Source organism: Flavonifractor sp. DFI.6.63 (assembly GCF_024462255.1).
In the GTDB taxonomy this organism is placed as follows: domain Bacteria; phylum Bacillota; class Clostridia; order Oscillospirales; family Oscillospiraceae; genus Lawsonibacter_A; species Lawsonibacter_A hominis.
The window spans coordinates 50,223-102,331 of the sequence record NZ_JANGBE010000010.1 but is presented as its reverse complement, the minus strand read 5'-3'; the positions used below and the strand labels follow the sequence as shown (position 1 = coordinate 102,331).

The 52,109-nt window shown below is 59.4% G+C and carries 44 protein-coding genes (1 of these 44 only partly in view); 9 read left to right on the top strand and 35 right to left on the bottom strand.

Annotated elements, in window-relative coordinates; all coding sequences use genetic code 11:
- Positions 1 to 41 precede the first annotated feature (41 nt).
- The 3 genes from NE547_RS07645 to NE547_RS07635 form a co-directional block, all read right to left on the bottom strand.
- A complete protein-coding gene (locus NE547_RS07645; RefSeq protein ID WP_186908782.1) occupies positions 42 to 1,475 on the bottom strand; it encodes a flotillin family protein in 1,434 nt (477 codons plus the stop codon).
- 11 nt (positions 1,476 to 1,486) lie between these two features.
- Positions 1,487 to 2,206, bottom strand: coding sequence for a hypothetical protein (locus tag NE547_RS07640; protein ID WP_256175218.1), 720 nt, complete (start codon positions 2,204 to 2,206; stop codon positions 1,487 to 1,489).
- Between the two features lie 86 nt (positions 2,207 to 2,292).
- Entirely contained in the window at positions 2,293 to 2,850 is a 558-nt protein-coding gene (locus NE547_RS07635; RefSeq protein ID WP_186908799.1) for a DUF1836 domain-containing protein, read from the bottom strand.
- A gap of 294 nt (positions 2,851 to 3,144) precedes the next feature.
- Between NE547_RS07635 and rpsO the strand changes: the two genes are divergently transcribed.
- Positions 3,145 to 3,411 (top strand): 30S ribosomal protein S15, encoded by a 267-nt coding sequence (rpsO, locus tag NE547_RS07630; RefSeq protein ID WP_186908784.1) that lies wholly within the window; start codon positions 3,145 to 3,147, stop codon positions 3,409 to 3,411.
- Positions 3,412 to 3,603: 192 nt separating this feature from the next.
- Positions 3,604 to 5,754 (top strand): polyribonucleotide nucleotidyltransferase, encoded by a 2,151-nt coding sequence (locus NE547_RS07625; RefSeq protein ID WP_256175217.1) that lies wholly within the window; start codon positions 3,604 to 3,606, stop codon positions 5,752 to 5,754.
- A 209-nt stretch (positions 5,755 to 5,963) separates the two neighbouring features.
- On the opposite strand, the gene mtaB is transcribed toward NE547_RS07625, so the two are convergent.
- Positions 5,964 to 7,256 carry a tRNA (N(6)-L-threonylcarbamoyladenosine(37)-C(2))-methylthiotransferase MtaB gene (gene mtaB, locus NE547_RS07620; RefSeq protein ID WP_256175216.1) on the bottom strand — a complete coding sequence of 431 codons (1,293 nt, stop codon included), beginning with the start codon at positions 7,254 to 7,256 and terminating at the stop codon, positions 5,964 to 5,966.
- A gap of 164 nt (positions 7,257 to 7,420) precedes the next feature.
- Between mtaB and NE547_RS07615 the strand changes: the two genes are divergently transcribed.
- The 7 genes from NE547_RS07615 to NE547_RS07585 all read left to right on the top strand — a co-directional run bounded on the left by NE547_RS07615 (position 7,421) and on the right by NE547_RS07585 (position 14,675).
- Positions 7,421 to 7,666, top strand: a complete 246-nt coding sequence (locus tag NE547_RS07615; RefSeq protein WP_256175215.1) for an HPr family phosphocarrier protein — start codon at positions 7,421 to 7,423, stop codon at positions 7,664 to 7,666.
- Between the two features lie 206 nt (positions 7,667 to 7,872).
- Positions 7,873 to 8,457 carry a 5'-deoxynucleotidase gene (yfbR, locus tag NE547_RS07610; protein ID WP_186908788.1) on the top strand — a complete coding sequence of 195 codons (585 nt, stop codon included), beginning with the start codon at positions 7,873 to 7,875 and terminating at the stop codon, positions 8,455 to 8,457.
- A 32-nt stretch (positions 8,458 to 8,489) separates the two neighbouring features.
- Positions 8,490 to 8,759: an ACT domain-containing protein gene (locus NE547_RS07605; RefSeq protein ID WP_186908789.1), complete on the top strand. Its 270-nt coding sequence runs from the start codon at positions 8,490 to 8,492 to the stop codon at positions 8,757 to 8,759.
- A gap of 213 nt (positions 8,760 to 8,972) precedes the next feature.
- Positions 8,973 to 10,331 carry a PFL family protein gene (locus NE547_RS07600; protein WP_186908790.1) on the top strand — a complete coding sequence of 453 codons (1,359 nt, stop codon included), beginning with the start codon at positions 8,973 to 8,975 and terminating at the stop codon, positions 10,329 to 10,331.
- A gap of 230 nt (positions 10,332 to 10,561) precedes the next feature.
- Complete coding sequence (locus NE547_RS07595) at positions 10,562 to 12,625, top strand: molybdopterin-dependent oxidoreductase (protein ID WP_256175214.1); 2,064 nt, start codon at positions 10,562 to 10,564, stop codon at positions 12,623 to 12,625.
- The gene (locus NE547_RS07590) at positions 12,625 to 13,965 is read left to right on the top strand and encodes a glucose-6-phosphate isomerase (RefSeq protein ID WP_369807635.1); all 1,341 of its coding nucleotides are present in this window, start codon (positions 12,625 to 12,627) and stop codon (positions 13,963 to 13,965) included. Before NE547_RS07595 ends, NE547_RS07590 begins: the two co-directional genes overlap by 1 nt.
- A gap of 296 nt (positions 13,966 to 14,261) precedes the next feature.
- Positions 14,262 to 14,675 (top strand): hypothetical protein, encoded by a 414-nt coding sequence (locus NE547_RS07585; RefSeq protein ID WP_186908793.1) that lies wholly within the window; start codon positions 14,262 to 14,264, stop codon positions 14,673 to 14,675.
- A gap of 66 nt (positions 14,676 to 14,741) precedes the next feature.
- Here NE547_RS07585 and NE547_RS07580 read toward each other — a convergent pair whose 3' ends face one another.
- From NE547_RS07580 to NE547_RS07430, 31 genes are all read right to left on the bottom strand, one after another.
- Positions 14,742 to 15,758 carry a dihydrodipicolinate synthase family protein gene (locus NE547_RS07580; protein ID WP_256175211.1) on the bottom strand — a complete coding sequence of 339 codons (1,017 nt, stop codon included), beginning with the start codon at positions 15,756 to 15,758 and terminating at the stop codon, positions 14,742 to 14,744.
- Positions 15,759 to 15,798: 40 nt separating this feature from the next.
- Positions 15,799 to 17,139, bottom strand: a complete 1,341-nt coding sequence (locus NE547_RS07575; protein WP_256175210.1) for a hypothetical protein — start codon at positions 17,137 to 17,139, stop codon at positions 15,799 to 15,801.
- Between the two features lie 301 nt (positions 17,140 to 17,440).
- Positions 17,441 to 18,058 carry a hypothetical protein gene (locus tag NE547_RS07570; protein WP_238068151.1) on the bottom strand — a complete coding sequence of 206 codons (618 nt, stop codon included), beginning with the start codon at positions 18,056 to 18,058 and terminating at the stop codon, positions 17,441 to 17,443.
- A gap of 119 nt (positions 18,059 to 18,177) precedes the next feature.
- Positions 18,178 to 18,663 carry a hypothetical protein gene (locus NE547_RS07565; RefSeq protein WP_195325359.1) on the bottom strand — a complete coding sequence of 162 codons (486 nt, stop codon included), beginning with the start codon at positions 18,661 to 18,663 and terminating at the stop codon, positions 18,178 to 18,180.
- Positions 18,656 to 18,985 carry a hypothetical protein gene (locus tag NE547_RS07560; RefSeq protein ID WP_195325360.1) on the bottom strand — a complete coding sequence of 110 codons (330 nt, stop codon included), beginning with the start codon at positions 18,983 to 18,985 and terminating at the stop codon, positions 18,656 to 18,658. Before NE547_RS07560 ends, NE547_RS07565 begins: the two co-directional genes overlap by 8 nt.
- Before the next feature lie 14 nt (positions 18,986 to 18,999).
- Positions 19,000 to 20,175, bottom strand: coding sequence for a reverse transcriptase domain-containing protein (locus tag NE547_RS07555; protein ID WP_195325361.1), 1,176 nt, complete (start codon positions 20,173 to 20,175; stop codon positions 19,000 to 19,002).
- 519 nt (positions 20,176 to 20,694) lie between these two features.
- Positions 20,695 to 23,433: a bacterial Ig-like domain-containing protein gene (locus NE547_RS07550; protein WP_256175205.1), complete on the bottom strand. Its 2,739-nt coding sequence runs from the start codon at positions 23,431 to 23,433 to the stop codon at positions 20,695 to 20,697.
- A complete protein-coding gene (locus NE547_RS07545) occupies positions 23,426 to 23,815 on the bottom strand; it encodes a hypothetical protein (RefSeq protein WP_225123349.1) in 390 nt (129 codons plus the stop codon). The genes NE547_RS07550 and NE547_RS07545 overlap by 8 nt, the downstream gene beginning before the upstream one ends.
- A 74-nt stretch (positions 23,816 to 23,889) precedes the next feature.
- Positions 23,890 to 24,882, bottom strand: coding sequence for a hypothetical protein (locus NE547_RS07540; protein WP_195328617.1), 993 nt, complete (start codon positions 24,880 to 24,882; stop codon positions 23,890 to 23,892).
- A gap of 27 nt (positions 24,883 to 24,909) precedes the next feature.
- Positions 24,910 to 25,443 (bottom strand): hypothetical protein, encoded by a 534-nt coding sequence (locus NE547_RS07535; protein WP_195328616.1) that lies wholly within the window; start codon positions 25,441 to 25,443, stop codon positions 24,910 to 24,912.
- Positions 25,444 to 25,456: 13 nt separating this feature from the next.
- Complete coding sequence (locus NE547_RS07530) at positions 25,457 to 26,764, bottom strand: hypothetical protein (protein ID WP_225123350.1); 1,308 nt, start codon at positions 26,762 to 26,764, stop codon at positions 25,457 to 25,459.
- 16 nt (positions 26,765 to 26,780) lie between these two features.
- Positions 26,781 to 27,152 carry a hypothetical protein gene (locus NE547_RS07525; protein WP_195328614.1) on the bottom strand — a complete coding sequence of 124 codons (372 nt, stop codon included), beginning with the start codon at positions 27,150 to 27,152 and terminating at the stop codon, positions 26,781 to 26,783.
- A gap of 7 nt (positions 27,153 to 27,159) precedes the next feature.
- Positions 27,160 to 29,427, bottom strand: coding sequence for a phage tail protein (locus NE547_RS07520; RefSeq protein WP_238068155.1), 2,268 nt, complete (start codon positions 29,425 to 29,427; stop codon positions 27,160 to 27,162).
- A gap of 3 nt (positions 29,428 to 29,430) precedes the next feature.
- Positions 29,431 to 30,192 (bottom strand): hypothetical protein, encoded by a 762-nt coding sequence (locus tag NE547_RS07515; RefSeq protein WP_225123352.1) that lies wholly within the window; start codon positions 30,190 to 30,192, stop codon positions 29,431 to 29,433.
- Positions 30,193 to 30,194: 2 nt separating this feature from the next.
- Positions 30,195 to 39,722, bottom strand: a complete 9,528-nt coding sequence (locus NE547_RS07510; RefSeq protein ID WP_238068163.1) for a tape measure protein — start codon at positions 39,720 to 39,722, stop codon at positions 30,195 to 30,197.
- Positions 39,719 to 40,096 carry an HK97 gp10 family phage protein gene (locus NE547_RS07505; RefSeq protein ID WP_195328316.1) on the bottom strand — a complete coding sequence of 126 codons (378 nt, stop codon included), beginning with the start codon at positions 40,094 to 40,096 and terminating at the stop codon, positions 39,719 to 39,721. The genes NE547_RS07510 and NE547_RS07505 overlap by 4 nt, the downstream gene beginning before the upstream one ends.
- A gap of 15 nt (positions 40,097 to 40,111) precedes the next feature.
- A complete protein-coding gene (locus tag NE547_RS07500; RefSeq protein WP_087359059.1) occupies positions 40,112 to 40,420 on the bottom strand; it encodes a hypothetical protein in 309 nt (102 codons plus the stop codon).
- Positions 40,421 to 40,431: 11 nt separating this feature from the next.
- Positions 40,432 to 40,785: a hypothetical protein gene (locus NE547_RS07495; protein ID WP_009258531.1), complete on the bottom strand. Its 354-nt coding sequence runs from the start codon at positions 40,783 to 40,785 to the stop codon at positions 40,432 to 40,434.
- Entirely contained in the window at positions 40,785 to 42,131 is a 1,347-nt protein-coding gene (locus NE547_RS07490) for a phage tail tip lysozyme (protein ID WP_195328317.1), read from the bottom strand. Before NE547_RS07490 ends, NE547_RS07495 begins: the two co-directional genes overlap by 1 nt.
- A gap of 5 nt (positions 42,132 to 42,136) precedes the next feature.
- A complete protein-coding gene (locus NE547_RS07485) occupies positions 42,137 to 42,679 on the bottom strand; it encodes a hypothetical protein (protein ID WP_195328318.1) in 543 nt (180 codons plus the stop codon).
- A gap of 21 nt (positions 42,680 to 42,700) precedes the next feature.
- Positions 42,701 to 43,084, bottom strand: coding sequence for a hypothetical protein (locus tag NE547_RS07480; protein WP_195328320.1), 384 nt, complete (start codon positions 43,082 to 43,084; stop codon positions 42,701 to 42,703).
- Between the two features lie 96 nt (positions 43,085 to 43,180).
- Positions 43,181 to 44,215, bottom strand: a complete 1,035-nt coding sequence (locus NE547_RS07475) for a hypothetical protein (protein ID WP_238068166.1) — start codon at positions 44,213 to 44,215, stop codon at positions 43,181 to 43,183.
- A 16-nt stretch (positions 44,216 to 44,231) separates the two neighbouring features.
- Positions 44,232 to 44,555 (bottom strand): hypothetical protein, encoded by a 324-nt coding sequence (locus NE547_RS07470; RefSeq protein WP_055178637.1) that lies wholly within the window; start codon positions 44,553 to 44,555, stop codon positions 44,232 to 44,234.
- Entirely contained in the window at positions 44,548 to 44,862 is a 315-nt protein-coding gene (locus NE547_RS07465; RefSeq protein ID WP_009258525.1) for a hypothetical protein, read from the bottom strand. Before NE547_RS07465 ends, NE547_RS07470 begins: the two co-directional genes overlap by 8 nt.
- A 14-nt stretch (positions 44,863 to 44,876) precedes the next feature.
- Positions 44,877 to 46,781, bottom strand: a complete 1,905-nt coding sequence (locus NE547_RS07460; protein ID WP_238068168.1) for an HK97 family phage prohead protease — start codon at positions 46,779 to 46,781, stop codon at positions 44,877 to 44,879.
- Positions 46,765 to 48,006, bottom strand: a complete 1,242-nt coding sequence (locus NE547_RS07455) for a phage portal protein (protein ID WP_207731736.1) — start codon at positions 48,004 to 48,006, stop codon at positions 46,765 to 46,767. Before NE547_RS07455 ends, NE547_RS07460 begins: the two co-directional genes overlap by 17 nt.
- Before the next feature lie 18 nt (positions 48,007 to 48,024).
- Positions 48,025 to 48,519, bottom strand: coding sequence for a hypothetical protein (locus tag NE547_RS07450; RefSeq protein WP_195328326.1), 495 nt, complete (start codon positions 48,517 to 48,519; stop codon positions 48,025 to 48,027).
- A gap of 192 nt (positions 48,520 to 48,711) precedes the next feature.
- A complete protein-coding gene (locus NE547_RS07445; RefSeq protein WP_195328328.1) occupies positions 48,712 to 49,266 on the bottom strand; it encodes a hypothetical protein in 555 nt (184 codons plus the stop codon).
- A 22-nt stretch (positions 49,267 to 49,288) separates the two neighbouring features.
- Positions 49,289 to 51,037, bottom strand: coding sequence for a terminase TerL endonuclease subunit (locus NE547_RS07440; protein WP_195328330.1), 1,749 nt, complete (start codon positions 51,035 to 51,037; stop codon positions 49,289 to 49,291).
- Between the two features lie 18 nt (positions 51,038 to 51,055).
- Entirely contained in the window at positions 51,056 to 51,940 is an 885-nt protein-coding gene (locus NE547_RS07435) for a hypothetical protein (protein ID WP_195328331.1), read from the bottom strand.
- 6 nt (positions 51,941 to 51,946) lie between these two features.
- On the bottom strand, positions 51,947 to 52,109 hold the 3' end of the coding sequence (locus NE547_RS07430) for a hypothetical protein (RefSeq protein WP_195328397.1). It continues 353 nt past the right edge of the window; only the last 163 of its 516 coding nucleotides appear in the window; the start codon falls outside the window, past its right edge; the stop codon is at positions 51,947 to 51,949.

Sequence of the window (52,109 nt, the reverse complement as noted above, 5' to 3'; positions counted from 1 at the left end):
CGCCGCTTTTGCGGCGCGCGGGGCGTTTTCGGACGGGCGGGTTATTCTGTGGGCGCCGGGGCGTCTCCGGGATCCGGCGCGGGCGCTTCCGGGGCGGCGGGAGGCTGGGGCGCCTTCTCCTTCCCCAGGAAGGAGGGCAGCTCCATGCCCGCCATCTGGAACATCTCGTTCATCGGCGGGATGGACTTCATCAGCCCTGAGACAAAACCCGCTGTGGCGGTTTTGCCGTCCCTGCCCTCGCCGGAATCCCAGACGGTGACCTTGTCGATCTTCACGTTCTTCACCGCGTCCACCTGGATGCGCATGAGCTCCTCCATCTTGTCGGCCAGCATCAGGCGCACGGCGTTCTCCGCGTCGCCTCCGGCGGCGGAGACGACCTCCCGCAGGCCCTCGGCCTGCTTGACCAGGACGGCCTGGGCGCCTTCGGCCTCGGCCTGCATTTTGGCCAGGATGGCGTCCGCCTCGCCCTTTGCACGCCGGCGGATCTGCTCGGCTTCGGCCTCGGCCTCCAGCTCCTTGCGGCGCTTGTCAATCTCGGTCTTGACGATGATGTCGGCCTCTTGGGTGGCCTTCTCGCGGGCGGCACGGGCGGCCTCGGCCTTCTGCTCGGCGGCGTAGGCCTCTTCCAGCGCCTGGGCGGCGGCGATCTTCTCGGCGGCGGTGGCGATGCGGGTGGCCTCGGCCTCCTTCTCCCGGCGCTGGGCGTTGGACATGGCTACCTCCACCTTGGAGGTGTTCTCGCCCTGGATGGCGGTGGCGTCGGCCTGGGCGACCTGGATGCGCTGGTCGCGGCGGGCCTGGGCCTCGCCGATGGAACCGTCGCGGTCCTTCTCGGCCACGTTCTTCTTGGCGTCGTTGATGGCCTTGGCGGCGGCCTCCTTGCCCAGGGCGTCAATGTAGCCGGACTCGTCGGAGATGTCGGTGACGTTGACGTTGATCAGGCGCAGGCCGATCTTCTTCAGCTCGCCCTCCACGTTGCGGGAGACGGCCTCCAGGAACTTATCCCGGTCGGTGTTGATCTCCTCGATGTCCATGGTGGCGATGACCAGGCGCAGCTGGCCGAAGATGATGTCCTTGGCCAGCTCCTGGATCTCCTGCAGGCGCAGACCCAGCAGACGCTCGGCGGCGTTCTGCATGACTCCGGGCTCCGTGGAGATGCCCACGGTGAAGCGGCTGGGGACGTTGATGCGGATGTTCTGGCGGGAAAGCGCGTTTTCCAGGTCCACGGAGATGGACAGGGGCGTCAGGTCCAGAAACTCATAGGCCTGGATCACCGGCCAGATAAAGGCCGCGCCGCCGTGGATGCACTTGGCGGACTTGGTGGAGCCGTCCTTGTTGCTGCCCACCTTGCCGTAGATGACCATGACCTTGTCGGAGGGGCATTTCTTGTAGCGTTTGAGCAGAAAGAGTAGCAGGGAAAAGACGATGACGACGATGACGCAGGTGAGGATGATCCCAAAGATTCCGTCAGGCATGTTTGACCTCCTTAATAATGGTTGTCTTGCGTGGATGCTTCCGTTTCGCTGCGCTCGACCAAAAGAGCGCCTCCCTCCAGCAGACCCGTGACGCGGACCGGACTGCCGGTGGGGATGGGGGTGTCGCTGTCGGTGAAGGCTTCCAGTTCCCGCAGTTGCTCCTGCACGGTGATGTTCACCTTGCCGGGCGCAGCGCGGCAGGCGGGGATGGTCAGGTACACCGTGCCGGGCAGCCCCACGGCCAGGCGCACGTCCAGGGTGCCGTCATACTGCAAACGCATGGCTTCCCGCAGGATCAGGGCGATGCCCACCATGCCCGCGATGCCGATGGGCACCGCCAGGAACAGGGCCAGCAGGGGGGGCAATCCGATCTGGTTCAACCAGAGCCCGCCCCAGCCGAAGAGCGCCAGGAAGGCCACCACGCCCCGCACGGTGAGGATGTGCAGGCCTTGAAGGCCGTGCCCCGCTCCGTCTTCGTCCAGGTCGGCGTCCGGGGACAGGTGCGCGTCGGGATCTCCGCAGCCGTCCGGGTCCGCTTCAAACGCGGCGTCCATGTCCACGTCGGCGTCCGTGTCCGCGTCCAGCCCGCCGTCTCCGGCGGCGCCGTCGCTGTCGAACACGCCGCCTACAAAGAGCAGCACCGTCTGGATGATGAGGATCAGGGTGGCGGGTACGGCAAGGTAGAGCAGGATATGCTCCAGCGGCGTCAGGGATTGCCACCAGGCTGCCATAAAGCTTCCTCCTTTCGTGTTCTGGGGTTCGATCTATGTTCACAGCGGCCGGTCCTTCCCGCGGCAGGCCGCTGTACCTGTCCGCGCTAAGCCAGTTCAGCCAGAAGCGCCTCGGCCTCCCGCTTGAGCCGGGCGGCCAGGTAGGCCGTCAGGATCACGTGGAGGCAGCGCACCACCCGGTCCCGGGCGCCCGGAACGGGTTCGCTGAAATCGGATACCGCCGTCTGGCACCAGCGGGCGGCCTCGTCCGGCCCCGTGGGAGGATGCTCCTCCGTCAGGGCCGCCAGGCGCACGATATATCGGTAAAGCTGGCTGTCGTCGATCAGATCGTCCGACTCGTCGTCCAGATCGCCGTTGACGTAGGACAGCAGGGCGCAGATCTTCTCCAGCTGCATGGAATCCTTCAGCATGTTGATGATGACGATGCGGGAAAACTGGCGGCGGGTATACCGCTTGCGCTCCGGCGGGGCGACAAAGCCCCGGCGGACCCAGTTCTGGATCACGTAAGGCTCCAGTCCCGTCAGGCTGGATACCTGGGAGAGCACCAGCCCCCCGGCCAAAAAGAGGGAGGCGAGCTGCGTCTCGGCTTCCTCCGGTCGGATCCGTTCCACCGCGATGGTGGTTCCCGGCAGCGTCTTTTGCATCGCGTTCACCCCTTCTTCCTCTTGGTGACTTGATTGTACGATATAATCGCATGATTGTCAATGGGGTTCTGAAGATTTTTTTTAAAAAAAGCATGCAACGCTCTGGAAGGCGGCGGCTGCCGCCGGGGGAAATGGAATTCCGGTGAATTGGTGCTTTACAAGCTGGGAAGAATATGATAAACTACTATAGCCTGTAAACAAGCAGGCGTTACCCCGGACCTCGTCTCCTGGCTTTCACCGGCCGGTCACGCAGTCCGCGGGCAGATCTTATTTTATGAAAGGTGGAAACACGCAATGATCCGTAAGGACGAAAAGACGGCCGTCATCGAGGCCAACCGCACCCATCCGACCGACACCGGCTCTCCGGAGGTCCAGATCGCCATTCTGACCGCCCGCATCCAGGAGCTGACGGAGCATCTGAAGATCCATAAGCACGACAACCACAGCCGCCGGGGCCTGCTGAAAATGGTCGGCAAGCGCCGCAAGATGCTGGATTATCTGGCCAAGAAGGACGTGGAGCGTTACCGCGCCATCATTGCAAAGCTGGGCATCCGTAAGTAAGAAATGAAATAGGGGCGGCGCGAACGCGCCGCCCCTTCTTCCCATGTACCGTTTACAGAGGACGCGCACCAGAGCCCACACGCTTTTTTAGCAGTTGAAGCTGTGCCCAAAGAGGTTGGACATGCCTTCAAGTGCTAAAAAGAGCCGGGCGGCTCTGATGTGCGGACATACGATTCGATAAGGAGGACGCACATGTCAACCATCATCAAACACAAGGAATTCACCAATCACAAGATCTTCAAGAGCGAGGTGGCGGGCCGCCCCCTGACCATCGACGTGGGCAAGGTGGCCGAGCTGGCCAGCGCTTCCGCCATGGTCACCTATGGCGAGACCACCGTGCTGGTGGCCGTGACCTGCTCCGCCCGTCCCCGGGACGGCATCGACTTCTTCCCGCTGAGCGTGGATTTTGAGGAGAAGCTGTACGCCGTGGGCCGTATCCCCGGCTCCTTCCTGCGCCGTGAGGGGCAGCCCTCTCTGCCCGCCGTTCTGGCCAGCCGCGTCATCGACCGGTCCATCCGGCCCCTGTTCCCCTATGACTTCCGCAACGACGTGGTGGTCACCGCCACCGTCATGAGCCTGGACCGGGACTGCTCCCCCGAGGTGACCGCCATGATCGGCGTGTCCGCCTGCCTGGCCTACTCCAACATCCCCTGGGCCGGCCCCATCGGCTGCCTGGAGGTGGGCTATGTGGACGGCCAGATCGTCATGAACCCCACCCAGGAGCAGAAGCACAAGTCCCAGCTGGACCTGACTGTGGCCGCCACCGAACAGAAGGTCATTATGATCGAAGCCGGCGCCAAGGAGCTGCCCGACGAGATCATGTACGACGCCATCGTCAAGGCCCATGAGGACATTAAGCAGCAGGTGGGCTTTATCAATGACCTCGTGGCCCAGATCGGCAAGGAGAAGATGACCTACGACCATGCCGACTTCGATCAGGAGCTGTTCGACAAGATCGTGGAGGCCACGATGGACGAGGCCCGCGCCGCCATGGACACCGACGACAAGAACGTGCGCGAGGAGCGCTGGAACAAGCTGATCGACCACTGGCACGCGCTCTTCCTGGAGGAGTATCCCGAGATGGACAAGTATCTCGAGGAGATCACCTACAAATTCCAGAAGAAGATCGTCAAGGCCTGGCTGCTGGAGGGCCACCGTGTGGATGGCCGCGCCAAGAACGAGATCCGCCCCCTCTCCGCCCAGGTGGGCGTGCTGCCCCGCGTCCACGGCTCCGGCCTGTTCACCCGCGGGCAGACCCAGGTCCTCTCCGTGTGTACGCTGAACACCCTCTCTGCCGCCCAGAAGCTGGATACCATCTGGGAAGAGGAAGAGAAGCGCTATCTGCATCACTATAACTTCCCCTCCTACTCCGTGGGCGAGGCCCGCGCCGCCCGCAGCGTCAACCGCCGCGAAAAGGGCCACGGCGCCCTGGCGGAGCGCGCGCTGGAGCCGGTCATCCCCAGCCAGGAGGACTTCCCCTACGCCATCCGCGTGGTCTCCGAGGTCCTCAGCTCCAACGGCTCCACCTCCCAGGGCTCCATCTGCGGCTCCACTCTGGCGCTGATGGACGCCGGTGTGCCCATCTCCGCCCCGGTGGCGGGCATCTCCTGCGGCCTCATTCAGGACGATGACGGCAGCTTTACGACCTTTATCGACATCCAGGGCGTGGAGGATTTCCACGGCGAGATGGACTTCAAGGTGGCCGGCACCAAGGCCGGCATCACCGCCATTCAGATGGATATCAAAAACGACGGCCTGTCCCACGCGATCATCAAGGAAGCCTTGGACATCACCAAGGACGCCCGCTATGCCATTCTGGACGAGATCATGCTCCCCTGCATCGCAAAGCCCCGGGACGATGTGGCTGAGACCGCGCCCAAGATGGTCAAGATGAAGATCGACGTGGACAAGATCCGCGAGGTCATCGGCTCCGGCGGCAAGGTCATCCAGAAGATCTGCGCCGACACCGGCGCCAAGATCGACATCGAGGACGACGGCACGATCTATATCGCCGGTGTGGACAAGGCCTCCTGCGACGCCGCCAAGAAGACCATCGAGACCATCGTCTTCGTGCCCGAGGTGGGGCAGCTGTACTACGGCAAGGTGGTGCGCATCCTCCAGTTCGGCGCGTTTGTGGAGCTGGCCCCCGGCAAGGACGGTATGGTCCACATCTCCAAGCTGGCCGATCACCGGGTGGAAAAGGTGGAGGACGTGGTCAACATCGGCGATATGATCTGGGTCAAGGTCACCGAGATCGACGAAAAGGGCCGCGTGAACCTCTCCTACAAGGACGCGCTGAAAGAGATCAAGGCCAAAAAAGCCGCCGGTGAGCCGGTCAAGTAAATCGACTCCCGAACGATCGGCCCGCTGCATTGCAGCGGGCCGATCCTGCTTGTGCAAAGGCCTCCCGGCGTCCCGCGCCATTCGTCTTCTGCGCATCGAAAAAGAGGGCTGCGGTCCGTAAGCGCGTGCGCGCGGCGGACCGCAGCCCTCTCAAAAAGCGGCATCACCGTTTTCGGGAACCTCCCGTTGCGCGCCGGGGGGCGAAGGGCTTACCGCAGGCGTCCCAGAAGCCCGTCCTCCCGAACGCCTGTAATCTCCACATCGCATATTACATTGTGTAATCCGCTGCCGGGGGCAAGGACCTCGGTGTAGTTGGGGGCGTGTCCGCGCCACAGGCCGTCCTTTTCTTCCTCGAAGAGCACGGACAGGGTCCGCCCGACCCAGCGCTCCAGCCAGGCGCGGCGCATCTCCCCGGCCAGCTGGGCCGCTTGGCGGGCCCGCGCCTGCTTGACGGCATTGGGACACTGCCCCGGCATGGAGGCCGCCGGGGTGCCCGAGCGCCGGGAATAGGGGAAAATATGCATGGCGGAAAAGGCGCACCTGGAGAGAAAGGCCAGGGTCTGCGCAAACTCCTCCTCCGTCTCGCCGGGAAACCCCACGATCAGGTCGGTGGTGATACCGGGCCGGTCAAAGAAGTCCCACAGTAATTTTACGCTTTCATAATACCGCGCGCAATCGTATTTCCGGCCCATCCGCCGCAGGGTGGCGTCGCATCCGGATTGGAGGGAAAGGTGGAAGTGGGGGCACAGGTTGGGCAGAGCGGCCGCCCTGCGGCAGAATTCCTCGGTGACGGTACGGGGCTCCAGGCTGCCCAGCCGCACCCGGCATTCCGGGGCGGCGGCGCAGAGGGCCTCCACCAGATCGATGAGCGCGCTGCCGTCCCGGAAGTCCGCGCCCCAGGAGGAGATCTCGATCCCGGTGAGCACCAGCTCCCGGTAACCCTCACCGGCAAGGCGTTTCGCTTCACAGACCGCGTCCGCCAGCGGCAGGGAACGGATGGGCCCGCGGGCGTAGGGGATGATGCAGTAGGTGCAGAAATTGACGCAGCCATCCTCCACCTTGAGCATGGCCCGGGTCCGTCCCTCCAGTCCACCGGCGCTCAGGCGCTCATAGGTCCGCCGGCGCAGGGCGTCGTCCACCCGGACCAGCGGCTGTGCCTGCCGCGCCCGGGCCAGGTCCTCCAGCGCGTCCAGAAAGGCCATGCGCTCGCCGGTGCCCATGACCAGGTCCACCTCCAGCGCACGGACGGCCTCCGGCGCGGTCTGAGCGTAGCAGCCGCACACCGCCACCACCGCGCGGGGCGCGCGCTTGCGGGCCTGGCGGATGGTCTGGCGGGATTTTTGATCGCTCACCGCCGTAACGGTGCAGGTGTTGATGATATAGGCGTCGGCCTCCCCCGTGAAGGGGACCAGCGTGTGGCCCCGGCGCTCCAGTTCGGTCTCCAGCGCCTGGGTCTCGTACTGGTTGACCTTGCAGCCCAGGGTATAGATAGCAACTCGCATGTTTTTTCCTCCCCGCCGGGGCCTGGATTGTGGAAATCACAGATTTTCGCGTTTCCGGCGGCTTTTCCGTTGTAATTTGCCCCCGCGGACGGCTATAATGGGGGCGTATCCATTATAAAGGAGCGCCGGCTCCTTGTACAGAATGATTTCAGGAGGGATCGACCATGTCCGGTTTTTTTGTTGCCCTGTCCTCCATTGACGATGTAAAACGCTTTGTAGACGCCGCCAGCCGCTGCCCCTGCGAGGTGGATGTGCTCTCCGGCCGGTATGTCATCAACGCCAAGTCCATCATGGGCCTGTTTTCGCTGGACCTGTCCCAGCCGGTACAGGTGGAAGTCCACGGTACCGACGCACAGCGCGGCGCCTTCCAGGCCGACGTGGCTGCGTTCCGGGTGGATGCGGGGCAGTAAGGAGCGCCCTGGCGGCGGGAGCGGCGCGGGGCTCCCCTTCCGTTTCGTTCCGCTTACGGTTTACAAGCCCGGCGCTTCTATGGTAGAATAGCGGGGAAACGGCTGTTTCGCCGGGGCCTGGGCGCATCTCGCCCCCCCGCCCGGCGGCGCCTTGCGCAAAAGGGCCGCGCCTGTGGCCGTATCATTTGATTTCCGGGGGGCGTTTTATGACGGAACACTACCATTTTTTTGCCTATCTCTCCCGCATGCGGTATATCAATCGCTGGGGGCTGATGCGCAACACGTTTCAGGAGAATATCCAGGAGCACTCCCACGTGGTGGCGGTGCTGGCGCATGCCCTGGCGGTCATCCGCCGGGAGGTGTTCGGCGGGGAGATCGATCCCGGCCTGGCGGCGGCCGCCGCCCTGTTCCACGACGCGCCCGAGATCCTCACCGGCGACCTGCCGACTCCGGTGAAGTATTATAACCCGGAGATCCGGGACGCCTATAAGGCGGTGGAGGAATTTTCCGCACGAAAGCTGCTCTCCCTGCTGCCGGAGGAGCTGCGGGGCGCCTACGAGCCGCTGCTGCTGGAGGCGTGCGGCACGCAGGTACAGGCCGTGGTGAAGGCGGCGGACAAGCTCTCCGCCTACCTCAAGTGCCTGGAGGAACTCAAGGCGGGCAACCTGGAGTTCAAGCTTGCCGCGGAGCAGACCCGGCAGGCGCTGGAGGACTCCCCCCTGCCGGAAGTGAACTACTTCCTGGAGCACTTCCTGCCGGGATTCAGTCTGACCCTTGACGAGCTGCAATAAAGAGCGATAGCAACGAAAGGAGAGAACCGACCATGAGAGCGATCGTAACGGTACTGGGCAAGGACCGGGTGGGCATCATGTCCCTGGTGTGTTCCCTGCTGGCCGAACGCAACGTGAATATTCTGGATATCAGCCAGACCATCCTGCAAGACTATTTCACCATGGTGATGCTGGTGGACGCATCCGAGAGCGCCTTGCCCTTTGCCGAGCTGGCCGCCCTGCTGGCTGCCGAGGGGGAGAAGCGGGACCTGGACATCCGCGCCCAGCGCGAGGACATCTTCAACGCCATGCACCGGATCTGAAAAGAAGCGCGCAGGCCGCGAGCAGGGGAGATAAGGGAATGCGCAGACGCGAAAATAGGCCGGGCGAAGCCCGGGCCGGAGCGGATTTCGCGCGGAGCATGCACTTATCTCCCCGGCAGCGAGCCAGGCGCAGCGTGACAAAAAGAAGCGCGCAGCCGCCTGATCGGAAGCACGCGCGGCATCAGGAAGCGGAATCTGCCGGGAGGACTTATTTTGATCAATACAAATGAGATTTTAGAGACCATCCATATGATCGACCAGCAGCATCTGGATATCCGTACCATTACGATGGGCATTTCCCTGCTGGACTGCGCCGATCCCGACCCCAAGTCCGCCTGCAGGAAGATCTACGAGAAGATCACCCGGCAGGCGGACCGGCTGGTGGCGACCGGCGAGGCCATCGAGCGGGAGTTCGGCATCCCCATCGTCAACAAGCGCATTTCGGTCACACCCATGGCGCTGGTCGCCGGCGCCTCCCAGTGTGAGAGCTATGTGCCCTTTGCCGTTGCCATGGACGATGCGGCCAAGGCGACCGGCATCAATTTTATCGGCGGCTTTTCCGCTCTGGTACAGAAGGGGGCCACGCCCGCCGACCGGAAGCTGGTGGCCTCCATCCCCGAAGCGCTGGCCATCACCGATTACGTCTGTTCCTCCGTGAACGTAGGCTCCACCCGTGCGGGCATCAACATGGACGCGGTGGCCGCCATGGGCCGCACCATCAAGCAGGCGGCCGAACGCACCGCCGATCGGGGCGGTTTCGGCTGCGCCAAGCTGGTGGTGTTCTGCAACGCGGTGGAGGACAACCCCTTCATGGCGGGCGCGTTCCACGGCGTGGGCGAGCCGGAGTGCGTCATCAACGTGGGCGTGTCCGGTCCCGGCGTGGTGTACCACGCGCTCCAGTCCGTGAAGGGCGCGTCCTTTGACGTGGTGGCCGAGACCATCAAGAAGACCGCCTTCCGGGTGACCCGTATGGGGCAGCTGGTGGCCCAGGAGGCCAGCCGCCGTCTGGGCGTGCCCTTCGGCATCGTGGATCTGTCGCTGGCGCCCACGCCGGCCATCGGGGATTCCGTGGCCCGCATTCTGGAGGAGATGGGCCTTGCCGTGTGCGGCACCCACGGCACCACCGCCGCGCTGGCGCTGCTCAACGACGCGGTGAAAAAGGGCGGCGTCATGGCGTCTTCCCATGTGGGCGGCCTGTCCGGCGCGTTTATCCCCGTCAGCGAGGATGAGGGCATGATCGCCGCCGCAGCTTCCGGCGCGCTGCATTTGGACAAGCTGGAGGCCATGACCTGCGTCTGCTCCGTGGGGTTGGACATGATCGCGGTCCCCGGCGATACCTCCGCCGCCACCATCTCCGCCATCATCGCGGACGAGGCCGCCATTGGCATGGTCAACTCCAAGACCACCGCCGTGCGCATCATTCCCGCCCCCGGCAAGGTGGTGGGGGATACCGTGGAGTTCGGCGGGCTGCTGGGCTCCGCCCCGGTCATGCCGGTGCACCCCTTTGGCAGCGACGCCTTCGTGGCCCGCGGCGGCCGTATCCCGGCGCCGATGCAGAGCTTGAAGAACTGACCGCCGCCGGGGCCCCCGCCGCAGGCGGGCCCGCGCTTTGCGCAAGGGCGATCGACTTGGCCCGAGTCTGTAAAACCGGCTGGGAATGGCCGCGGCCCGGCCCGCAGGCAGGGACTGAAACAGGAACGCCCAAAGGGCCGCCGGTTCGGCGGCCCTTTGGCATGTTTGACGCCGGCGGCAGGCAGGCCCGGGACGAAGGCCCCGGCCCCGTTTTGAAAGGAGCTTCGGCTATGCCCACATTTCGAACCGCGTGTCCCTATGACTGCCCCGACGGCTGTTCCCTGCTGGCGGAGGTGGAGGACGGGCGCGTCCAAGCCCTCTCCGGCGACCCGGCAAATCCCTATACCAACGCCCGGATCTGCGCCAAAATGGCGCGCCTGCCCCAGGCCATCCACAGCCCGGAGCGCATCCTCACGCCCCTGCGCCGTACCGGGGCCAAGGGGGAGGGCCGCTTCGCTCCGGTCTGCTGGGACGAGGCCGTGGCGGAGATCACCGAACGCTGGCGGGAGATCATCGGGCGCTACGGGGCCGAAGCGATCCTGCCCTACTCCTACGCCGGGACCATGGGGGCGGTGCAGCGCAGCGGCGGGGAGGGATTCTTCCATGCCCTGGGGGCCTCCCGGCTGGAGCGCACGCTGTGCAGCTCCGGAAAGTCCGCAGGGTGGAGCGCCGTTATGGGGGATTCCTGCGATCTGGCCCCATGGGATCTGGTCCACAGCGACCTGATCCTGCTGTGGAGCGCCAACCTGCCTGCCACCCGGATGCATCTGATCCCCTATGTGCGTCAGGCCAAGGCCAAGGGCGCGCGGGTCGTTCTGCTGGATGTGTACGAGACCCCCTCCGCCGCCCTGGCGGACGAGCGGCTGCTGCTGCGCCCGGGCAGCGACGGCGCGCTGGCGCTCTCGCTGCTCCAGGTGCTGGCGCAGGAGGGACGGACCGACGAGGCCTACCTGGCCGGGCATACCACCGGCTGGCCAGAGTTGCGCGCCACACTGGAGCGCTGGACGCCGGAGAAGACGCAGCCCCTCACCGGCCTTGCCCCGGAGACGGTGCGGGCGCTGGCGCGGGCCTATGGCCGGGCGGAGGCGCCCGCCATTGTGCTGGGCAGCGGCTTCTCCCGCGCGGGCAACGGCGGGGAGGCCACCCGGGCCATCGCCGCCCTGCCTGCGGCAGTGGGGGCCTGGTCCAAACGGGGCGGCGGCACCTACGGAGTGTGCTCCGCTCCCAGCCTGGTGGATAAGACCCTGGTCAAGCGGCCCGACCTGGCTCCCGGGACGCTGCGGAGCATCAATATCAACCTGCTGGGCCCCGCTTTGGCGGGAGAGGGACTGGACAAGCCGGTGATGAGCCTGTACGTCTACCATGCAAACCCGGCGGCCGTCACCTCCGACCAGAACGCCGTGCTGCGGGGGCTGGCCCGGGAGGATCTGTTCACCGTGGTCCACGAGCGGTGTCTCACCGAGACCGCCCGCTACGCCGATCTGATCCTGCCAGCCCCCTATATGGTGGAGACCGAGGACCTCTACACCCCCTACGGGTACCGGGGCATCCAGTACGTCAAGCCCGTCGCCGCTCCGCCGGGGCAGGTCAAGAGCAACTGGGAGGTCTTCTGCCGGCTGGCCCGGGCCATGGGGCTGGAGGAAGAACTGTTTTCCCGCTCCGCAGGCGCGCTGTGCCGGGCGCTGGTGGAGGGGAGCGGGGCGCTTACCCCGGAGGAGAAGGCGAAGGTGCTGGCGGGGGAGCCAGTGATCTGCGCCGCCCCCTTTCCCCTGCCGGTGGAGACAAAGGACCGGAAGATCCACCTGGCCGACCCGGCCCCCATCACCTGGTATCCGCCTCACGGCGGGCCGGAGCCTCTGCGCCTGGTGTGCGCTCCGGCGGTGCACACCCTCAACTCGTCCTTTCATGAGTGCCGCACCCTGCGGGAGCGGCAAGGTCCCGCGCGGCTGCGGATGAACGCCGCCGACGCCGCCCGGCGGGGACTGGCCCACGGCGACCGGGCGGTCTGCCGCAACGAACTGGGCCGGATGGCCTGCATCGTGGCGCTGGACCGGCCCGTAGTCCCGGGTGCGGTGGTGGCGGAGGGCGTCTACCCCGGGGAGAATACCGTCAACGCCCTGACCCACGCCCGCCTGTCCGACCTGGGAAGGGCTACCACCCTCAACGACAATACCGTGGAGGTCTCGCCCGTGCCGCCGGAGGAGCAAGAATCCCTTTTTCCTCTGGAAAATACGCCTGCGGCGGTGTATGATAAGGGCGTACGCCAGACAGGCGATCCTTTCTTGAAGGAGTGATCCCTATGACGATCCAGATCAATACCTCCAACGCAAGCCCCTTCCTGCCCCAGGACTGGCTGGACAGCCGCCTGGACGCCCTGGCGAAGGCGCGGACCATGCTGGAACAGGGCAACGGTCCCGGCGGGTCTTTTACCGGCTGGGTCCACCTGCCCCGGGATTATGACAGGACGGAATTTGACCGCATCCAGGCTGCCGCGGCCAAGATCCGCGCCGATTCCCAGGCGCTGGTGGTCATCGGTATCGGCGGCTCCTATCTGGGCGCACGCGCTGTGGTGGAGCTGCTCCACTCCCCCAATTACAACCTCATCCGCTCCACCGGCGGCCCCGACCTCTACTTTGCCGGCAACGGGCTGTCCACCGACGGCCTGCTGGAGATCATCGACCTGGTCAAGGACCGGGATTTTTCGCTCAACGTCATCTCCAAATCGGGCACGACCACGGAACCCGCCGTAGCGTTTCGTATTTTAAAAGCCCTTCTGGAGCAAAAATACGGCAAGGAAGAGGCGCGGCGCCGTATCTATGCCACCACCGACGCCCGCAGGGGGGCCCTCAAGGGCCTGGCGGACACGGAGGGCTACGAGGAATTCGTGGTGCCCGACGCGGTGGGCGGCCGCTATTCCGTCCTCACCGCCGTGGGACTGCTGCCCATCGCCTGCGCGGGCATTGACCTTGCCGCGCTGATGGACGGCGCCTGCAGCGCGATGGAGGCCCTCGCCGTCCCAGGCGCGGACAACCCCGCCTGGCAGTACGCCGCGGCCCGCCACGCCCTGTACCAGGCGGGCAAGCGGGTGGAGGTGCTGGCGGGGTATGAGCCCTCGTTCCGCTTTTTTGCCGAGTGGTGGAAGCAGCTCTACGGCGAGAGCGAGGGCAAGGAGCACAAGGGCCTCTTCCCGGCCAGCGTGGAATTTACCGCCGATCTGCACTCCATGGGACAATACATCCAGCAGGGCGAGCGGCTCCTGTTTGAGACGGTGGTGCGTTTTGCACGCAGCCGCGGGCGTATCGCCATTCCCCACGACCCGGAGAATGTGGACGGGCTCAATTTCCTCTCCGGCAAGGACCTGGAGTTTGTCAGCCGGCAGGCCATGCGGGGCGTGACCCTGGCCCACGTGGACGGCGGCGTGCCCAACCTGGCGCTGACCGTGCCCGGCCGGGACGCCCGCAGCGTGGGCGCGCTGATCTATTTCTTCGAGTATGCATGCGGCCTGTCCGGCTACCTGCTGGGCGTCAACCCCTTCGACCAGCCAGGCGTGGAGGCCTACAAGAACAATATGTACGCCCTGCTGGGCAAGCCGGGATACGAAGCGCGCCGCGCCGAGCTGGAGGCCCGCCTGTAGGCCTCCACACCAAGGGGGCGCCCTGGGGGCAAACCCTTGCCGGCGGGCGGATTCACTCCGCCCGCCGGATCAAAGCGCCGGGGTCCCCAAGGAACCCGGATTCGGTGGCCCCCCTGCAAAGAAAGGCGGTACGCCCTGCCGGACAAGCCGGGCACACGGCGGGGCCGAATGGTCCGATTTGGTTCATGAATTTTTAGTGAACTTCTGCAAAGCGGTTGCAATCCCCCGGTAAAAATGGTAACATGGAGCCACAAGGCCGGAGAGGAGCTCCGGCGGACTATGAAGGAGTGATAACTATGGTGAGAGTGATCATGGGCATCAAGGGCACCGGCAAGACCAAGCAGATGATCGAGCTCATTAATTCCGCTGTCCACAGCGAAAACGGCAATGTGGTCTGCATCGAACGCGGGCCCAAGCTGACTTATGATATCCATTACAAGATCCGCCTGGTGGAAGCCAGCCATTATGATATGAGCAACTTCGATTTCCTGAAGGGCTTCATCAGCGGCCTGTACGCCGGCAACTACGACATCACCCATGTCTTTATCGACAGCCTGACCAAGATCGTTTCCTCCGACGCATCCGACCATGCGGTAGAGGAGTTCCTGGATTGGCTGAACAGCTTCTCCGAAAAGAACAACATCAAGTTCACCGTCACCATCAGCGCAGACGCCTCTCTGGCCACCGAGGGCGTGAAAAAGTATTTCTGATCAGCCGGACCGAAACGGGCCCCGCCAGTTGGCGGGGCCCATTCCTGTTTGGCTTTTCTTTATATTCTAATATAATGAGATACCTAGATTTTTGCATTCTTCGGGTGCCCGTACTACTTCAAAACCTGCTTTTATGAGAGCATCCCGTAGCATTAGGACCTCCTCGTCTGAAAAAGCTGTGCGGGGCAACCTGGCGTAATAGTTGGGGAAAATTCCGAGCAGCCAGGCAGTAATCTTATAGCGGTAGGGGAAGCGTCCGTAAGTCTTGATCGTGGTGCCAAATACCCCGCGGACAGCGTCGGTGGCAGGCTCAAGGCGCTTTTGAATGGCAAATGCCTCGTTAAGATCGCCCCGCTTTACTGCATTGACGATAGCAACATCATATTCCACACGCCAGCAGCCCCCGCCGTTAAACGTACCTTCCGCACCGTTGACAAGGCTCTCGGCCAAATCATGGTCACCTGCGCGCAAGGTGCACACGTGTCGGCCTGTTTGTGCCTCCACCTCACGCATATTGGCCACCAGTTCTTTTATTAAGCCGTTGTTTTGACGGCTTTCATATTTCCAGGCGCAAATATTGGGACAGGCAAGCGCAATCTCTTTCAGTACAGCGGGAGGGGTACCTACCATTAGTGACATAATGGGAAGATCGAAGGCCTTATCGAACGTTTTATAGAGGTTGATAAAATCCTCCATATTATTTTGATCCGGCACAGGGTGAAGATACAGCACATCCGCGCCCGCTTCAATGACCTTTTCTGCTTCTTTGACCATGTCCCAAGTCCACTGCTGATTTCTGGGTTCAATTTTTCCGGTCACCGGAATGCGCCCTTTGGATTCCTCCTTGGCAATTTCAATCAAACGGCAGGTTTCTTCTAAGGAAAGGCCCTCTACCTCATTCGGATCAAGGCCTGCGATACCGGAGTCAATCATATGTCGAATCATACTGCGATATGTGTCTTCATCGATTTCACGGCAGGTATTGTCTGTCCAGGGTACGATGGTAGCGGGATAAACGCCAGACCAATCCAGCCCCATCGGACCTTTTCCACTGGGTTTGTTCCATTTGTTCCGGTTATTCATGATAAACACTCCTTCTTTTTGATAGATGCCGCTTGTTCCGTTAGATCAGACCAGGGAACAGCGTCATAACAATGGCCGCCACAAAGGCGCTGACAAGGGTTGCTACAACAGAGTTCAAAAACATTAACGGATAGGATTCCTTGACGGTACATCCGGGAAGTGCAATCGCCGTCAGGACACCTGCGTTGGTTGGCAGGGAGTCAAAGGTAGTTCCTGCCATGGTCACGAGCCGATGAAACGCCTGTGCGGGAACGCCCGCCGCCAGGAAAGAGGGGGCCAGCATGTTGACCGCCGCGGAGACGCCGCCCACCGGATTGCCCATGATCCCAACCACAATGGAGGCAGCAACCACTACGAAAATCAACAGCATCCCGCTATCGACAGAGGTTAATGCCTGTACGATTGCACCAAAAGCGTCCGTGGCGCTTACAACGGCGCCGAACCCCACAAGAGAACCGGTAATCAGGGCGATCCGTGCTGTCTGAGGGACGGCACCGTTGAATGCTGCAATGACCGCACGGCCATAACGGTTTTCCTTGTTTTGGGCCTTGAGTGCGGGGGCAAACAGGATCAGAGCGAGTACCAATCCAATGAGCATAGCGAGAATGATATTTAGCTTAAATACATTGAACACCACAAAAATTGCAATTAATGGGATAAGGGCCACAAAGAAATTGGGAACCCGTTTTGTCTCATCGGCAACGGGGTCCGTATCAATCCCGCAGAATTGCTCGCCCCGTACCTTTGCACGCTTCAAAACCCAAACGGTGAACAGAATGGCGAAGATGCCGCCGACGGCACTGCCAATTAATCCGGGGACGAGGGCTGCTGTGGGCGTTGTCCCCAGCGCCAGGGGGATTACGTTGATAATCTGAGGACTGCCCGGGAGTGACGACATCATGCTTCCGATATAAATACAGCCTGGGATATAGCGGCGGGGCAGATTGACCTCTTTAAAAAAACCGATTACCAACGGGACCCGTGCGATGATAGAGGCCATAGCGTCAATTCCACCCAGATAGAAAACGGTCGTGATTGCAAAGGATGACAACACCGCAACCCAAATTCCGCGCGTACCGTGTACGCCGCCCTTGGCGAACGTTCTGATGATGGTTTTGGCGATGACCTGGGATGCGCCGGATTCACTGTAAAGTGCCGCAAACATACACCCAACCAGGAAAATGGGGGTATACGTCTTGATAAATCCGGCGGCTCCAGACATAAAGGTTTCTGTATAGGTCTCCAGAGAGAGGGCGCGATTGCAGATCGCTACCACCATGGCAGCAATTACGGACAGCCATACGACATCCAGTTTTTGAAATGTAAAATACATTAGGATCGCAATCCCCAACAGGATTCCCACGATGCCGAGAATGTTCATAACTCCTCCTTGCATGTTTTCGTATAGACCAGTTCCTTTGTTTGCACGCTTGGAAATATTGATCATAAGCACTGCAGTTGCTTGGGACTCATTTTAGCATTTATAAACAAATAAGTGAAAGTCGAATCACGACTTTCACTTATTCCGAAGTGGTGTGGCCATTTGTTATAATGAAAACTCAAAATCCAGCAATATCAGGGCTCGAACGGCAAAGGTGTAGGAGTAGTCAAGTAATAACCGACTCTCCTACACCTCTTTTTACACCGTTCTGCCGCTTTAAGCACAGAAGCAAATAATAACTTTACTCGCCGCCATACCCGCGCACGTCCTCGACAAATGACCTGTTTCTCAAGTTATTCTCATACGCTTCCCGGATGATACGGATGGCGATGTCCACTTCTCCATTTTGAAGACCATTATCTTTGATGATCTCCTCATATTCGGCATAGATCCGAAAGACTCGCTTAAACTGTTCTCTGGTTACAGGATTGTCGGGGCAGACACAATATGAGGCAAAGCTTATGATAGAACTACGCTTACTCTCAATGTAAAGGGACATGGTGATCTCATTGTTTTTATCCAGTCCTTCTTTCAGAACTTCAATGGATTTGGCATACACCTCTGCCCGCTCATTAACCCATTTCATCCAAGAATCACGCTTTGCGATGTTGTCCGAACTGTAGTGAGACTCCACACTGCTTAGCATAGTTTTCACATCATGAATGGTTGTGGACATTTCCTGCATGGTCTGGCGCTCTTGCTTTTTACGAGCAAAATACTTTCGGATTTTGACGAATTCAGGAACGACTTTCCCTTTAAATTCCAAAACTTCTCCGATGATCTGCATAACCAGAAATACACCGATGATAGTGAGTCCTAACACGACAGGCACATTCAGATACTCGATATAGCCTATCATTGTGATCAATCACCATCCTTTGCCAAGGCAGTGTTTCCGCACTTCGAGCCATGAACGCTGAGGGTCAAAACTAAATTTTCTTCGACCATTACTCAACCTCCTATGGGAAAACACAGATTTTAATTGTCCATCACTTCTTCGATTGAGCCCAAATCGGTCCACTTCACATTGACCGTCCCCGGCTCCCACACATTGTTGTCCTGCCCGGATTGCCACACATGGCCGTTGTGGGTGCAACAATTTCCCGTCATGTACGGGCTCGTGGACATGGCGACGAAGGGGAGGGGCTTCTTAGGATCGTCCGACCAGTAGAACCCCCACTGGGCGGGCAGTTCCTCCGGCTCCTGGGGGTAGATGTCGCTGTTGTAGTTTTGGATAAGGCGCACAATACGCCCCGCAGAAGACCGGCACAGGAACCCGTCCGTCTTGCCGGCTTTGCGCTCCAGCATGTTCTTCTTGGCGATCGCGGCAGAGAAGTCGGGAATATAATCCTCTTTCTCGTACAGTTCGGTGCCCGTCATGCCCTCGGAGGTCTCCTGCAAATCCTGGGCCCGACGCATGCCGTATTTCCGCATAGTGGTCAGCACAAAATCCTTGTCAGTCAACTCCGTTCACTCCTTCCCGAATCGCATTGGCCAGTTCCACATAGGACGCCAGCTCTTTCTGAGCACGATACAGAGCCTCGTTGCTGAGGTCGATCTCATTGTCCATGCCTTTCTTCAGGAACTCCTCATAGTTGTCCTGGACGTTCTGGACAATCCCGTCCCAGGTTTCCACCTCCACGTGGTACTCGTCGTACTCATATCCGGTGAACTCCTCGGTTTCTGCCGGTTTTACATTTTGAAACAGCCGCACAAGGCTTCGGTTGGTTCCCGGGATCTGCTCCACGGCGAACTTCCCCGGATCGACCATTCCCTGTACCTTCATAGGTGCCACTCCTTTCAGGCCGCCCGATAAGGCGGATATAATCGTTGTAGCCGCCGACATTCCCTTCGGACGACTTTCTTGAGATTGAACATGGTATTCGGCTGATAATACCGCTCCAATATTCGCTGACTGTTGCAATTACGGAGCTGCCCCAGTCTTGAGATCAGTCCGGACGCCCTTTTGAACGAGATGACCCGGTTCCGGTCTCTCCGGTGGTAGTAGGTGTGCAGCGCCCGCTTGAGCCGGAACAGGTTGTGCTTTCGGAGGATCGTGTACCCATGCCCGAAACGATAGCCCAACGCAGACGGGATTCTTGGCCGGCGGTGCCGCTGTTTCTTCTCGTGCAGGGTGTCGTGGGCTTTCGCCACCCTCGGCGTAAAGCCTACTCGGAAGATCTGCCAATTTCCCTTCAACCGCAAGCCCACCTCGGCCAGCCATGCCCGGATGTCATCCAGCAGCCGCCTCAGCTTCCGCTTATTGGAGCCGAAGATGGTGAAGTTGTCCATCTGCCGCAGATAGTGGCTCACACCATATTGCTTTTGGTGGATCATCAGATCCAGCGGCTGGAGCAGCAGATGCAGGAACCATGCGGAGAAGAACGCGCCGATCAGGACTCCGTACTCCATCAGCGCGTCGCACAGCCAGAGCGTTTCCCGGTCCTTGAACAGACGTTTCAGCGCATGGATGACATACGGCGGGTCCACCTCCACAAAGCAGTGGTGAATGTCGCACTCCGCGCAGTATTGGGTGCCCACTGGGTCATTCTTCATCCATTTCTTCAAAACCTTTACGCCATAGGAGTTGCCGCGCCCCGGCACGCTTGCGATGCAATACTTGTCCATGCTCCGCTTGATGTGCGGAATCATGGGCTGCACTACCGCGTGGTGGACATACTGGTCCGGCCACAAAAGCGGCTCATTGATATCCCGCCATTTCCCTTTGCCGCTGTCCGCGTTCCGGTCCCATTTCCGCCGTTGCAGGGGTTTATGCATATGCTCGTCTCCGGTCACCAGGTCTTCGATGAACTTGCGGAGTTTTACCACATATTCATCGATATGCTCCTCGATTTCCATGACCTTCTTATTTAAGCTGTAGTCGCCGTTGCGCCGGTGTCCCCGGTTGACATCCTGAATAGCCAGACGCAGGTTTTCATCGGAAATGATTTGTTGGTAAATTCTAACTCGTTTCATCAGGGATAGTGTTCCTCCTTGTAGCCTCACAACTGTTCCATCGCCGCGGGTGGTTCCGGGGCGGGACCCGGCCCGAAGTGTACTAAGCTGTGTCCTGACGGCTCATCTTCAGCAAGTGCTGCGCGGTCAACGATGCGTAATAGAAAGGGTGAGGAACCCTGACTACCAAAAGGAGGTTTAGCCATACCCGACAGGTCCTTCGACCTGCGTCTGCTTCAAGAAGGCGACAGCCGATGTTGGAGTTGGAGTTCGACGCGTTGTTGTAGTTCACGTAGAAAGGCCCGTGATTCTGGTTCTGGTTATAGTTACCGCCATGGTGCAGGCACGGGTTACTACCGTTGAAATTCCAGTTATCCGGGACATCGTCTGCTGCAAAGTTGACCCCGCGCTTTCCCCTTACCAAAGGAAAAGCGGTTTATTAGAGCAAAATCGCTCCATTTTGAATTTTTATAAGGCGGAGGTTGGGGGAAGGGACTGCGGTCCCCTCACCCCAAACCCCCTCCTCCACAGGGGAATAAGTCACGCCGCCTTCGGCGGGCGCTCCTGGAGGCGACAGCCGAAGCTGGAGTAGGAGCTCGACGCGCCGTCGCAGTACACGTAGAAAGGCCCGCGATTCCGGTCCTGGCTATAGCTACCGCCATGGTGCAGGCACGGGCCACTACCGTTGAAATTCCAGTCATCCGGGACACAAGTTGTAGTACTGCCAGAGGATTCGGAGGGGTAAAGCGCCCACTCTAGACCGCTTTGAGTCGGGATGGCGAAATCGCTGGGGTAGCCGCTGGTTGGCTTGCCCACCAGAACCCCGTTGGCATTGTCACTGAACTGATTGGGATTCTTGATGACATTCAGGCCATTGGCATTGTAGTAGCACCCGTCCATCCAGTCGTACACGTTGTCCCACCAGCCCTCGATATTCCGGTACTGGCAGAACCCATAGGAATTCCGGTTGACCGCCGTGGTTCCCGTGTGGTATTTCATGGCGTCCGTCTTTCCGTTGTTTTCCCTGGAGCCGCTGGCCGAACAGCCCAGGCCGATGCGCTCACCGTTCCAGTCCGCGAATTCCACCAGGAACAGCATATTCACATACCAGAACTGGGCAAAGTCCATCTGCCAGATGTTCGTCCCCAGATTGTGGATATTGGTGCGGGCAATGGAACGGGTGATGTTGACCATCTGCGCCTGATTGGTCTCCGATTTCCAGTTGGAGCCGCAGTGGTACCGGCCGATGTAGGAGTGATCCAGCTCGCCCAAGCCATCGCCCCGATCCATATTCACAGGGTCCACATGGAACCCCTCAACAGGGCCGTCCGCGATTTGCAGCTTCAACTTCTTCCCCGTCTTGGTCCACTTGAACCAATACTTGGGCTCTTTCACCATCACACCACCGGTCCGGGTAACCTTGGTCATGTCCCTCCACGGGTACAGGTTGTCAAATGGGGAGGAGCCGGAGCCATTATTCACTGCCGGATTGGGGTCGCCGAACCCGGCCGCCCCGTCTGTGCGCTTGCCCTTGGTGGAGCCGCTGCTGGTCCAATCCCACTCCACGCCGTAGATGGTGACGAACTGAGCCTTGACCTGTATCTGCTTGTCCGCGCCGGCCAGATAGTTGTCCCCCTCTGCCACCTTGACGGTAATTGTGGTGGTGCCTGTGGTGTCCTTTACACTGTTCACCGTCACCTCCCCCGTGATCTGATTGACGCTGCTCACGGTAGCCACACTCTGACTGTTGGAGATGGCGGAGATCACGCCGTCCCCCTTCCGGGTCACCGTGAATTTGGCGCTTCGGGCACTGGTGTTCAGGGTCACAGCTGCGGGGCTTACCGTCACTACCTGGTCGCCCTTGGCGATGGACCAAGTCGCGGTCTTGCCGCCCACTTCGCCGTCCCACCACTGGTGGTTGGAGTCCGGTGTAAAGGTGGCGGTGTATCCCGTCCCGGCGTTGATTTGGGGCTCCACCGAAACGGTCATCTTATTGCTGTCATAATTGCTGTCCCAGGACGGGGTCTTGGGGTTGCCGTCGTACTTCGGCACCTCGCTCTGCTTGGGCACCGCCGCCAGGCTGGCCCGGCCAATGGTCCAGTTTACCGTCTTCTTCCCGGTGGTGCCGTCCGACCACATGCCTTTCAGCAGGGTAAAGGTGGCGGTATGGGTGCCCGCGTTGGTCTGGGGCGTCACCGACACCGAGGAATTCTCCTGGTCAAAGTTGTTCCACTCCGGCGTCTGCGGCGCGCCCGTATAGACGGGAGAGCCCTTCTGTACCGGGATGGGTACGATAACGCTGGTGATGGTCCAGATGACCTCCTTGGCCCCGGTGGAGCCGTCCCACCACTTGTAGTTGGGCGTGGGGGTGAAGGTGGCGGTATAGTCCTTGGCATCTGTGCCGAACCGCTCCCCGCCGATGATCAGCTTGCTGGTGTCGTAGTTGTCCCAGGTGGGCGTCTGGGGCTTTCCGTTGGCCGCCAGCACATTGCTCTGCTTCGGCGGCGAAGCGATGACCGCCCGGTCGATGACCCAGCTTACGGTCGCCTCATTCTGCCCTCCGGGGAATACATAGCCATAGTCCAGAACAAACTTGGCGGAATAGGTGCCTGCATTGACGCCATTGGTTTCTCCGGAAATGGTCATCTTTCCGGTGCCATATCCGGTCCACGCCGGCGTCTTGGTCTCTCCGTCATAGGTCAGAACTCCATTTTGAACCGGGACGGCCACCTCGATGGGGTTCACCGTCACCGTCAGGCTTGCGGTCTTGGTCACGCCCTCGTAGGCGTACTGGATCTGCACTGCCTGCTGCCCCAGTGCGGAGAACGCGTCCGGGGAGTGGGTGTATCCGGAGACTTCCTCCGAGGATTCGTCCGAATAAGTGGCTGTGACCACCATTCCGGCCGGATCAAAGGTCTCCAGATACTGGTATGTCATCTTTGTCGGGTTTGCCGTGATGGCGATGGACACCAGCACCTTCTTCACCGTCACGGGTACGCTGGCCGTCTTGGTGATCCGCCCCTCCGTGTAAGTAATGGTCACCTCCGTGACCCCATCCGTCAGAACCTGAGGCGAAACGGTGTAGCCGGTCACGTCTGAAGTAAGACCATACCCATAGCCCGCCGTGACCACCATGCCGGTCGGGTCAAAGGACTCCCCGGACTTATAGACCGTCTTGTTGGGCTGCTTGGTAATTGCCAGGGTCTCCAGCTTCAGAGTGCCGCCGCCACCGTTGCCGCCGGTCATGTTGAAAACCTTGCCGACGTTAGCGTTACTCATTGCTCTGCTCGACCTCCAGTCGCAAAATAGAAATCGTCAGGTTCTCCGTGGGGGTGACCTCGCACCGGAACGTGACCTGACCGTCCGTTGTAATGTTATCGGCTTTTACGCCGGTCTCGCTTGCCGCCATAAAGCAGTCCGCGTCGGCACACACAATATACCAGTATTTTCCGTCAGCCAGGAGGAACTCGTCCTGCACAGTCTGAGCTCTGCCGCTCCAGTTCTCGGTCGGCAGAGTGACGGTGATACCGGTGTGCTGTGCGCTCTCCAGCAGAGGGATCATCGAGTCCAATAGTTCGTTGATGCGGATCAGGGTGTCCTGTTTCCCTCGCTCTGCCAGTGCCCGTAACTGCTCTATGGTGGTGAGTTGTTTCTCTGCCATATGAGAGCTCCTTTCGGGAAATATAAAAAAAAGGGGACGGGAATCTGCGCCCCCATCCCCCTTAACGGAGCCGTTTAAGGCTCCTCTTCAGTGGCGCCGAAGATCTCATCCAGCATGGACTGCACCTCGGTGTCCTCAGCCACAGCCATGCCGTCCAGCTTTGCCTTGTCCTCCTTGGACATCAGGCCGTCGGCCTCAGAAGTGGCCTTCTCATAGGTGGTGTCCTGACCGGGGATGCCCAGCTTGGTGATATCCTCCTTGGTCACGTCGTCGCCCAGCACCACATGGCCACTGGCGTCGCTGCCCACTTTCTTGAATCCGGCCTCTACGGCGGAGCCGGCGGGGTGGGTGTAGACCACGGTCTCCTGGCCGTTGATCTTGATGTTGCCATTGATCTCGGACTTCTCCACCTTGGTCGCGCCCTGGGCGATGCCGGCCATGGCGGCGGTGATCTTGCCCTCGATGGCGGCCATCACGGTGGCGTAGTCGTCCTCCTCACCGCCGATACCGGCCGCGATCTCATTGAGCTTGGCGATGGCGGCGTTCATAGCGGAAGCGTCGTCCGGGTGTTCCTGAATCCAGGCGGCAATCTCAGTCAGGGTGTTCAGGGACTCCTGGGCGTCCTCGGGAATCAGCTGCTTGGTCAGCTCCTCGTTGGCGATGGTGCGGGCACTCTTGCCGGCGTCGCTGCCGATCAGGGTGTCCACATCCGCCTTGGCGGCCTTGGCGGCCAGAACGGCAGTCAGGGCGGAGTCCAGGTCGGCCTCAGACACCTGAGCCTTGTAGGCCAGGGCAGCCAGACCCTTAATAGCCACATCCTTGCCGTTGACGGAGAGTGTGCCGTTGGCGGTGCCGGTTGCGATCAGAATGTCCACCATCTTTTCCGCGATGGACAGGGCGGTGCCGTTGACCTTGACGCCCTCCAGGACGTTGGCCTGGCCGCCCGCGCTCTCCAGCGTGTCCACTCGGTCGGACAGGGCTGTCATCTTGGAGTCGACCTTACCGATCTCGCCCTTGGTGCGCTGGGCCAGCATCTTCAGCTGGTCAAGAGTAGTGTGCTTAGACATAGATATGTCCTCCTTAAATATATTTGTTTACGGCTCGTCGCCGAAAACATCGTCAAGAACGTCCTCCACCTCTTCGTCGGTGGCCGTATTCCCCGGGTGCTCCGGGTCGTCCGGGGGCGTCCAGTCGGATGCGAACGCGTCGTCCAGGGCTGCGTCCACTTCCTCGTCCGTAGCCGTGTTCTCTCGGATGACTTCCAGAATCTGAGCCCGTATGTCTCCTCCGGAATGAGAGGGCGGAACCAGCTGGGCTGCATCGACAGCATACATGATGCGGCTGGTCAGGCACCATACGGTATCTTTTTGCTCCGCGCCCTTGACGCCGGACACGCCGATGTGAAGACTGACCCCCGCCTGCTTCAAACACTCGGCGGGGATGATACAACGGTCGTCCGTCAGCTTCACGGACAGCTCCACGCTGCCGGCCTTGAAAATGGCCGTTTTTGTGTAGCCATCCCAGCTTTTATCAAAGAGGAACTCCACGATGTAGAGGGTTTCGGCGTTCTGCACCAGGCTCTCATCCTTGAGCATATGGGCATAGGTTTCTTTGACTGCGATTTCCACGGGCCGCACCTCCTTACTGAATAGCCCCGTTGCCGGACAGCTCGAACCGGATGAGATGAACCGTCAGATCCATCGCCGGGTCGGTGTCGCAGGTAAACATGAGAAAGCCGGAGGCGGTGATGTCCTTTGGCTGCACGTTGCAGTCGATGAACTCCTCCTTGCAGGCCTCCTCCGCAGTGAGAAAATATTTGTGCGTGCCAAGCGCCAAAAGCCGGCTGTCGGCAACGGTGACGCTCCCGTCCTTCCACCCGTTCTTGGGGATGACCAGGTCAAAGGAGATGCCCAGCACGTCCCCCGCGCCCGTTCCGTTCCGGCCGTTGTAGACCGAGATGTTGTACGAGGACCCGTCTGTCAGATGCACGGTGTAAACGTCTGTGCTGCCGGGGGAGTGGTCGCCCTCGGTCAGCTGGATGTCCTCGATGCCCACGCCAATGGGGCCCTGCAGCTCGCAGCTGATTTTTGTGTCGTAGTATGCGCCCGTCTCCGCGTCCCAGATCCACCAGGTTCCATTTTGAGGCTTGGGCGGTTTCCCACTGTACTGTTCTGCCCTGGAAGCGCTCTCCGCGGCGTTTCCGGCGCTCTCTTCCGCGGCAGTCTTGGCCTGTTCCGCAGCCAGTTTGGCATTCTCGGCGTCCTCTTTGGCCTGCGCGGCGGAGAGGGCGTCGTCTTTGGCGCTCTCTTTGGCGGCCAGAGCCTCGCCACTTGCGGCCTCGGCGTCCTCCTTAGCCCCCAGCGCGGCGGTTTCCGACTCCTTGGCGTTGGTCTCGCTGAGCTTGGCTGCCGCCTTTGCCTCCTCGGCGGCCTCTTTGGCGGCTTGAGCAGCCTTCGCATTTGCCGCTGTCTGGCCGCCCAGAGTTTCTACCTCGTTCTTGACATTCTTGATCCGCTCCTCGGCGGCTTTTGCCTCGGCCGCGCTGAACGCGGCGGCATTCCTGAATTCTTCCGCCTCCCGGGCCTTCTGGATCGCCGCCTCCGCCGAATCAGCCGCATTGGTCTCCGACTCCTTAGCACGGCTTGCCGCATCGATGGCGTTGTCAGAATACTGTCCCGCCTGGGTCTCAGAGGCCTTGGCCCGTTCCTCGGATGTTTGGGCGTCTTTGGCGGAATCCAGGGCTTCCTCCGCCTTTTGAGTGGCGGTGGCCGCCTCAGTCTTGGCCTTCTCGGCGGAGGCGGTGGCAGAGTCCTTGGCCGTGGCCGCAAACTCCATCGCGCTGGAGGACTCCTTGTTCATAGCGGCCAGGGCGTCGTGGATGGACCCGCGCACCTCCTCGCCATATATAGCCTCCAGTATTTTCTTTAGATAACTGCTGATGTCGGCCAAATCAACTCACCCCTTCCTAATCCACCAGCATCCAGTCAATCGCCAGAATCTCTTCCCCCGACAAATTTCCAACGGCGTCGTCATACTTCGCCATCATCAGCTCCACCTCATGCTCCATTTCATTGAACGGGGCCAGCTCGTCGCAGAACTGCTGAAAGTTGGGGGAATCCATCTTGAGCATATAGGTCGGCGCGCCCCTCTCATCCTTTCCCGCCTCGCCATACTTCTCAATGAGGCTTAGCCGAATCGTGTCAAATTCCACGATGGAATTGGAGAGAAAGCGGTAATTCCGAGCGGCCACATATCCGATCTTGTCCCGCCGGGCAAGCAGGGGCTTGAGCGACTTCAGATATACGAGCACTTCGGAATTTTTCAATTTTTTCTTCATAACGGCATTATTCTCCTGTTCCAAAATCCAGACCTCGGACGGTCGCACCGCTGAAATCCACATGTCCCTCAAAGTAAACGACACCGCCGCTGCCTCGGCTGCCGATCGTGATATAGCCTCCGCAGGGGCTGTAAATGTTAATGTAGGGGGCATCCCCCTCGTAATACTCGATGGCCAGCATGTGGAACCGGCTGTTTCCATAGGGACCGTAGAGGTTGAAGCTCCCAAAGTCGCTCCCGGCGATAATGTTGAACTCCTCGCCGTAGAACTCTCCGCCTTCGATGACCGGGGAACGGATCGTGGTCTGGTCGATGTAGGTGCTCTTAATGTAGCCGGGCATCTCGATGGAGTCTGCCAGCTTGTACGCCCGGTCGGCCCGGGAGTACGCGTCGTCGGCGTAGTCATAGGCCTCGTCCGCCAGATTGTAGGCGTCGTTGGCCATGGAATAGGCCGGATTGGAATTGATGTTCTGGTTGCTTACCTGGGCCCAGTTGATGCTACTCCCGGCGCCCATGGTCACGCTGCCGTTGATGGTGACAAGGCCGTTGGGGTTCACGGCGAACGTCACCACCCCCGTGCTCTTGTTGGTCACCCTCAGGCCGTAGAGGTCCAGATAGTCCGCCTTGAACTTGTCGCCCGTCAGCATGCTGTTCCCATAGGGGTCCAGAAAATCCTCCGCCTGCACCACGCCCCCGAAGGAGCCCTTGGCGGCCAGCAACGTTCCGGCAAAGGTGCCCCGCCGTGCGGTCAGATTTCCCTGCTCATCCACGATAAAATTCCCGCCGATGTTGATGGAGCCTTTCTTCATGGTCAGCGTGCCCGTTTTCATATCCAGGGAAAAGTTCCCGCCGACGTCCTTGAGCACGCCTGCCCGGATCACATCGGCATTGAGCACGCCCGTATTGATGTAGTCGGCCACGATGGACCCGTCCATGGTCATGGCCAGCCCAAAAGTCTTGCCTCCATCATTGGAGTACCCAAGGCCGTTCATGTTCCACTTCCACAGCTTGTCCGCCTTGGTGTAGTCCCGCACGTTGGAGATGTAGAGCGTGTCCGAGCCGTACTCATCCCGGGTGATGGTGATATAGCCCGTAGTAGCCATATTCATGATGTGCGTAGCGTTTTCCTGGGCCTCCTTTAGGATGGAGTGGGCCTTGGGCAAGTTTTCGATCTTCTCCAGCACTGCGGCATTGGTCTGATTGTTCACGCTGGTCAGGCTGAGCTGTACCGAATCCCCCATTTTGAACCGGGTGTTCTCCGGGCGATCCAATGGAATCTCCAGTTTGGTCACCGGGAACATCCGGTCCAGGCCGTGGGGGCGGGAGATGACCCGGATCTCGTCTAACAGCTTGACCGCCTCTGTGTTTACGTCCAGATAGTGCAGATCCAGCGCGCTCAGCTCCAGCTCCAGGTTGTCGAACTGGAGGTCTGCCAGATACTCCTTGGCCTTTTCCAGAAGCGCCTCCGGGTCGCTCACATCGTCCCAGCTGACTGTCTTGGCGATCCAGCCGTAGTGCTTCACCGCCTCGTCCGACTGGACATAGAGGCTGCCGCCGTTCACACTCTCTACCGTCAGGTAGGCGTCCAGCGCCTCGATGGGGCTGTCGTCCAGCCGGCTGCCCAGCGGAATAATCACGGTGGCATACTCCGTGGAATCCCAGTTGCGGGTGAAGTCGATGAGATTGGACCCGAACTGGATGACCTGACTGCAAGTGTCAGGGTACTCCTTCAGGTAATCCAGATACCGCACCCCATCCGCCTTCCGGACCCGGAGATGGCCTCCGTAGGTTTCCACCAGAGCGTTGAGCAGCTCCATCGTCTTCGCGTAATTGGTGTAGTAGGTGGGGAAGTTCTCGTCCACCACCGTCACCGCGCCGATGGCAAATTGCCGGTTGGCGCCGACTTTGGAGTTGTGAACGGCAATCAGCTGCTCCAGATACTCCCGAATCGATTTTCCGGCATACTCCGCCGGAGGCTGAACGGAGTCGTTGAAAAACGCCAGTTCCCCCTCACAGTAGAGCACCCGGTTGTTCCAGAAGTCCTTGCTCTCCGAAAGCGCCCGCCCCGCCCAAATCTCCTCTCCGTTTTTCTTCACGGAAATATCCGTGACCATGCGGACAATGCTGTCGTAGGCCTTGTTGGTGTGGGGAAGGGCCATCTCCAGCGACCCGGCCGCGCTGTCCTCCAGCGTCAGCTTGGGGTTGACCACCTTCATGTCATCCAACGAGAACACATCATTGTAGATGCACACGCCGTCCGCGTAAATGCTATACATCCCTCACAGCCTCCCCACTCTGAAATCCACCGAGACCGTGCCCGTGCCGGTGTCGCACCACAGCTCCAACGTGGCTCCCTGGCCGCCGAAGAACACAAACTCCGGGAACTGGATGGTGCCGTCGGTGAGCAGCTTCGTCTCATCCAGCCCCAGCGTTGGGTTGACAAACCGGATGTGTACGCCCCTCTGGTCTGAGCTGGTCACAAAGAACTGCGGACACACCGGAGCCCGCCCAAAGAGCGTGGCCTCCAGCCGGATGGTCCTCTTTTCAGCAGTCACGGCGATGTCCTTGAACAGAGCCGGCCGGATCACGCCATTTTGAAAGTTGAAGGGGTCCCACAGCCAGTCGTCCGTAGAGGACAGAACCGACCACTTGTAGGGCCCCACATCATAGTCGATGGTGATGCGCGACCAGTCCTTTTCCGACTTCCAGACGTTGACCACAAACCGCCCCTCGTAAAAATACTCCGGGTCATCCTCCAAAATCGCCCGCAGCTTCTGGCCGTGCAGATAGTCCATGATATCGGAATAGGCCATGTGCCAGGGCTTAAAGTCGTTCATCACGATAAACTCAATGGAGCCCGTCCGGTTCTGATACACCGGATACCCGGTGAGAGACTGGGATAAATCGATCACCCCGTCCCCACCGGGTATTTCCAGCGTCTTTACCTTCTGGGCCGGAGGATTGAACACGGGGCGGGAGGCGGGAACCAGCCGCCAGTCGTCCCAGGTGTTTTTATCCCCAAAGGTAACCGAATGGTACAAGCTTAGTTCCCCCTTCCTCTGCGCGTGACCCTCTGCCCAAGGGCGTTGTCCATGGGTCCTGCCATCTCGCCCACCAGCGTGCCGGTGTCCAGAACCACACGCATCCGTTCCATTCGCTCCGTCATCTCCGCCATTTCGCTGCGAAGGGCACGGAGCTCCTCCACAATGTCGCCGTTATCCACGTTGACCACCGTTCCGCCGCTTCGGCCGGACTCAGCAAAGGCCAGGCTGGCCTGCCCGGCAAGGCCGATGGTCCGCTGGGGATAGAACAGGCTGTTCAGCTCGTCCGCCCCGCGCATTACATCGGAGAGGTCAAGCACCGGCCGGATCGTGGGCTGAGCATCCATATCCCCGCTGAGCAGCTCGGCCGCGATGGACATGGCGTTGGAAAGGCCGTCTGCGGCGTACTCCGCCACATTCGCCCCCGCGGCGTAGGACTTCTTCGCGTAGTCTGCCAGTCCCGTCACAAAGCCAAGCCCCGTAAAGTTGCCCAGCTCCCGGAAGACCCGAGAAGGAGAATTGATCTTCAGCGTGCTCTTGACCGCCTCTACGCCGGCCAGCGCCATGCTGGTCAGTTCGTCGAGGAAGGCGGATTTCGACAGGGAGACGCCCTCCGCAAGACCGGCGGGGATCTGCTGTCCCGTCTCAGTCCATCCGGCTTCCTTCAGGATCTTCGTGGCCGCCTCGGTCATTTCCCGCATCTCGGCCTCGGTGTCCTTCTTGATCAAGCCCACGTTTTCCGCGAACTCCTGCCGGAGCGACGCCAGTTGATTGGCTGTGTCCTCTTCCAACTGGGACAATTCCTCCTGCCAGGTAATGCGGTACTCCTCCAGCTCCGCTTCCGCGTCGGCCCGCAGCTGAGCGATCTGCTCCTGGGTTTCCACGCGGAGGCCTTCCAGCTCTGAGGTGGCCTGTTCCCGGGCCTGAGCGTGCTTAACGGACCAGAGGGAGACGTACTTCTCCAGCTCGTCGTCGCTCATGGAATTCAGCGCCCGGATCTCTTCGATGGCGGACGGCCCCATCTCCTGGAGTTCGGAAATCAGGTCCGCATCAACCCCCCTGGCGGAGAGCTGGCCCAGAATATCCTGCCATTCGCCGAACTCCTGCACCTGCCCCTCCAGGTTCTTCATCAGCGTATCGCTGCTGACGGTCTCCTTCTTTGTAACTTCATCGAAAAGGCCGTAGGACTGGTAGAGACTGTTGGTACGGGATTCCACCGCGTTCTGATACTGGTCATTCAGCGACTGAATATCCCGTTCCAGCTGCTCATTGACAGAGCGAACCTTGTTGGCATACTCCTGCTCCAGCTGGATGCGCTTCTGGTTGGCGGACTCCTGAACGCTCTGGACGTCGGCGATATACTGCTTCTGGGCCTCATAGATCTTCTGCTCCAGCTGATAGACCTTCAGGTCCATCTCCTCGCGCTCTTTGCTGCCCGCCGCATACCGGCTCTGAACACGCTTATAGGCGGCCAGCTCGTCCGCCAGGCTCATTCGGCCGTAGTTCTTCTCCTTCTCGATCCAGTCCATAGAATTCTGATAGGACTCGTCCACAAGCTGGTTGCGAAGGGTGTAGACCTCCCGGTCGATCTTCTTGCGTTCCTCGCTGCCCTCCATATACCGGGACTGCATCCGCTCATAGGCGGCCAGTTCCTCCTCGGTGCTCAGCCGGTTGTAGTATTTCTCCTCCTCGATCCAGTCGAGGGAAGCCTGATAGGTGGACGCCACCAGTTCATTTTGAAGCTGATAGACCTCCCGGTCGATTTGCTTCCGCTCCTCGGAACCGGCTTTGTACTGCTTCTGAAGGTTTTCCCATCCGGCCAGCTGGTCTTTCAAACTCAGCTCGTCGTAATAGGTCTTCTCATCCACCCAGTCCTTCCAGGCGTCGATGCCTTTGTTGCTGACGGCGATAACCTCGCCGATCATGTCGGAAGTGGCCTGGGCGGCCGGGACGATGCTGTTGTCGACGCCGATGGCCAGGCCCTCACCGATGTTCTCGCCCAGATAAATGAACTCCCGGGAGGGAGAATGGCTGTCCAGGGCCTTTTTCGCCGCGTTCAGCGCGGCAAGGCCCAGACTGCGGCCCGCGGAACTGGAGGCGCTGAACTTAGAGCGGATGCCTTTGACAAAGCCCTGTCCGGCATTTTCACCGGCAGTCTCAAACTCGGGCTTCATGCTGTTGATTTGGGATACGGCCGCAGACGCCACCGTCCCCGCTGCCGTTTTTACGGCGCCGGAAGACGATAGGATCGAAACGGCGAGATTCCGCATCATGCCCTCAACTGCGGACTCGATCACAACGACCTTTTTGTCTACAATATCCGCCATTGACTCCACAAGCGTCTCCATGACGGAGCTTGCCACCGGGATATTCGACGTGATGGAACCACGGACGGAGGTCAGCATACTGACCACGGCGCTGTTTACGGTGCCGCCGCAGTTGTAGAAGGCGTCGGTGAATCCGGAAATCCCGGCGTCGCCCATCTTCTTCATACTGTCGGCGAATTTGGTCAGGCCGCTGGTATTGACGCCGTTTACCCCTTCCGCCAGCTCGATCAGATCCCAGACCTGGGTGATAACGTCGGACAACTTGCCGAGGTCAATACCGGAAATCTCATTGTAGTAATCCTTCATGGAGGCGCCGAATTTGGAAATATCCGCGCCAAAGGACGCCAGCGTCTGATCCCCGCCGAACCACTGGTCGAACAGACTGCTGTCCGGAAGGCCGGTCGCCAGATTGGAAAGCGCGCTCGCAGCGTTGGCCGAGGCCGTTACCGCTTCCGGCTTCACATCCTTGATGGCCTCCGCATAGGCGGCCAGATCTGCGCCGAAGGCCGTGAGGTCGTCTCCAAAGGCAGTCAGATCGGTTCCTCCCGTAAAGAAGGAGAGCAGCCCGCCCGTATTGGGTAAGGTATTCGCCAGTTCCACCAGCGCCTGACCGGCGGAGGCGGAACTTTCCACGGCAGTGGGATTGATGTCGGCCACAGCGTCGCTGTAAGACTTCATGGCCGCGCCGAAGGGGATGATCCCGGCGGCAAAGACGGCCAGATCATGGCTTCCATTGAAAAACTCCATGACTCCGCCCGCCAGGGGAAGGGATTCTTGCAGCCTTGCCAGGGACTGGGCCGCCACTGCCGAGGCGGTGATAGCCCCGGTGTTGATGTCCGCCACGGCGTCTCCGTAGGACTTCATAGCCGCGCCGAAGGGGACAATACCCGTGGCAAAGGTGCCAAGGTCGTTGCCGCCATCAAAGAAGGTCATCACACCGCCCACATTGGGCAGATTGGTCTGAAGCTGGGCCAGGGACTGGGCGGCAACCGCAGAAGCCGTGATCGCCTCGGCGTTGATACCGGCCACGGCTTCCCCATAGGATTTCATGGCCGCTCCAAAGGGCACAATGCCCTCCGAGAATTTACCGAGATCGTTTCCTCCCGTGAAGAACTCCATGACCCCGCCAACCTGCGGCAAAGCAGCCTGAAGTTTTGCCAACGACTGGGCGGCGACTCCAGATGCCTCCACGGCATCGGCGTTGATACCGGCCACGGCTTCCCCATAGGACTTCATGGCCGCGCCAAAGGAGATGACGCCCTCGGAGAATGTTTCAAGGTCGTTCCCGCCGGTGAAAAACTCCATGATGCCGCCCACGTTGGGCAGAGATGCTTGCAGCTCCGCCAGGGCCTGAGCCGCCACAGCCGAGGCGGAGACCGCGCCGGCGTCAATGCCGGAAACAGCGCCGCCATAGGCTTTCATGGCCAAGCCAAAGGAAAGAACTCCATCCGCAAAAGCCCCAAGATCGTTTCCGCCGGTGAAGAATTCCAGCACCCCGCCCACATGGGGAAGAGACGCCTGAAGCGCGGAGAGGGCCTGGGCCGCGGTAATGGAGGCGGAAACAGCGCCCGCATCCAACCCGGTCACGGAATCGGCATAGGCTTTCATCCCTTCTCCGAAGGGGAGCAGACCGTTTGCGAAGGTCTCCAAGTCGTTGCCTCCGGTGAAGAAGTCTACCACTCCGCCGATATTGGGAAGGGAGGCTTGCAGCTCTGCCAGCGCCTTTGCCGCAGTGGCGGAAGCGGTCACCGCTTCGCCATCCATGCCGGTCACGCTGTCGGAATAAGCCTTCATCGCCTCTCCAAAGGGAACCAACTGATCGCCAAAGGTCTCCAAATCGTTGTCGCCCGTGAAGAATGCGACCAGACCTCCGGTATTCGGAATGGTATTTGCCAGCTCCACCAGAGTTTTTCCGGCAATGGCCGAATTCGCAACCGCGTCGCTATCCAAACCGCTGACCGATTTTGAATAATTCTTCATGGAGACGCCAAAGGAGGCAAGCTGCGCTCCGAAGGTCGCCATATCGTTGTCGCCGGCAAAGAATGCGACAGCGCCCCCCGTGTTCGGGAGCGTGGCCGCCAGTTCCGCCATGGCCTGCCCGGCGATGGCTGAGTTCTTAACCGCGTCCACATCCAGTCCGGTCACCGCGTCAGAGTAGGCTTTGATGGCCTCCCCAAAGGGGGCCAGCTGGTCGCCGAACGCGCTCATATCGTTGTCACCGGCAAAGAAAGCCACGGCTCCGCCTGTATTGGGCAGGGTAGCCGCCATTTCCGCCATGGCCTTCCCCGCGATGGCGGCATTGTTTACCGCGTCGGCGTCCAGCCCTTTGATGCTTGCGGCAAACCGCATCATGGACCCGCCGAAACCAACCAGCTGGTTTCCAAACTCGTCCATGTCATTTTCGCCGGTGAAGAACCCCGCGATGCCGCCGCAGTTCGGCAGGGTCGCCGCCATTTCGGCCAGTGTCTTTCCGGCAATCGCGGCCGTGCTGACCAAATTGCCGTCAAGGCCGGCAATGCTGTTGGAAAATTTCATCATCGCCTCACCGAAGGGGACAAGCTCCCCGGCAAAGGCGGACAGGGAAGAACCGCCCGTCAGCCAGGAGGTCAACCCTTCCAGCAGATCAGCGGCAGTAATCAGCAAAATCGCCTCGGTAAGCGCCTTTACACCATCCAGCATGGCGGCGTCAATGCCACGGGCTCCATCGATAAACGGCTGTACGTTGGTCATGAACGCCGCGAGATCGGCGCCGATCTGCGGGAACGAGGCGGATATGCCGCCCATAAACCCGCCGACAATACCGCCGATAAATCCGCCAATGGCGTTTCCGATGGTTTGCAGCAGCTTGCCGCCTTCCCCAATCAGCCAGTCGAGGCCGGGAATCTGCGCCAGGCCTCCAATGGCCGCCAGAACAACGGCAAGCTCCGCCATAACAACGCCCAGGCCAAGCACGCCCACCATTGCGGAGGGGATCAGCCCGGCCAATGCGCCGAGGGCCACCATAATGCCGCTGAGAAGCCCGATCCCAGCGGCGCCTTTCAGAAGGGCGTCAGTGTCGATGCTCCCCAGGGCGGATACGATTCCGGAGAAGAAGGACATCAGCAAATTGACCACCGACTGGATCAGTGTCGGCAGATTGCGCGCCAAGCCGTCGATGACTTCGATCAGGAACTGCATGATAGAATCCACGATCTGCGGCGTATAGGCCGCCAGCGCCGCAAGGACTCCGGCAATCAGCTCCAGAGCCCCGTTGGCAATCGCGGGCACACACTCCACCAGGACGTCCACCAGGGTGAGCACCAGCGCTTTGACCGCGTTTCCAATCGCCGGGGCGCCATTGGTGATGACTCCGGCAAAGGCGATGACCGCCTCGCCCAGCTGTTGGGCAATCGCAGGGATTAGCGCGGCAATACCCGTGATAATGGACGTCAACCCGGCCACAATGATGGTCACGCCTGCCCCCAGGGAGGTAGCCAGGCCCGTGATGCCGACCGCGATGGCGGTGAGCCCAGTCCCAACCAGAAGAAGCCCCGCCCCAAGGCCGGCAATGCCGACGCCAATCAAAGCAAACGCGCCGCCCAGCCCGAGAATGGTGGGGAGCAGCGGCGTGAGAAGCGCGCCGGCCGTCCCAATCACCGTAAAGGCTCCGGCAACGGTAATCAGCCCCTTGGCGATGGCCTCCCAGCTCATGCTTCCCAGGGTAAAGAGCACCGGGGTCAAAACCGCCAAAGCGCTTGCGGCTACCAGCATAGCGGCGGAACCGGCCAGTGTTCCGTTCATAAAATTCAAACCGACCGCCAGCTCGGCCAGAGCGCCGCCCATGGCAACCAGGCTTTTCGCAATGGCCTCCCAGCTCATGCCCCCCATTTTTCCGAGGGCCTCCGCCAAGACATTCAGCGCCGCTCCAACTGTGACAAGCCCCGCGCCCGTGGTAATCAAGTTCTTCGGCATGGCTTTCATGGCGATCGCCACTTCCGCCAAGGCCCCGCCCATGGCCAGCAAGCCCTTCCCGATCTCCGCCAAAAACATGCCGCCGAAGTCCGCCATCGCAGAAGCAAATATCTTCATGGCCGCGCCGATCTCAATCATGGCAAGACCAGTGGAGATAAGCCCCTGTGCATTTCCAGTCAGTTTTGTGAATGCGGTAATCTCCAAAAGGACAGCTCCAACAGAGCTCAGCCCCTTCACCAGCTCGCCCGCATTCATCTGCCCAAAATCCTTGCAGGCGGAGGCAAAGACCTTCATAGCGCTGGCCAGAACCAGAATCCCGGCCGCAGTAGCCATGGCGCCCTTGTTGACCTTAACCGTGTTCGTGAATAGAGAAACCTCCGCCATCAGAACGCCGACTCCGGTCAAGCCCTTTGCCACCCCGGCAAAGTCCAGCTGGGCCAGGTCGATACAGGCGGAGGCAAGCATTTTGATTGCGCCGGCAAACACCACCATCTGGGCGGACCCCTTGATGACGGAGCTGGAACCGCTCCCCAAAACTTTGGCCGCAGCCACCAGCGCGGTCATCAGCCCGGCGATCCCGGCAAGGGCCACGACCATCTGCTCCGGCTCGATATCGGAGATTTTCTTCAGGGCGGAGGCCAGCAGAAGAACTGAGGTGGAAACGCCAATCATAGCCGCAGTGCCTTTAACGACACCCTTGACTTCTCCACTAATACGACTAAAGATGGCCATGGAAGCCATCAATTCCGCAAACAGTACGGTAATGGCGCCCAGAGAAGCGGTCAGCTTGCCGCTGTCAATCAGAGAAATGGTTACGATCGCGGCCGCCAGCACGGCAATAGCGGAGGCGATTTTCAGAAGGGTTCCAGCCTTCAGCTGGGTCTGATAGGCTTCAAAGCAGCCCCGCACCCCGTCCAAAATACCCTTTACATTGTCAAGAAGGCCGCCGACATCGTCGAAAGACTTTGTCAGGCTGTTCATGAACTTGGTGATGCCTACCGCGATTCCGCCCAGAGAAATGCCGTTGAGTAAATCAATCACTCCGCTGAAATCAGCGTTGCCAATGGCGTCTATCAGCGTGGCGGACAAGCCGCCGAGCACGCCGATGATTCCGCTGGCAATGGTTTTCACGCCGTTGAACAGGCTCTGAAGCATTTGCAGGAATTTGCTGTTTCCAACGGCGGAATCCATGGTATTTACCGCATCGTCCACCCCAAATCCCAGGCCGCCGACTGCGTCGATCACCTGGCCGATTCGGGTCTGGATGCGGCCGAGAAGCGCCTGGAACGCCTCGAAGCCGGGGATGGCAAAGACGTCGCCGAGAAACCCGATAAAGGTTTGGATTCCTGATACAACGAAACCCAGAGCATCCGCGATACCCTGGGCCACTTTACTGAAGACTTTACCTTTCTTTGCCGCGTCGTTGATGCCGGTCAGAAAATCGCCAATCGCGGCGGTCACCGTAAGAAGACCATCTGCTAGGGACCCTATGCCTCCAGCCATAGGCATGACCGCGTTGACCACCGCCATAATTGCCTGACGGCCCAAATCCAGCATGGAAAAGAGCCCTTTGAAGGTCCGCTGCAATTTATCCGCTGTTTCATCCGAAATCGTCAACCGCTCGGAAAAGCTCCGCAGCGTCTCCGTCAGCGCGTAGAGCTGGTCGGAAGTGGCGGGCGGAAAAATATCGCGGAACGCATCCTTGATCGGGGCGATAACGCTTACCAATCCCTTGGCCGCGTTCCAGACCGACTGGATCAGGTTCTCCCGGCCGGAGGGGCGCAGAATCTTCTCCGTAAACTCATCCATGGAGACGGAGCCATCCCGAAGACTGTCGGCCAGCGTTTCGATCTGCTCCACCATCTCCGAGGTGTATCCGGCGGCCTTGCGCTCCTCCTGGGACATGCCGGACATCTTTCCCTGGAGATGATAGACCGCCTCGGACAAGGTTTCAGAGGAGATTACTCCATCCTTCAACCCCTGCTTCAGCGCGTCAGTAAAGCTGTCCGAATCCGCTACCAGCTGGTCAAAGGCGTCGCCGCTCTCTCTGGCGACTGCTTGGATCGACTCTATAAAACCCGCTTCATCGGCAATTCCCTGATCCAGCAGCTGTTTCCAGCCGGAACTCAAGCCGCCGCTGAGCAGTTCGTTTCTCGCCTGGGCGGACTCGCCGATGATGCCGCCGATGGTGTTGAATACTTCCGTCAACAGCGCTTTTGCCTCGTCAAAGTCGCCAACCAGAATCTCCCACGTCTCGGTCCATCCCGACTGGGCGCTCTCCTTCAAGGTGTCCCATAGCTGGGTAAAGGTTTTCACCTTCGTAGCGGCGTCCTCTGCCGTCTGTGCCATCTGGGCAATTTCCTTTGCCTGGGCCTCCGTAAAGCCCTGCTGCACCAGATCCGCCTCGGTATATGCGCCGGCAAACTGCTTCAGGGTCTCCGTGAGGACTTCCGTGGTGAGCCACTCGCCCCTGGTAAGGGATTCCCGGAAGGAACCATACATATTGATGGCATTCTGGGCTCCGGTGCCCAGCAGCTCGGATGTGCGGACCAGGGCGTCCTGGAACACCTTGCCGCCCATGCCCGCGTTGACCACCGAGTTCCAGTCCATCAGGGACACTCTGCCTGCGGCCAGCGCCTGGGAGAGCTGATACATGGCTGTGGACGCCTGCTGGGAGGTGGAGCCGGAAATGGCGGCCAGGTTCGCGATACCCTTGATGGAGTCAACGGATGTCTGAAGTTTTACACCAGCCGCGGTAAACGTGCCGATGTTCCGGGTCATTTCCGTGAAGTTGTAGATCGTCTTGTCCGCGTAGGTGTTCAGCTCATCCAGCGCCCGGTTCACCTGCTGAAGATTGGTCCCTTCGTGCTGGGTGTTCGCCAGGATGGTCTGCACCGCTCCGATCTGGGTCTCATACTCCTGAAAACCGGTTTTGATGGGGTCGATTGTAAGGGCGGACACAAGCCGTTTTTCCGTGTTCAGGGCTGAATTTGTAATGTTGGAAAGGGTCGTCATGGCAACGACTTCAAGCGCCGAGAATTTCGCCCGAACCGTCTCGACGGAGCTGCTAAGGGCGGACATATTGCACTTCTTAGCAGCGTCGCCCAGGTTTTCAAGTCCCTTGGCAGCACCGTCCAGATCCAAACCCTGCTTGAGTTTGTCGAGTGTCGACAGACTGGTCTGCACATTCCGCTCAAACTGTCTGTTGTCAAATCGCATCTCGACGATTCTCTCGTCGATGGTCCTGCTCATGACCGTGTGACCTCCTTCCATGCGTAATCTGCGATCTGGTCAAAAATAGGCTGGATAGCAGGGTTGATGTAATCTCTTCCCTGTACCCAGCCTCCGGTCCCAGTGCCATGTCCGTATTGCAGGATAATGGCAATGGGAACTCCATTTTGAACATTTGAATTGTGAAACGAGATGGTGACGGTGTTGTCCCTGTTGGTAATTTTGTAATACCAGGACGCGGCCGTCTCTCCGGAGTCAACAGGCGTTGCAGACGCAAGGGCGGCCACGCCTTCCCGGCCAAACTTGTCCAGATCGCCGAGATGAACCGTCTCCTTTGCTCTTTCCAGAAATCGGGTCAGCTTGGAAAAATCGCCCTTGTGTCTGAAACGAATCACTGCCGTCTCCTCCCATCATTCCGTTTTCTTCGGCCAGTTCTTGAATGCCTCAATCAATTTGTCGTAGCCCACCATGGCCGCGTAGGCGGACAGAAGCCCGACCACGACAGCCGCAAATACCAGATACCAGGTAATTGCAATCCCTTTGATTTGTGCATAGGCGGCGCCGGCGGCCAGTGTCAGCGCCTCCGACACCATAAGCGCAAGGAAATTTGTGGGAATCTTGTCCCAGGTCACAGTCTTAACCACCTGGACAATGATGTTGGTCAGGATCGTAACCCCGCCAATAATCATCAGCAGCGTCGAAATGATTTCCGCGTTCATACGCTTCCTCCTTAAATTGCCGGGCTCTCCACAGAGCCAACCGGTGTCTGCGAAACATTTACATTGAAATTGGACGCCTTCGCCGTTTCAAAAGTGATTCCGCCCTCCCGGTGGTCGGACTTGCACAGGTTCAGATAGAAACTGCACACCACGCCATGGGCCGTCCAGGGCAGACCGACCATAGCGCCGATCCAGGGCAACGCTCCCATATACCCCTTATAGACACAGTAGAAGGCCAATAAAAAACCGCCGATGGTCACGATCCACAACAGCGGACGGATATCGGCGATCATCCATTTTGAAAACTGCGAAAGGTCAGGTTTTCTTCCAGATTTGCCTCTGGTCCGGCTTCGCCTGCTTTTCATCACGCAAGCCCCGCCATCTGCGCAAAGCGGTAGAAGAGCTGGGCCGCCTGCTCTCTTGTCAGACCGGACGGCCACATCATGTTCGGCTTGCCGTCAACCGCGGTGCCGTTCCCGGCAAAGAGCCCCACACTTTCAGCCCAAACCCGGGCCTCTTCCGACCAATCGCCGCAGTTGTTGTTCTGAAGACCCTTAAGGTAATTCGTCATGGCCGCGCCGAACATCTCATTGAATTTCGCCTGATCCATATCGTCGTCCTCCTCCGGTACGATAGAATAGTCGGGGCGGCCGTAGCCGCCGATCTTGTTGTATCCCAGGGGGTAGCTCTTATCCCGGACACAGCCGCCGTTTTCCACGACGCCGGCCGCGGAGCTGGTGTTCCCCTCGATGGTGTAGACCCGCCCGCCAGACACCTTCTCCACGATACCAGTGTGGTAGAACGACTTGCCGCCGTCCTTCGTAAAGAAGATCTGGTCGCCAGGCTGGGGACCTCCGGTGTAAAACCGTCCCTTCTGCTTATAGTAGTTGGCGGAACCGGTGCACCCTGCCCCCACGCCGTTCTTTGCCTGGCAGAGCAGCTTCAACGCCAGCTCCAGACCGAACGTGTGGATGTGGCACCAGTCCACAAAGATGTCGCACCAGGAATAGCCGTTCTTCCTTCCGTTATAAACGACCCCCAGCGCATCCAGATCCCTGGCATACTTGTTCCAGTTTTTATCTCCGGCATTGGCCGTCTTATGATCGAGCTGGGCATTGGTTTCTTTCTCGATATAGCCGATCTCGGCTCTGGCCGTGGCTAGCACGCGCTCCACAGCCGGCAGCATCGTTGTAGAAGACATCGTTTCACCTCTTTCTGCAAATTGGTCGTAATACTTCTGCCCGTAAGCGGCCCGTCTGGCCTTGGCCGTCTCGCTCTGGTCTGCGGGGCGCTCAAACTGTACCAGCGCGGCGTCGGAGGCCGCCCGGACAGATGCGGCGGTCTTCAAGATGTTGACCAGAGATGGATAGCTCTCGGTCAGTTCCTTCCAGAGAAAATCCAGCTGCATCTCCAAATCCCCGATGCTCTTGCCGCGGCTCAGGGCAAAGACGAGCAGCTTTTGCTTCCGGCTCCAGAATGTCCACTGGGCAAGGCCATATCCGGCGCTGTCGTGGACAAAATCCTGATAGATTCTGGCGTCCACCTGGGCGGTATAGTCCGCGTCGGACAATCCCAGCTTCTTTTCACAGGTGTTCTGGAGATTGTCCGGCTTCAGGCCGCTCTCGGCATAGAGATTCCCCATCAGTCCAGCCGCTCCGCAATCCGAGAGGCCTTTCTTCTTGAAGAAACTCCAAATCACTGCTTCGGACATGTGCATCATCCTCTCGAATTGGCTCTCTTTCTGCGTGCCGCGTTCAGCGCACGGTTCTGTGCAAAGATTTCCTTCTGGCTCATTTTCTTTTGAGGGCCGTTCTTTGCGTTGCAGACGTTAATCAGCGTCATAAGCCGGTTCAAATGCCACTTCTGGCACTCAAAGGGGATCTGGTGGGAGAGCATCCAGTAGTAGATGATCTCCGCCGTGACGACCTCATTGGCCGACCGGCCCTTCCGGCCTTTGACAAAGGTGGTCGCCGTCATGGAATCGTCGATGTAAGCGTCGACCATTTTCAGCATCTGGGGCGTAATGGCGGTGTAGACATCGGGGTCCACGTTCTGGGTCAATGTCATGCACCGGACATAGTCGATCCGCTCCTCCCGCGTCTTCGGCTTTCGGGAAAGGTAAGGCTTATGCCATTTTGATTCCCATTTTGAAAGGGAGACCAGAGAGTGTTCCAGCCGAAGCACCTGCTTCTTGGTCGTGATAAAACGGTCGTTCGCCTCGTCATACTGCTCGGTCTCCGGTATCACAAGTTCCAGCATCTCTGATCTCCCCAGTCAGCCTTATGCCCGAGGAGCCGGAGCCTTCTTGCCCTGGGGGACGATGCCGTTGATGAACCGGGCCGCCGCTTCCGCATCGGTGGCCAGCTCCATGAACAGATCGCTGTACGCCTCCGTCTGGGCGAACGCGTCCCGCAGCTCCTGGTTCTTGATAAAGCGCTTCCCGTCAGGGGACTTCTCACCATAGGCCCGCAGAATGATGTCCTTGAAGATGGCGATGATCTGCTTCCCATCCTGGGCCGCGACAATGCGGTTGATCATCTCCACCAGACCGCCGTCCACGGAGAGCTCCAGCTCGGTCACCTCGGCCTGGGTCAGATTGAAGTAGAAATCCTCCGTGCGGGAAACGCCGTTATAGTCGTTGTAAGTCCTTGTCAGCTTCAGCATTGCAGTTTTCTCCTTTCAAAAATAAAAGAAAGCGGAGCCCTCGGTGAAGAGAGCTCCGCCTTGCGGATTCGTTGTCTGGATTTCAGTCCCCGTTTCTCAGGACTCCAGAGTCAGGCCGGTCAGAGTATAGATCTTGGTGACAGAGGAGCTGTCCTTGGTGGAGATTACCTTGACGCTCTGGGAATTGTTCTTGATGGGCAGAACAATGTTCTTGTCCTCATCCAGAGCCACAGCCCCCTTGGTGCCGCCCACCAGCTCCACGGTGGTGGTGGCGTCGGCCGGAGCGACGTCAAATTTCAGCGCCAGATAGTGCCCCTTCTGCTCAGAGGGATCGCTGCTGAACCCGGTATAGCCGGTCACATTCTTCAGGCTGCCGGTGATGGCGCTCTCGCCCACTACGACGTTGCTCTGAAGTTCGGAGACCTTCTTGCCCAGCAGGGTGGCGGAGGGGCTCTCCGGGGCGACGGTCACTGTAACATCGTTCGCCAACAGCTTGATGACTTCCTCGGGCAGAGGCAGCCGGGGCTCCGTTTCCTCGGTGCCGTAGAGGATGTCCTCCAGCGCCTTCAGCTTGGCAGGGTCGGCCTTGGTGGAGGTGATGATCAGACGGGCAGTGGGCTTGAAGCCGGGTACGTCCACGGGAGTGGTCGTGACCTCCCAGCTGGGGTTGATGGGTTCAGGAGAGTCGTTGACAGTCTGATAGCCCCGCTCAGAGGGAGAGGCCAGACCGCCGTAGACCAGGTGCAGCTTATAGCCGTGGTCCTGACCGTCCACATCGTTGCCCAGCTTGGTGCGGTAGCTCAGGCCAAAGACCTTGCGGGTCTGCTGGCCGGCCATCACGCCGGGGGCGATCTCCGCGGAGCCGTCGCACTCCTCCCACTCGTCGGGGTAGGTGTAGCACTCAATGGTCAAACCGAAGTCCTCGGCGCCCACCAGCACCAGGTACTTGATGTTGTCGGCGTACATGTTGTTGGGCTCGGCGCCGGAGGGGCTCTCGTTAATGGCGGTGATGCCGCTCCAGGCTATACCCCTGTCGTAGACGCCGGTGGCGCTGATGGGGTAGAGGACGGCGTGATCGATGCCGGTTTCGTAGAAACGTTCCCCGATCTTGTCCCATACGAGTTTACTCATTTCGGATTTCCTCCTTTTAATAGTACAGGTTGAAGATGTCGTGGTTCAGATTGTCGGCCGTGAAATGACGGTCGTGGGCGCACATGGGCAGCATGGCAAGGCGGTGGGGCAGATCGCTGTCCGGGTTCTTGTAGATGGCCGTCACCTGATACCGGTCCAGCAGCCGGTAGGGGGCGTTGTCAGCGTGGATGGCGCTGATTTCGCTTCGCTCGTAGACGATGCAGGGGTACTGGATTTCCTTGCTGGCCGGAGGCTGAAAATAAGCCCGGCACGCATCGCCGCGTTCCGGACAGCCAAGAATCCCGCACAGAAGGGTATGAAGTTGAATCCTGTCACCCATTGTAGAGCCCCCCAATCGTCAGGATCAGGCGGGGATATCCCACTTCGACCTTGGAAATCTTCCATTTCGCGCCCATGTACGCCACATACCGCATCTTGTGGAAGTTCTTCCTGGCGAACGGATCGGCGACTATGCTGATCTCATTCGCGATATTGATGTCGTCGTTCAGGGTCTCCCCAGACTGAAGCTGGCGTGTATTCCGAGTCAAATCGCCATAGTACGGATACTCAACGATCTTCTCTTCATACACGCCAGGGGCAGTCTCAACGGTATCAGCATAGCCTACCGATCCATAAAATTTCGCCATTTTGAAGCTTCTCCTCAGGGAGTGCCGGCGCTGGAACCACCGCCGGAGCTGGCGGCCACAGGCTCCTCCAGCGCGATGGCGGAGTAGACGCGGGTCAGCGCGCCGGACAGGCGGGTCTCGATCAGGTACTTCTGCTGGTTGAAGTCGATGTCAAACTGGTCAAACCGGGTGATCTCGCCGCCCTTGGTGGAGCCCACGGTATAGTCGGCCAGGTTGACAAAGAGGCCCAGCAGCTTGTGCTTGGCGCCCTCGTCGTCCATACGGACCAAGCCCTCGAACTGCTCGGCAGTATAGAGCTCGCCGATGTTCAGGGCGGCGGCCAGGTCGGCCTTGGAGTTGTAGATGCGGCGGCCGTTCATGTCCCGGGCCAGCAGCATCACGTTCACCAGATGAGGCGTGCAGAAGAAATCAGGGGTGCCGGTGCCCTTGTACTTCTCCCGGGCATAGAGAGCGGCGGTGATGATGGCCTCGGAGTAGATGTAATTCTCGCCGAAGCTCATATCGGTCTTGCTACCGTTGAGCTCGGCGCGGGCGGCCTCAATATCCACGTCGTAGTGGATGGTGTAGAGGTCGTTGTCGTTCCAGATGGAACGGATGTGGTCCTCGGAGATCTTCATCTCGTCGTCCGCTTCGCGGCCGTCGCCCACCATGATGGCGGTAGCCACCTCTTCGTTGAGGTTCTCCCGCATCACGGCATACTGGTACTCCACTACATCGAAATCAGTGATGTCGACAATGTCGTCCCGGTGCAGGGCGTCGGTGCGGTACACCGTCTGAGGGTCAGTGGTCCGGGTGATGACGTTCATGTTGCCGGACAGAGTCTTGCGCTTGCCCTTCTGATAGCCGTGGGCCCGGATGGAGTCCTTGCGGGTGTCCATCTGGCGGGTACGAATACGGCTGATGGGGCTCTTGTGGACCTTCTGCATGACGGCAGTCACCCAGCCCTGGTCGCGGGTAACGCGCTCAGGCGCGCCGGGGCGCAGGTCCTTGAAGTCCGGGAACAGGCTCTCGATATTGTCGATGCCGTGCTTGAGCTCGTTCTGCTCAGCGTAGATCTTCAGAGCGGTCTGAAGGCTGCCCACGCTGTTGCTCTTGGCCAGAGCAAGAATGTCAGCGCGGTCGGAGTGGCTCAGAACGGTGTCCTGAGTGTCTTCGTTCTCGAAAACATTGTGCTTCATGGTCTTGTTTCCTCCCTTGGTTTTGTCAGATTTCTTGTCGGGGTCGTCGTCATCGTCGTCGCCCCCGTCCCCCTTGCCCTTCTGGGAATCCAATTCCTCCATGGCCGCGCCGATCAGGGCATACATGACCGTTCTCTGCTCCTCGGTCATGCTGTCCACCACGTCCTGGACGGTCTTCTCATTCTCAGGCTTCTCCTCTTTTCCGTCGTCCTTAGGCTTGTCCTCTTTCTTGCCATCCCCAGAGCCGGCCTTATGAACAAGAGGGGGCTTCTCGTCGGGGCGGAACAGGGAAATGGGCTCGTAGGCGGACAGGATCATCTCCTGCTCGCCGCCTTCGCCGTGGGCCATATCCACAAAGTCAATAAAGGCGCCGGGATTTGCCCCGGCGACCACCAGGCTGACCTCCCGGATGACGCCATGCGTCACATCCTTGCTGGGGGTCTGCTTCAGCCCATTGGCGTAAATGGACAGGGACGCGATGTCCCCATGCTGGACCAGCATCTTAGCCGCCTTGCCGGCGTCGGTCTCGTTGAATGTGCAGTAGGCGTAAACGCCGTCCTTCCGGTTCTCCAAAAGGGCGTGGCCCAGGATGTTGCCAGGTTCGTCGTGCTGGTGGTTCCAAACCAGGGGAACCGTCTTCCCGTCGCAATCCTCGAATGCGTTATGGCGGATGGTTCGTCCGTCCGCGCAGACAAGGTCGTTCCGGGTCGCCCAGCCACTAAAGTCATACTTCAGGTTCATTTTGAACGTTTCCTCCTTCAGATGTTGATGGTGGCTGATTGCCCTCCTCTTTCGGGGCGCTTAAGTTGCTGTTTCGGAGCTCGTCCGCCTTGGGGTCCTTCGACGGCTTCATGCCGATCTTCTGCCGGATCTCATTGGAGGTCATGATCTCGTTGCGGGTCATCTTGTCGGCAATTTCGGCAATATCGTTGATGGGCACCAGCCGGAACGGGTCTCTGAAGAAGAGGATCGACTGCTTCTGTGACCGAGCAGTTTTGGTGAGGAATTTCCTCTTCATTTCGTCAACAATGGCTGATAGGATCGGTTCAATCGTCCGGTTGTCGTAATTCAGCTTCGTCCGGTCATCGGCAGTCCCGTCCAAAATCCCCTGCGTGATCCCCAACTGGCTGTAAAGCATGCTCGTCAGGTATTCAATCTGGGACATCAGATTGTTGTCGATGGGCCGGTTCAGCTGGACCACGTGTTCCGTGCCGTCGGTGTAAGCGACGCCATACTTGGAGCCGGACAACTGTTCCTCGATATCTTTACGGCGTTTTTCCGCCTGTTGACGCCTCGCTTCCGTCTTGATGACGTAGGGCAGCTGAATAATCAGGTTGAGTTTTCCGGAACCGCTCTGCTCGTCGATTGCGTCCAAAATATTGAGTTTTCGGATCAACCGCTGCATGGTGGAGTTGGGCTCATTCATCACCGCGAAAAACGGGTTCTCAATGATGGCGACCCCACTCTTCGGCAGGATGACATCCTGCTTCTCGCCCCGGTTCTCGTTGTAGACCCGGACCTTGACGTGCTTGGGATACCACTCCACGATTTTCCCGGTACGCATCGTTTCGATCTTGAACGAGCCGGTCTCCGGGTCGAGGTCGGTATCCGTGGGCACGATGGCCACGCATCCCTCGTCCAGCATGGACATGACCACGTCCTGGATAAAGGCCCGCCCGGTCTGGTCCAGATTTGCCTCCAAAGTCAAACAGCCGTTCAAACTTGAATTGATCACCTCTGTAAACCGGCCGTCGTCATCCAGGCGGACATGCTGAATCCCAATCGACGCCGCGTCCAGCGCGATCCGGTTGTAGACGGAGGTAATGATGGAGCGCTCGTTTCCCCGGCTGAAAATGGGCCGGTCCGGGCGGTAGGAGTAGCTGGGGCCAAGGGAATGGCTGTACTTGAAAAACTCATTGCCTAAAAAAGCGTTCCAGGCGTGTTTCAGCCTGGAACCAACTGACATTTCCACTTTTCTCACCTCCTACGACAGCAGATCGGCGTACATCTTCTTGAGCAGCTCGTCGTTCTGCTTCATCAAGGCCGCGAAGTCGTAAGCCGGAGGAGGCTTTGCCGCGGATGCCTGCTTTGTGGCCGAGGCAACGGTTTTTACCGCCTGCTGAACGCCGCCGCCCGGAGACGGCCCGGGAGTCCGAAGCTGGCTGACCGGCGTTGAGAAGACGGAGGCGCTCTTTTGAAGCTGCTCCACGGCCCGCTTTCCCTGCTCTGCCTTTGCGGCAAGCTCCGCCGCCTTTTTCGCCCCGTGCCGTTTTACCAGATAAGCGGTAAGAACGATTCCTGCGGCTGCCGCCGCTCCCACGGCCGCTTTTCCGGCTGCGGGCAGCTTCTTCCGCTCGGGTCCATCCTCACCGCCGTACCGTTTCCGGCCCTGGGACGTCAAGCTTCCATCCTTCTGCTGAAATCTCCGCACGCCCCATTTCATCCCACGGATGCCGTAGTGCTGCAAAACATCTGACAATCGCGGTCACCTCCTATCTGTGATAAAATTTGTAACAACCGTCCCGTGTGTATCTAATTTAGGTCAAAAAAAAACCACAGACCCGGTTAAGAGTCTGTGGTGAGGCGTTTCGCCGCTTTGACAGGGCGAATGCCATTGTGCAAAAGAATGTCGAGAAAAATAGGAGTCAACGCCATCATTGTCCCTCTCTTCTCAATGGGCATAGTAGGCCCGCAGCTTTCTGTTCTCGCTGATGGCCTTTCCAGCGAGCAAAGCGTTCACGATTGTTCCGCCCACTGCGATAGCTGAGCCCGCAAGTTGTGCCGTCCGCTGGTCTTCCATCCCTTTGGATAAGAGTGAACTTACCGCATAGGAACCAACTACTATGGCCGTTTCCGCTAAATAAGCAGTTCGGGTATTCCCGGTAATGGTCTTGCCGCGCTGATAAAGTTTCTTGCCTTCATCCGCTAACTTGTCGGTCTTCAGTTTACCATAGGCGTCTTCCATCCGACGTTTTTCGGTTTTGACGGCCCGATTAGCGTCCTTGACCTGCTGCCGGGTAGCCTGTCCGGATTTATGGGCGGCTTTCGTTTCTGCCGCTTTTGATTTGGCACGTTCATAGTCCGATTCGGCTTTGCGATAGCGCTCCAGTCCTTTTCGGGTATAGGAACCGTCATAGTTCTGATAACGCCTGACGCCCCATTTCATGCCCTTGACTCCATAATGGGCAAGGCAATCCTGGGGAGAAGGTTTATAATAGGGCTTCATAAGTACCCCCCCCCTTTTTTTTTTACTCAAATGCTTCTGGGTTGTGTTTATAGGCGACGTAGGCGTCCATCATGGCCGCCACCGCGTCGATCTTCTGGTCAGACCGCTTTTTCAGCAGCTTACGGTTGCCGTTGGTGTCCTCCATCGTGATGCAGTTGCCCATAGAGAAGGTGATTAAGTCCTCGTCAAAGAGCAGCATCCGCTCTCCGGCCAGCTTCTTCAGCTCGCCCAGGGGGACGGATTCCGTTCTCGCCCCCTGCCGGACCACCTCGACCCCAAACGGGCCGTTCTCATTGACCCACCGCTCCACAAATTCCTTGGCGTTGTAGGGGTCATATCCAAAGCAGCGCACATCGTAGCCGCAGTTGATGACATGGTCGTCCAGATCCTCATAGACCTGCATCATGTCGAGAACTGTCCCCTCCATGACGATCAGGCTGCCCTCTGCCATAAAGTCCTCGTACTTAACCCGCATGGCGGCGGGGAGCTTATGGAGTGTCACCGATGTGATGTAGTTGCGCGACTTAACGCCAAAGGAACCATCCCGAAGAGGGAACAGGAACGTAAAGGAGCAGAAGTCATCGCCCTGGGAGAGATCGGCGCCCATGGAGCAGGGCATCTGCCAAAACCGCTGCCGGCGGTGGGGCAAAGTCTCCTCGTAGGTGAAGTAGTAGGTGTACCCCTCCATAGGAAGGCCGAACCGCTTGGCCAGCATATCATTCCGTGTGGCGGGGGCGGTTTCCGCCCGGTCCACATCCTTCTGATAGGTCTCATAGGTGACGGTCTTTCCCAGATTCGGGTTGGCCTTAGGCCACATATCGGGGTAGGCCACCTCCTCAACAGAGTCCAGCTTGTACCACCAGATGGAAACATGCTCCTGCGGAGGGCCAATGCCTTGGAGAATGTTCATCAGCTCCATTTTGATGGTATCGCCGGCGCCGTTACGAACCGTGCCCTCGGAACTGGTCGCTATAATAAGGTAGTCGTCCAGCTTGGAGGCGCCCTGCTCCACCGCGCCGATGACATCCTCCCGGGCGTCGGCGGAGGACAGCCACTCGTCCACGGTGGCCACTTTGCAGCGCAGGCCCTGGAGCTTGTCCACCGACATGGGGCGGATCTCAATCAGGGAGCCCGAGATAAAATTCTCAATACCCTTCTTGGTAGAGGCCAGCTTCACCCGATTGGCCCGGGACCCGGTGGTGTTCTGCAAAGACCCCTCAGTCATGAACTGGAAGACGGGGCCTCTGGCCCGGGTGATGGCGGTCTTGATGGGGTTGATGATCTCCTCGGCCTGCTTCATGGTGGGGGCCGTGGTGATCTGATGGGTGGTGGAGCCGTCCACAACACAGAAGTATGCCTGAATGCAGGAATCGTAAAGCGACTTCGCCGCGCCTCTCCCCACGATCAGGTACTGCTTTTTGGTCAGCCGCTGCTTGATCCGCTTGGTCACATAGCGTCCGCCTCTGCCGTCCGGATTGGGTACATAGACAGAGCGGTCGTCGAAATAGTACCAGCCGAACACCTGTTCCCCCCAAAGCTTGAAGGTATCCAGGAGATGCAGGTCGGAACCGTCGGTCAAGGTCAGCTCGTTCTCGCAGAACTCGATCCAGCCCTCCACCGCCCTGTCATCATAGTAGTAACTGGGCGACTCGATCAGCCGGTCAATCCGGTACATCTCCATGGCAACTTCCTTGCAGACCGGAATATCGCCGCGGATGACCGCATCGCGGAATGCGCCGTAGTAACGGGGGACGGCGGTGTTGGATAACATCGGTTCACCAGCCTCCCGTTACAGCCCCAGCGCTTTTCTGCCAAGGAGAACCAGGGTGGAGAACTTCTGCTCGCTCAGCTTTGTCCGGTAGGTATCTTTTGGAATAACCTGCTCCATGTCGAACACGATGATGGGCGATTTGGCCTTGAAACCGCCGTAAATGGCGTCGTTCGTGTCAAGGAACGCGCCATAGCCCGCCTTCTTGCATTCGTTAAAAAACTTGGTGCGCTGGACATAGACGTCATGCCCCTTCCATCGGTCGCCCTGTCCGTCATATGGAATCACATAATTGAACATCCGATAGACTGTCTGGAGATCTTTGGCCGAGGGCGTATAGTCCGGGTCCTTCATCCTTTCCAACACTGCGGCAGCTTCCCGATACCCCTTGAATTTGTACTTGTCTTTCACGAAATAGCTCTGCATCCGGTCCTTATCCGTTACAAAGTTATAAAAATCCCGATCTTTTCGATAGAGATTCATGAAGACCTCTGCGCCGGAGTCCTCGCTCGCCACCTTCAAGTCGGTTTTAAGCGAGTTGTCGATCCGGTACTTCATAAACGCGCCGGTTCCGATTTGCTTCCCATTCTCGTCATATACCGGCTGCGGGATCGGCCGGTTGAACAGTGCGTTATACTGGTGCTTGTCCAGGGAATTGTGGGTTGCGTAGAACATATCGGTGTTCTTGGTCCGGTCCTTGTCATAGGACAACGTGCTCAGGGTCGTCTTATCGGCGTTCAGCACTTCGTCAAAGTGCTTCTTGTTGTAGATGCTGTTGCCGCTCTTCCGCTTATTGCGGATGGCTTTTTTCTGGGCCGGAGTGTAGTCGCCGCCCCGCAGGGGATAGGGAGGACCGTTCCGAACGCCCCACTTCTGTTTCAGAATTCCATGGTGATGCAGTTCCATAAACAACTACCCCCGCAATTCCTTGATTGCAAGGGCAATGCTCAGGGAAGACCCTGCGATCGCCAGAACGCTTCCCGCCACTTCCAGCGTATCCCGCAATGCCTGCCGCCCTTTAGAAACCTGAGCTGGGGAGGTATCCGCGAACAGCTGATTGTATTGCCGCTCCAGA

Coding starts and splice junctions, on each gene's coding strand:
- NE547_RS07645 (WP_186908782.1), bottom strand. CDS start 1,475: ATGCCTGACGGAATCTTTGGGATCATCCTCACCTGCGTCATCGTCGTC.
- NE547_RS07640 (WP_256175218.1), bottom strand. CDS start 2,206: ATGGCAGCCTGGTGGCAATCCCTGACGCCGCTGGAGCATATCCTGCTC.
- NE547_RS07635 (WP_186908799.1), bottom strand. CDS start 2,850: ATGCAAAAGACGCTGCCGGGAACCACCATCGCGGTGGAACGGATCCGA.
- rpsO (WP_186908784.1), top strand. CDS start 3,145: ATGATCCGTAAGGACGAAAAGACGGCCGTCATCGAGGCCAACCGCACC.
- NE547_RS07625 (WP_256175217.1), top strand. CDS start 3,604: ATGTCAACCATCATCAAACACAAGGAATTCACCAATCACAAGATCTTC.
- mtaB (WP_256175216.1), bottom strand. CDS start 7,256: ATGCGAGTTGCTATCTATACCCTGGGCTGCAAGGTCAACCAGTACGAG.
- NE547_RS07615 (WP_256175215.1), top strand. CDS start 7,421: ATGTCCGGTTTTTTTGTTGCCCTGTCCTCCATTGACGATGTAAAACGC.
- yfbR (WP_186908788.1), top strand. CDS start 7,873: ATGACGGAACACTACCATTTTTTTGCCTATCTCTCCCGCATGCGGTAT.
- NE547_RS07605 (WP_186908789.1), top strand. CDS start 8,490: ATGAGAGCGATCGTAACGGTACTGGGCAAGGACCGGGTGGGCATCATG.
- NE547_RS07595 (WP_256175214.1), top strand. CDS start 10,562: ATGCCCACATTTCGAACCGCGTGTCCCTATGACTGCCCCGACGGCTGT.
- NE547_RS07585 (WP_186908793.1), top strand. CDS start 14,262: ATGGTGAGAGTGATCATGGGCATCAAGGGCACCGGCAAGACCAAGCAG.
- NE547_RS07580 (WP_256175211.1), bottom strand. CDS start 15,758: ATGAATAACCGGAACAAATGGAACAAACCCAGTGGAAAAGGTCCGATG.
- NE547_RS07575 (WP_256175210.1), bottom strand. CDS start 17,139: ATGAACATTCTCGGCATCGTGGGAATCCTGTTGGGGATTGCGATCCTA.
- NE547_RS07570 (WP_238068151.1), bottom strand. CDS start 18,058: ATGATAGGCTATATCGAGTATCTGAATGTGCCTGTCGTGTTAGGACTC.
- NE547_RS07560 (WP_195325360.1), bottom strand. CDS start 18,985: ATGAAGGTACAGGGAATGGTCGATCCGGGGAAGTTCGCCGTGGAGCAG.
- NE547_RS07555 (WP_195325361.1), bottom strand. CDS start 20,175: ATGAAACGAGTTAGAATTTACCAACAAATCATTTCCGATGAAAACCTG.
- NE547_RS07550 (WP_256175205.1), bottom strand. CDS start 23,433: ATGAGTAACGCTAACGTCGGCAAGGTTTTCAACATGACCGGCGGCAAC.
- NE547_RS07545 (WP_225123349.1), bottom strand. CDS start 23,815: ATGGCAGAGAAACAACTCACCACCATAGAGCAGTTACGGGCACTGGCA.
- NE547_RS07540 (WP_195328617.1), bottom strand. CDS start 24,882: ATGTCTAAGCACACTACTCTTGACCAGCTGAAGATGCTGGCCCAGCGC.
- NE547_RS07525 (WP_195328614.1), bottom strand. CDS start 27,152: ATGAAGAAAAAATTGAAAAATTCCGAAGTGCTCGTATATCTGAAGTCG.
- NE547_RS07520 (WP_238068155.1), bottom strand. CDS start 29,427: ATGTATAGCATTTACGCGGACGGCGTGTGCATCTACAATGATGTGTTC.
- NE547_RS07510 (WP_238068163.1), bottom strand. CDS start 39,722: ATGAGCAGGACCATCGACGAGAGAATCGTCGAGATGCGATTTGACAAC.
- NE547_RS07500 (WP_087359059.1), bottom strand. CDS start 40,420: ATGAACGCGGAAATCATTTCGACGCTGCTGATGATTATTGGCGGGGTT.
- NE547_RS07495 (WP_009258531.1), bottom strand. CDS start 40,785: ATGAAAAGCAGGCGAAGCCGGACCAGAGGCAAATCTGGAAGAAAACCT.
- NE547_RS07490 (WP_195328317.1), bottom strand. CDS start 42,131: ATGTCCGAAGCAGTGATTTGGAGTTTCTTCAAGAAGAAAGGCCTCTCG.
- NE547_RS07485 (WP_195328318.1), bottom strand. CDS start 42,679: ATGCTGGAACTTGTGATACCGGAGACCGAGCAGTATGACGAGGCGAAC.
- NE547_RS07480 (WP_195328320.1), bottom strand. CDS start 43,084: ATGCTGAAGCTGACAAGGACTTACAACGACTATAACGGCGTTTCCCGC.
- NE547_RS07475 (WP_238068166.1), bottom strand. CDS start 44,215: ATGAGTAAACTCGTATGGGACAAGATCGGGGAACGTTTCTACGAAACC.
- NE547_RS07470 (WP_055178637.1), bottom strand. CDS start 44,555: ATGGGTGACAGGATTCAACTTCATACCCTTCTGTGCGGGATTCTTGGC.
- NE547_RS07465 (WP_009258525.1), bottom strand. CDS start 44,862: ATGGCGAAATTTTATGGATCGGTAGGCTATGCTGATACCGTTGAGACT.
- NE547_RS07460 (WP_238068168.1), bottom strand. CDS start 46,781: ATGAACCTGAAGTATGACTTTAGTGGCTGGGCGACCCGGAACGACCTT.
- NE547_RS07455 (WP_207731736.1), bottom strand. CDS start 48,006: ATGTCAGTTGGTTCCAGGCTGAAACACGCCTGGAACGCTTTTTTAGGC.
- NE547_RS07445 (WP_195328328.1), bottom strand. CDS start 49,266: ATGAAGCCCTATTATAAACCTTCTCCCCAGGATTGCCTTGCCCATTAT.
- NE547_RS07440 (WP_195328330.1), bottom strand. CDS start 51,037: ATGTTATCCAACACCGCCGTCCCCCGTTACTACGGCGCATTCCGCGAT.
- NE547_RS07435 (WP_195328331.1), bottom strand. CDS start 51,940: ATGGAACTGCATCACCATGGAATTCTGAAACAGAAGTGGGGCGTTCGG.